The sequence below is a fragment of the Flavobacterium sp. genome (genome assembly GCF_041911335.1).
Taxonomy (GTDB): Bacteria; Bacteroidota; Bacteroidia; order Flavobacteriales; family Flavobacteriaceae; genus Flavobacterium.
On the sequence record NZ_JAYRPD010000045.1, the window covers coordinates 1 to 57671 of the forward strand.

At 33.5% G+C, this 57671-nt stretch carries 58 protein-coding genes (1 of these 58 running past the window's edge); 26 read left to right on the forward strand and 32 right to left on the reverse strand.

The genetic code is table 11. From position 1 onward, the window contains the following. The first annotated feature begins 235 nt into the window (after nucleotides 1–235). Nucleotides 236–1018: a glutamate dehydrogenase gene (locus ACE3PD_RS06960; protein WP_374400891.1), complete on the forward strand. Its 783-nt coding sequence runs from the start codon at nucleotides 236–238 to the stop codon at nucleotides 1016–1018. 67 nt (nucleotides 1019–1085) lie between these two features. On the opposite strand, the gene ACE3PD_RS06965 is transcribed toward ACE3PD_RS06960, so the two are convergent. Continuing rightward, nucleotides 1086–2228, reverse strand: a complete 1143-nt coding sequence (locus ACE3PD_RS06965; protein ID WP_374400893.1) for a cystathionine gamma-synthase — start codon at nucleotides 2226–2228, stop codon at nucleotides 1086–1088. 69 nt (nucleotides 2229–2297) lie between these two features. After that, nucleotides 2298–2753, reverse strand: coding sequence for a DinB family protein (locus ACE3PD_RS06970; RefSeq protein WP_374400895.1), 456 nt, complete (start codon nucleotides 2751–2753; stop codon nucleotides 2298–2300). Between the two features lie 79 nt (nucleotides 2754–2832). Between ACE3PD_RS06970 and ACE3PD_RS06975 the strand changes: the two genes are divergently transcribed. The 9 genes from ACE3PD_RS06975 (at nucleotide 2833) to ACE3PD_RS07015 (ending at nucleotide 10342) form a co-directional block, all read left to right on the forward strand. Next, nucleotides 2833–3183, forward strand: coding sequence for an arsenate reductase family protein (locus ACE3PD_RS06975; RefSeq protein ID WP_026725142.1), 351 nt, complete (start codon nucleotides 2833–2835; stop codon nucleotides 3181–3183). Next, nucleotides 3183–4070: a DMT family transporter gene (locus ACE3PD_RS06980; protein WP_374400898.1), complete on the forward strand. Its 888-nt coding sequence runs from the start codon at nucleotides 3183–3185 to the stop codon at nucleotides 4068–4070. The genes ACE3PD_RS06975 and ACE3PD_RS06980 overlap by 1 nt, the downstream gene beginning before the upstream one ends. A 76-nt stretch (nucleotides 4071–4146) precedes the next feature. Continuing rightward, the gene (locus ACE3PD_RS06985) at nucleotides 4147–5007 is read left to right on the forward strand and encodes a YicC/YloC family endoribonuclease (RefSeq protein WP_374400902.1); all 861 of its coding nucleotides are present in this window, start codon (nucleotides 4147–4149) and stop codon (nucleotides 5005–5007) included. Between the two features lie 78 nt (nucleotides 5008–5085). Next, on the forward strand, nucleotides 5086–5670 hold the full coding sequence (gmk, locus tag ACE3PD_RS06990) for a guanylate kinase (RefSeq protein ID WP_374400904.1): 585 nt from the start codon (nucleotides 5086–5088) through the stop codon (nucleotides 5668–5670). 63 nt (nucleotides 5671–5733) lie between these two features. After that, nucleotides 5734–6315: a nicotinate (nicotinamide) nucleotide adenylyltransferase gene (gene nadD / locus ACE3PD_RS06995; protein WP_374400906.1), complete on the forward strand. Its 582-nt coding sequence runs from the start codon at nucleotides 5734–5736 to the stop codon at nucleotides 6313–6315. Between the two features lie 13 nt (nucleotides 6316–6328). Beyond that, the gene (locus tag ACE3PD_RS07000) at nucleotides 6329–6877 is read left to right on the forward strand and encodes a hypothetical protein (protein WP_374400908.1); all 549 of its coding nucleotides are present in this window, start codon (nucleotides 6329–6331) and stop codon (nucleotides 6875–6877) included. Nucleotides 6878–6941: 64 nt separating this feature from the next. Next, nucleotides 6942–8108, forward strand: coding sequence for an iron-containing alcohol dehydrogenase (locus tag ACE3PD_RS07005; RefSeq protein ID WP_374400910.1), 1167 nt, complete (start codon nucleotides 6942–6944; stop codon nucleotides 8106–8108). Nucleotides 8109–8338: 230 nt separating this feature from the next. Next, nucleotides 8339–9334, forward strand: a complete 996-nt coding sequence (locus tag ACE3PD_RS07010; RefSeq protein ID WP_374400912.1) for an NAD(P)H-dependent glycerol-3-phosphate dehydrogenase — start codon at nucleotides 8339–8341, stop codon at nucleotides 9332–9334. A gap of 30 nt (nucleotides 9335–9364) precedes the next feature. Beyond that, nucleotides 9365–10342: a TerC family protein gene (locus tag ACE3PD_RS07015; RefSeq protein ID WP_231837089.1), complete on the forward strand. Its 978-nt coding sequence runs from the start codon at nucleotides 9365–9367 to the stop codon at nucleotides 10340–10342. 2 nt (nucleotides 10343–10344) lie between these two features. Here the strand turns inward: ACE3PD_RS07015 and ACE3PD_RS07020 are convergent, their stop codons facing one another. From ACE3PD_RS07020 to ACE3PD_RS07040, 5 genes are all read right to left on the reverse strand, one after another. Then, a complete protein-coding gene (locus ACE3PD_RS07020; RefSeq protein ID WP_374400914.1) occupies nucleotides 10345–11187 on the reverse strand; it encodes a thioredoxin family protein in 843 nt (280 codons plus the stop codon). A gap of 51 nt (nucleotides 11188–11238) precedes the next feature. Further along, nucleotides 11239–14031: a GH92 family glycosyl hydrolase gene (locus ACE3PD_RS07025; protein WP_374400916.1), complete on the reverse strand. Its 2793-nt coding sequence runs from the start codon at nucleotides 14029–14031 to the stop codon at nucleotides 11239–11241. Nucleotides 14032–14186: 155 nt separating this feature from the next. After that, entirely contained in the window at nucleotides 14187–14594 is a 408-nt protein-coding gene (locus ACE3PD_RS07030; RefSeq protein ID WP_374400918.1) for a hypothetical protein, read from the reverse strand. Nucleotides 14595–14643: 49 nt separating this feature from the next. After that, entirely contained in the window at nucleotides 14644–15663 is a 1020-nt protein-coding gene (gene pheS / locus ACE3PD_RS07035) for a phenylalanine--tRNA ligase subunit alpha (protein WP_374400920.1), read from the reverse strand. A 107-nt stretch (nucleotides 15664–15770) separates the two neighbouring features. After that, a complete protein-coding gene (locus ACE3PD_RS07040; RefSeq protein WP_194093791.1) occupies nucleotides 15771–16127 on the reverse strand; it encodes a hypothetical protein in 357 nt (118 codons plus the stop codon). Nucleotides 16128–16275: 148 nt separating this feature from the next. Here ACE3PD_RS07040 and ACE3PD_RS07045 point away from each other — a divergent pair, with 148 nt between their 5' ends. Beyond that, entirely contained in the window at nucleotides 16276–16797 is a 522-nt protein-coding gene (locus ACE3PD_RS07045) for a CvpA family protein (RefSeq protein WP_374400922.1), read from the forward strand. Nucleotides 16798–16860: 63 nt separating this feature from the next. Here the strand turns inward: ACE3PD_RS07045 and ACE3PD_RS07050 are convergent, their stop codons facing one another. From ACE3PD_RS07050 to ACE3PD_RS07090, 9 genes are all read right to left on the reverse strand, one after another. After that, nucleotides 16861–17619: a tetratricopeptide repeat protein gene (locus tag ACE3PD_RS07050; RefSeq protein ID WP_374400924.1), complete on the reverse strand. Its 759-nt coding sequence runs from the start codon at nucleotides 17617–17619 to the stop codon at nucleotides 16861–16863. 171 nt (nucleotides 17620–17790) lie between these two features. Next, the gene (locus ACE3PD_RS07055) at nucleotides 17791–18171 is read right to left on the reverse strand and encodes a GxxExxY protein (protein WP_374400926.1); all 381 of its coding nucleotides are present in this window, start codon (nucleotides 18169–18171) and stop codon (nucleotides 17791–17793) included. A 46-nt stretch (nucleotides 18172–18217) separates the two neighbouring features. Beyond that, nucleotides 18218–19993 carry a BatD family protein gene (locus ACE3PD_RS07060; RefSeq protein ID WP_374400928.1) on the reverse strand — a complete coding sequence of 592 codons (1776 nt, stop codon included), beginning with the start codon at nucleotides 19991–19993 and terminating at the stop codon, nucleotides 18218–18220. A 3-nt stretch (nucleotides 19994–19996) separates the two neighbouring features. After that, nucleotides 19997–20740: a tetratricopeptide repeat protein gene (locus ACE3PD_RS07065; RefSeq protein WP_374400930.1), complete on the reverse strand. Its 744-nt coding sequence runs from the start codon at nucleotides 20738–20740 to the stop codon at nucleotides 19997–19999. Beyond that, nucleotides 20733–21776 (reverse strand): VWA domain-containing protein, encoded by a 1044-nt coding sequence (locus ACE3PD_RS07070; protein WP_374400932.1) that lies wholly within the window; start codon nucleotides 21774–21776, stop codon nucleotides 20733–20735. The genes ACE3PD_RS07065 and ACE3PD_RS07070 overlap by 8 nt, the downstream gene beginning before the upstream one ends. Nucleotides 21777–21787: 11 nt before the next feature. Further along, nucleotides 21788–22792 (reverse strand): VWA domain-containing protein, encoded by a 1005-nt coding sequence (locus ACE3PD_RS07075; RefSeq protein WP_374400934.1) that lies wholly within the window; start codon nucleotides 22790–22792, stop codon nucleotides 21788–21790. Next, the gene (locus ACE3PD_RS07080) at nucleotides 22792–24408 is read right to left on the reverse strand and encodes a BatD family protein (RefSeq protein WP_374400936.1); all 1617 of its coding nucleotides are present in this window, start codon (nucleotides 24406–24408) and stop codon (nucleotides 22792–22794) included. The genes ACE3PD_RS07075 and ACE3PD_RS07080 overlap by 1 nt, the downstream gene beginning before the upstream one ends. A gap of 5 nt (nucleotides 24409–24413) precedes the next feature. Beyond that, nucleotides 24414–25280: a DUF58 domain-containing protein gene (locus ACE3PD_RS07085; protein ID WP_374400938.1), complete on the reverse strand. Its 867-nt coding sequence runs from the start codon at nucleotides 25278–25280 to the stop codon at nucleotides 24414–24416. Nucleotides 25281–25363: 83 nt separating this feature from the next. After that, the gene (locus ACE3PD_RS07090) at nucleotides 25364–26368 is read right to left on the reverse strand and encodes an AAA family ATPase (RefSeq protein WP_374400940.1); all 1005 of its coding nucleotides are present in this window, start codon (nucleotides 26366–26368) and stop codon (nucleotides 25364–25366) included. A gap of 176 nt (nucleotides 26369–26544) precedes the next feature. Here ACE3PD_RS07090 and ACE3PD_RS07095 point away from each other — a divergent pair, with 176 nt between their 5' ends. The 7 genes from ACE3PD_RS07095 to ACE3PD_RS07125 all read left to right on the forward strand — a co-directional run bounded on the left by ACE3PD_RS07095 (nucleotide 26545) and on the right by ACE3PD_RS07125 (nucleotide 34409). Beyond that, nucleotides 26545–27417, forward strand: coding sequence for an aldo/keto reductase family oxidoreductase (locus ACE3PD_RS07095; protein WP_374400942.1), 873 nt, complete (start codon nucleotides 26545–26547; stop codon nucleotides 27415–27417). Nucleotides 27418–27466: 49 nt separating this feature from the next. Beyond that, the gene (locus ACE3PD_RS07100; RefSeq protein WP_374400944.1) at nucleotides 27467–28615 is read left to right on the forward strand and encodes an ATP-binding protein; all 1149 of its coding nucleotides are present in this window, start codon (nucleotides 27467–27469) and stop codon (nucleotides 28613–28615) included. Then, a complete protein-coding gene (locus ACE3PD_RS07105) occupies nucleotides 28612–29349 on the forward strand; it encodes a metallophosphoesterase (protein WP_374400946.1) in 738 nt (245 codons plus the stop codon). Before ACE3PD_RS07100 ends, ACE3PD_RS07105 begins: the two co-directional genes overlap by 4 nt. 39 nt (nucleotides 29350–29388) lie before the next feature. Next, complete coding sequence (locus tag ACE3PD_RS07110; protein ID WP_374400948.1) at nucleotides 29389–29886, forward strand: DUF6646 family protein; 498 nt, start codon at nucleotides 29389–29391, stop codon at nucleotides 29884–29886. A 117-nt stretch (nucleotides 29887–30003) separates the two neighbouring features. Then, nucleotides 30004–30579, forward strand: a complete 576-nt coding sequence (locus ACE3PD_RS07115; RefSeq protein WP_374400950.1) for a PhnA domain-containing protein — start codon at nucleotides 30004–30006, stop codon at nucleotides 30577–30579. Nucleotides 30580–31020: 441 nt separating this feature from the next. Then, nucleotides 31021–33228 carry a DNA cytosine methyltransferase gene (locus ACE3PD_RS07120; protein WP_374400952.1) on the forward strand — a complete coding sequence of 736 codons (2208 nt, stop codon included), beginning with the start codon at nucleotides 31021–31023 and terminating at the stop codon, nucleotides 33226–33228. Then, nucleotides 33225–34409, forward strand: coding sequence for an MvaI/BcnI family restriction endonuclease (locus ACE3PD_RS07125; RefSeq protein WP_374400954.1), 1185 nt, complete (start codon nucleotides 33225–33227; stop codon nucleotides 34407–34409). Before ACE3PD_RS07120 ends, ACE3PD_RS07125 begins: the two co-directional genes overlap by 4 nt. 155 nt (nucleotides 34410–34564) lie before the next feature. On the opposite strand, the gene ACE3PD_RS07130 is transcribed toward ACE3PD_RS07125, so the two are convergent. The 3 genes from ACE3PD_RS07130 to ACE3PD_RS07140 form a co-directional block, all read right to left on the reverse strand. Continuing rightward, nucleotides 34565–36115 carry an aldehyde dehydrogenase family protein gene (locus ACE3PD_RS07130; RefSeq protein WP_374400956.1) on the reverse strand — a complete coding sequence of 517 codons (1551 nt, stop codon included), beginning with the start codon at nucleotides 36113–36115 and terminating at the stop codon, nucleotides 34565–34567. A 161-nt stretch (nucleotides 36116–36276) separates the two neighbouring features. Next, a complete protein-coding gene (locus ACE3PD_RS07135; protein WP_374400958.1) occupies nucleotides 36277–36813 on the reverse strand; it encodes a 3-hydroxyanthranilate 3,4-dioxygenase in 537 nt (178 codons plus the stop codon). A gap of 94 nt (nucleotides 36814–36907) precedes the next feature. Continuing rightward, entirely contained in the window at nucleotides 36908–38026 is a 1119-nt protein-coding gene (locus ACE3PD_RS07140) for an endonuclease/exonuclease/phosphatase family protein (protein WP_374400960.1), read from the reverse strand. 139 nt (nucleotides 38027–38165) lie between these two features. Between ACE3PD_RS07140 and ACE3PD_RS07145 the strand changes: the two genes are divergently transcribed. The 4 genes from ACE3PD_RS07145 (at nucleotide 38166) to hflX (ending at nucleotide 44191) form a co-directional block, all read left to right on the forward strand. Further along, nucleotides 38166–41051, forward strand: coding sequence for a carboxypeptidase-like regulatory domain-containing protein (locus tag ACE3PD_RS07145; RefSeq protein WP_374400962.1), 2886 nt, complete (start codon nucleotides 38166–38168; stop codon nucleotides 41049–41051). Between the two features lie 11 nt (nucleotides 41052–41062). After that, complete coding sequence (locus ACE3PD_RS07150; protein ID WP_374400964.1) at nucleotides 41063–42397, forward strand: DUF5689 domain-containing protein; 1335 nt, start codon at nucleotides 41063–41065, stop codon at nucleotides 42395–42397. 10 nt (nucleotides 42398–42407) lie between these two features. Further along, on the forward strand, nucleotides 42408–42878 hold the full coding sequence (locus tag ACE3PD_RS07155) for a lipocalin family protein (RefSeq protein ID WP_374400966.1): 471 nt from the start codon (nucleotides 42408–42410) through the stop codon (nucleotides 42876–42878). Between the two features lie 89 nt (nucleotides 42879–42967). Beyond that, nucleotides 42968–44191, forward strand: coding sequence for a GTPase HflX (hflX, locus tag ACE3PD_RS07160; RefSeq protein ID WP_374400967.1), 1224 nt, complete (start codon nucleotides 42968–42970; stop codon nucleotides 44189–44191). A gap of 25 nt (nucleotides 44192–44216) precedes the next feature. Here hflX and ACE3PD_RS07165 read toward each other — a convergent pair whose 3' ends face one another. From ACE3PD_RS07165 to ACE3PD_RS07200, 8 genes are all read right to left on the reverse strand, one after another. Continuing rightward, on the reverse strand, nucleotides 44217–44720 hold the full coding sequence (locus tag ACE3PD_RS07165; RefSeq protein ID WP_374400969.1) for a DUF2480 family protein: 504 nt from the start codon (nucleotides 44718–44720) through the stop codon (nucleotides 44217–44219). 64 nt (nucleotides 44721–44784) lie between these two features. Then, entirely contained in the window at nucleotides 44785–45108 is a 324-nt protein-coding gene (locus ACE3PD_RS07170; protein ID WP_374400971.1) for an SUF system Fe-S cluster assembly protein, read from the reverse strand. 34 nt (nucleotides 45109–45142) lie between these two features. Next, complete coding sequence (locus tag ACE3PD_RS07175; protein ID WP_374400973.1) at nucleotides 45143–45559, reverse strand: GxxExxY protein; 417 nt, start codon at nucleotides 45557–45559, stop codon at nucleotides 45143–45145. Nucleotides 45560–45632: 73 nt separating this feature from the next. Next, nucleotides 45633–46052, reverse strand: a complete 420-nt coding sequence (locus ACE3PD_RS07180; protein ID WP_374400975.1) for a SufE family protein — start codon at nucleotides 46050–46052, stop codon at nucleotides 45633–45635. A gap of 2 nt (nucleotides 46053–46054) precedes the next feature. After that, entirely contained in the window at nucleotides 46055–46804 is a 750-nt protein-coding gene (locus ACE3PD_RS07185) for an META domain-containing protein (protein ID WP_374400977.1), read from the reverse strand. Nucleotides 46805–46815: 11 nt separating this feature from the next. Continuing rightward, nucleotides 46816–48030, reverse strand: coding sequence for an aminotransferase class V-fold PLP-dependent enzyme (locus ACE3PD_RS07190; RefSeq protein WP_374401095.1), 1215 nt, complete (start codon nucleotides 48028–48030; stop codon nucleotides 46816–46818). 71 nt (nucleotides 48031–48101) lie between these two features. Beyond that, entirely contained in the window at nucleotides 48102–49271 is a 1170-nt protein-coding gene (locus ACE3PD_RS07195) for a hypothetical protein (RefSeq protein ID WP_374400978.1), read from the reverse strand. Then, entirely contained in the window at nucleotides 49243–50244 is a 1002-nt protein-coding gene (locus ACE3PD_RS07200; protein ID WP_374400980.1) for a DUF2157 domain-containing protein, read from the reverse strand. The genes ACE3PD_RS07195 and ACE3PD_RS07200 overlap by 29 nt, the downstream gene beginning before the upstream one ends. A gap of 241 nt (nucleotides 50245–50485) precedes the next feature. Here ACE3PD_RS07200 and ACE3PD_RS07205 point away from each other — a divergent pair, with 241 nt between their 5' ends. Together ACE3PD_RS07205 and ACE3PD_RS07210 are read left to right on the forward strand one after the other, a co-directional pair. Beyond that, a complete protein-coding gene (locus ACE3PD_RS07205; RefSeq protein ID WP_374400982.1) occupies nucleotides 50486–51499 on the forward strand; it encodes a DNA-binding protein in 1014 nt (337 codons plus the stop codon). A 2-nt stretch (nucleotides 51500–51501) separates the two neighbouring features. Next, a complete protein-coding gene (locus tag ACE3PD_RS07210; RefSeq protein WP_374400985.1) occupies nucleotides 51502–51933 on the forward strand; it encodes a type II toxin-antitoxin system death-on-curing family toxin in 432 nt (143 codons plus the stop codon). Nucleotides 51934–51986: 53 nt separating this feature from the next. Here the strand turns inward: ACE3PD_RS07210 and sufD are convergent, their stop codons facing one another. The 5 genes from sufD to ACE3PD_RS07235 form a co-directional block, all read right to left on the reverse strand. After that, the gene (gene sufD / locus ACE3PD_RS07215) at nucleotides 51987–53303 is read right to left on the reverse strand and encodes a Fe-S cluster assembly protein SufD (protein ID WP_374400987.1); all 1317 of its coding nucleotides are present in this window, start codon (nucleotides 53301–53303) and stop codon (nucleotides 51987–51989) included. 67 nt (nucleotides 53304–53370) lie between these two features. Next, nucleotides 53371–54120, reverse strand: coding sequence for a Fe-S cluster assembly ATPase SufC (sufC, locus tag ACE3PD_RS07220; protein WP_374400989.1), 750 nt, complete (start codon nucleotides 54118–54120; stop codon nucleotides 53371–53373). Between the two features lie 27 nt (nucleotides 54121–54147). Beyond that, entirely contained in the window at nucleotides 54148–54774 is a 627-nt protein-coding gene (locus ACE3PD_RS07225; RefSeq protein WP_374400991.1) for a hypothetical protein, read from the reverse strand. Nucleotides 54775–54785: 11 nt separating this feature from the next. Next, on the reverse strand, nucleotides 54786–56234 hold the full coding sequence (gene sufB, locus ACE3PD_RS07230; protein ID WP_374400993.1) for a Fe-S cluster assembly protein SufB: 1449 nt from the start codon (nucleotides 56232–56234) through the stop codon (nucleotides 54786–54788). 10 nt (nucleotides 56235–56244) lie between these two features. Then, nucleotides 56245–56574: a HesB/IscA family protein gene (locus ACE3PD_RS07235; RefSeq protein ID WP_374400995.1), complete on the reverse strand. Its 330-nt coding sequence runs from the start codon at nucleotides 56572–56574 to the stop codon at nucleotides 56245–56247. 145 nt (nucleotides 56575–56719) lie between these two features. Here ACE3PD_RS07235 and ACE3PD_RS07240 point away from each other — a divergent pair, with 145 nt between their 5' ends. Both ACE3PD_RS07240 and ACE3PD_RS07245 read left to right on the forward strand, forming a co-directional pair. Further along, nucleotides 56720–57580, forward strand: a complete 861-nt coding sequence (locus tag ACE3PD_RS07240) for an MBL fold metallo-hydrolase (protein WP_374400997.1) — start codon at nucleotides 56720–56722, stop codon at nucleotides 57578–57580. Between the two features lie 74 nt (nucleotides 57581–57654). Then, nucleotides 57655–57671 carry the beginning of a S8 family peptidase gene (locus tag ACE3PD_RS07245; RefSeq protein WP_374400999.1) on the forward strand. It continues 1579 nt past the right edge of the window, so the window shows 17 of its 1596 coding nt (coding positions 1–17); the start codon lies at nucleotides 57655–57657; its stop codon lies beyond the right edge, outside the window.

Genomic DNA, 57671 nt, shown 5'->3' on the forward strand with positions numbered 1-57671 from the left:
AATTTTTTACTATATTTGACATAGATATTGTTTTGTTTGGCGACATCAAGATACTGAATTTCAGTATCTTGAACAATATCTAAACCATTTTTTTTTACTAAATTCTCTCTTTTTTCTCTCAAATAATTACACCCAACGGGTACTTATATATATTTTTATACAAGAAAAACATTCTTTTTTTTTTGAAGTGAAGTTAGTTTTTATATATTTGTCAGATAATGGAAAAATTTTAGCGATGACTAAAAAAATTAAATACCTACTAATATTGCTTTTAGGAGCAAATTTTTCGATGAATGCTCAATTCGGTTTTTCACACGAAGTTGGGGCTTTTATAGGAGGCGTTGCTTTTCAATCTGATTTTGGTGTAAGACATGATTTTAAAACTAATGCAGGAAACACAGGGATTGGTGTTGGATTAGTACACTATATGAATTTTGCTTATCGTGCAGAATGTAACTGTTACACTCCAGAAACTTATTTCAACGACCACTTTAAAGTTCGTTCTGAGTTATCTTACAACAGTACAAAATTAGAACATTTTGGTGAATTTGCAGACAAACAAACTCTTGCTGGTGCTCAACTTCGAGCAATGAAAGGAGAAGCTAAGGTTACAGATGTGGGTATGCAATTAGAATACTTTCCATTAAGTATTCGTGAGTTCACAGCAACTGATGGATCTTGGGCACCATTTATTGGTCTTGGAGCACATTACTCATTTTTTGACAACAATACGTATTCAACATTACCAGGAGGATTAGGAAATCCAAACAATGTTTATCCTAGATATTTACCAGATGGTTTTTCATCTGAAGGAGGAAGTACTTGGTCTGTTGTTTCTTCAGTAGGTACTCGCTACAAGTTAACTGAACTTTCGGATTTATTTTTTGAATTAAGATGGCAGTACTACTTTTCTGACTGGGTTGATGGTTTAAATAAAAATCCAGACCTTTGGAAAGAAAATAAAGCTAACGATTGGAACTTATGGTTTCACTTCGGATACATTTATTATTTAGATTAATATATTTTACAACATAAAAAAATCCCGATTCGTTTGAATCGGGATTTTTTGTTTTTAGTTGTTTCTGTTATTTAAAAGCTTGTTCTAAATCGGCTAATAAATCTTCGATATCTTCAATTCCTACGCTTAAACGAACTAAATCATCTGAAATACCTACTTCTTTTCTTTTATCTTCTGGAATAGATGCGTGCGTCATTAAAGCTGGATGATTTGCTAACGATTCAACTCCACCTAATGATTCAGCCAAAGTGAATACTTTTAAATTCTCTAAAAATTTAATCGCATCTTCTTTTTTACCTGATTTGAAAGTAAAGGTTACCATTCCTCCAAAACCACTCATTTGCTTTTTAGCAATTTCATGAAATGGATGCGAAGCTAATCCTGGATAATATACTCTTTCTACTAAAGGATGATTATCTAAATATGCTGCTACTTTTTCACCATTTTCGCAATGACGTTGTACGCGTAAATGCAATGTTTTGATTCCTCTTAAAACTAAGAAAGAATCCATTGGTCCTAATGTAGCTCCTGTTGCGAATTGTTTGAAGTGTAATTCTTCGCCTAACGCTTTATCTTTAATAATCAATGCTCCAGCAATAACATCAGAGTGACCTCCTAAATATTTAGTTGCTGAATGCATTACAATATCAGCATCTAAATCTAATGGTTTTTGTAAATATGGTGTCGCAAAAGTGTTATCAACAGCGAACAGAATATTGTGCTTTTTTGTAATTTGAGCAATCGCAGCAATATCCGCTAATTTCATTAATGGATTTGTTGGTGTTTCTACCCAAACCAATTTTGTGTTTTCATTGATTAACGATTGGAATTTCTCCAAATCATTCATATCCACAAAATGAAATTTGATCCCACTATCTTTATATAATCTTGTGAATAATCTATAAGTTCCACCGTACAAATCGTCCATAGCGATGATTTCGTCACCTGCTTTAAACATACGTAACAAACAATCGGTTGCTGCTAATCCCGAAGAAAAAGCTAAACCTCTTGCTCCGTTTTCGATACTTGCTAAAGCGTCTTCTAAAGCGGTTCTTGTTGGATTTGCTGCTCTACTGTACTCGTAATCGCCAATTGGTTTCCCTGGACTTGATTGTACATAAGTCGAAGTTTGAAATACTGGAGGCATTACAGCTCCCGTTACTTTTTCATGATGTTGCCCACCATGTATCGTTTTTGTATTGAATTTCATCTTTTAAAAAATTTTTACAAAGGTAAATAAAAGTTGTTTGATGCTGCTTTTTGAATCGTTAACAATTCGCTAAATATATTTTTTAATCGACATCATAATTCCCAAATGAATGCCTTCGTGATAATTGTTAAATTCCACAGCTTCTTTCAATGTTCCCAAATGAAATCCCGTTTTGGTTTGATACGGATGAAATTCTTTGAAAATTCCAGCTTTAAAATCAGCTTTCGTTTTTTCAACCATTTCTGATAGTAATTTCTTGATTTCATCAACCTCAGTTTGTGGAGTTTTTCCATCTGGTCGCGAACCGTTTTGGTATTTTTCAAAAAGAGAATCCGAAATATTCATCGGTAAACCTGATAAAGCGTAAACCAATTTCTGTTGAGACACAATAACGTGACCAATGTTCCAAATTAAATTATTGCTCATTCCTTGTGGAATTGTATTCAGTTGCTCTAATGAATAACTATCTAAAAAATTCTTGTATAATCCGCGGCTGGTTTCCCAAATTCTAAAAGTTGCGTCCATAACTAATTTTTTTATAAAATTACTGATTTTTAGAATTCAAAAGGCTGTATTTTTGCATCAGAAATTGAAAAACAACAAAATGAACAAAATATACTATTTGGCCTCGTGTGATACGTGCCGAAAAATCATCAAATCGTTACCCAATTCTGATAAATTAACGTTTATCGATATTCGCCAAAATCCAATTTCGGAAAGCGATTTGGAAGAAATGTATCAACTTTCAGGAAGTTATGAAGCGCTTTTCAGTAAAAAAGCTCAATTGTATAAATCATTAGGTTTAAAAGATAAAAATCTAACTGAAGCCGATTTCAAAAAATATCTTTTAGAACATTACACGTTTTTGAGCCGCCCAGTTTTTATAATTGATGGGAAGATTTACATCGGAAATAGTCCAAAAAACATTCACGAAGTAATTACCGTTTTAAGCTAATGTCAAAAAGAAGTTGGGCATTAGTTGCCGCTACCTTAGTTTCCATTATTTACGGCGTAACTTTTACGATTGCTAAAGACGTAATGCCAAAATATGTCGATGCTTTCGGATTTATCGTGATGCGTGTTGGTGGTTCGGTTTTATTATTTTGGTTGATTTCATTTTTTGGTCCCAAAGAAAAAATCGCTAAAGAAGATTTTCCTCGAATTATTGCCGCTGCTTTCTTCGGCGTAGCTTTCAACATGCTAACTTTTTTCAAAGGATTGAGTTACACTTCACCCATTATGGGAGCCGTTTTAATGGTTACTACACCGATGATTGTCCTGGTTTTATCCGCATTCATCATGAAAGAACGGATGGAAAACCGAAAAGTGTTAGGAATCATCTTAGGCTTAGCTGGAACGATAACTTTAATTCTTTACGGAAAATCATTGGTAAATGCTACAAATGCGAGTTTAGGGAATTTATTGGTTTTCGTAAATGCGGTTTCTTATGGATTTTACCTCATCATCGTAAAGAAATTAATGGATAAATACAACGCCTTCACCTTCGTAAAGTGGATTTACACTTTTGGTTTTTTGATGGTGTTGCCTTTTGGTTGGGGCGAATTTCAAGCCGTAGATTTTGCGAATTTACCAACGGATATTATCTGGAAAATTGGGTTTGTAGTCGTGTTCTCGACTTTCTTAACCTATTTGCTGAATTTAGTCTCCATGCGCGAATTAAAACCTACAACCGTTGCGGTTTTCATCTATTTACAACCCCTTTTTGCGACTATTTTCGCTGTAAGTTTAGGAAAAGATGATTTAAGTTTAGTGAAATTGATTTCAGCTGTGTTGATATTTGTTGGGGTTTATTTGGTTACCCAAAAGAAATCTACTTCTTAATCAGATTTCCAATACTGAAGACTAAAAACTGAAGACTGAACACTTTTTCTTATCTTTGAAGACATTTTTATAACGTATGATACACTCTATGACGGGTTTTGGGAAAGCTTCTTTGCAATTACCAACCAAAAAAATTACCGTAGAAATCAAATCGCTAAACAGTAAAGGTTTAGACTTAAATACTCGAATGCCATCGGTTTTTCGTGAAATGGAATTGGGTTTACGCAATCAAATTTCGCAACGTTTAGAACGCGGAAAGGTTGATTTTTCGTTTTATGTAGAAGTAACTGGCGAAGAAACGACTTCAAAAATCAATGTGCCGATTGTGAAAGGGTACATTAACCAAATGAAAGCTGTTATTCCAAATGCAGATGAAACAGAATTAATGAAAATGGCAGTTCGTATGCCCGATGCTTTAAAAACCGAGCGCGACGAAATCGATGAAAACGAATGGAAACAAATCCAAACCGTGATTGATGAAGCGTTAGAAAATATCACTAACTTTAGAAAAGATGAAGGTGCTTCTTTGGAAAAAGAATTCCAATTAAGAATTGCCAACATCGAAAAATTAATGAACGAAGCGGTTTCTTACGATGCCGAACGCATTGAAACCGTAAAAACACGTTTGCGCACTGCTTTAGATGAATTAAAAATCAATGTAGATGAAAATCGTTTCGAGCAAGAATTGATTTTTTATCTAGAAAAATACGACATTACTGAAGAAAAAGTACGTCTGGGCAACCATTTGAACTATTTCTTAGAAACGCTAAATGGTAAAGAAGCCAACGGAAGAAAATTAGGATTTATCACCCAAGAAATGGGAAGAGAAATCAATACCATGGGTTCAAAATCGAATCATACCGAAATGCAAAAATTGGTGGTAATGATGAAAGATGAATTGGAAAAAATCAAAGAACAGGTATTAAACGTTTTATAGTTTAAGCCACAGATTACACAAATTTTCACGGATTAAAATCGTTATAATCCATTAATCCATGGCAAAAACAACAACACAATGCAAAAAGGAAAATTATTAGTATTCTCTGCACCATCAGGATCAGGAAAAACCACTATAGTAAGACATTTATTAGCCCAACCCGATTTGAATTTAGAATTTTCAATTTCGTGTACTACGCGTGCGCCTCGTGGTGAAGAAGTGGATGGAAAAGATTATTATTTCATTTCTTGGGACGAATTCAAAAAGCACATTAAAGCGGAAGATTTCGTGGAATGGGAAGAAGTATATACCGATAATTTCTACGGCACTTTAAAAACCGAAGTAGAACGCATCTGGGCTTTAGGAAAACACGTAATTTTTGATATTGATGTAGCGGGTGGATTGCGTATTAAAAGCAAATTTCCTAACGAAACCTTAGCAGTTTTCGTAAAACCACCAAGCGTTGACGAATTAAAACGCCGCCTAAAACAACGTTCTACAGAAAGCGATGACAAAATCAACATGCGAATTGCAAAAGCCCACGTAGAATTAGCCACCGCACCACAATTTGACACCATAATCAAAAATTATGATTTAGATGTGGCAAAAGAAGAAGCGTATCAGTTAGTAAAAAAATTCATCAATACGAATTCCACGAATTAGCACAAATTTTGTGAGATTTAATTATTTTGAATTCGTGATAATTTGTGAAATTAGTGTTTGAAAATGAAAATAGGTCTATATTTCGGAACTTTTAATCCCATTCACATTGGGCATTTAATCATTGCCAATCACATGGCGGAATATTCTGATTTGGATCAAATTTGGATGGTGGTTACGCCTCATAATCCACACAAGCAGAAAAGTTCGTTGTTAGATGATTACCATCGTTTGCACATGGTGCATTTGGCGACGGAAGATTATCCGAAAATCCAACCTTCGGATATCGAATTCAAATTACCGCAACCGAATTATACCGTAATTACCTTAGCGCATTTACAAGAAAAGTTTCCAAAAAACGAATTTTCGTTAATCATGGGCGAAGACAATTTGAACTCGCTTCACAAATGGAAAAACTACGAAGTCATTTTACAAAACCACGATATTTATGTCTACCCGAGACTAAATTCAGGAGAAATTGACGAGCAATTTATCAATCATGAAAAAATTCACAGAGTTGGCGCGCCTGTAATAGAATTATCCTCAACCTTCATTCGCGAAAGCATTAAAAAAGGTAAAAATGTGGTTCCGTTGTTACCCAATAAAGTTTGGGAATATGTGGAACATAATTTGTTTTATAAGAAGTAAACTTAAATAGAATATGAATACTGATTTTGAAAAACAAATCGAAAATTTACCCAAAAAAGGTAACTCAATAAAGGACAAACTTTTCAATAAAGATTACTTTTTGCGTTCAACTGAATTTGGTGTTTCAACAACTGAAAAAGAAGAAATTATTTTTGATACAAAAAAATCAAATAATGGAACATTAATAATAATTGGATTAGCAATTGTTTTAATATGTTTGAGATTTAAAGACAGTGATAATTTTATTCCAATTTTAATCTTTTCAGGAATTGTAATGATTGCAAATCTTGTTTATTTAAAATTCAAAAAAAGTAAGTTGATAAAAATTAACCTGTCTGGTTTTGAAATCGAAAATATCAAATTTGAATGGGATGATATATATGATTTTGGCGCGTTAGTAAAACCAAATAAATATATTACTTACTATGAACTGATAATTTTTTCAAAATCAAAAGGTAAAAAAGTTTATAGTTTGTTTAGTTTTCAAAGTGATAAAGATGAAATTCTAAAAAATTTGAATTACTTCAAGGAAAAGTTTGAAACTAATAAAACCATCTCTTAACATTCCTTTACCATTCGTTCCCAATCCCATTGCGTAACTTTGTATTCTTAAAAAATAAAATGTTATGCTAAACTTCGAATTATACAATCCGGTAAATTATGTCTTTGGAAAAGGACAAATTGCTAAACTAACTGATTTAGTTCCTTCAGATACTAAAATTCTTATCGCTTATGGTGGTGGAAGTATCTTCAAAAATGGCGTTTATGACCAAGTCAAAAACGCTTTACCAAATCACGATATCGTAGAATTTGGTGGCATTGAACCAAATCCTCGTTTTGAAACTTTAATGAAAGCCGTTGCAATTATCCGTGCTGAAAAAATTGGTTTCATCTTAGCTGTTGGTGGCGGAAGCGTGATTGATGGCGTGAAATTTATTTCGGCTGCCGTTAATTTTGAAGGTGACGAAGCCGATATCTTGAAAAAACGTATTTTATTCAAAGATGTTGCTAAAGTTATTCCTTTTGGAACGGTTTTAACTTTACCAGCAACCGGTTCGGAAATGAATTCAGGTGCTGTGGTTACGATTGAAGCTACGCAAGAAAAACTAACATTAGGCGGAAGTGCTTTATTTCCAGTATTCTCAATTGTAGATCCAACTGTAATTACTTCGTTACCAAAAAGACAGTTACAAAACGGTGTTGTGGATGCGTTCACACACGTTATGGAACAATATCTAACATATACTCACGATGCTTTATTACAAGACCGAATTTCAGAAAGTATTTTACAAACGCTAATTGAAATTGGTCCAGATGTTGTAGAAAATCCGAGTGATTATAAATTGGCTTCTAACTTTGTTTGGAGTGCTACTATGGCATTGAATGGCTTAATTCAAAAAGGAGTTCCTTCGGATTGGGCAACACACATGATTGGTCATGAATTAACCGCTTTATACGAAATTGATCATGCAAGAACCTTGGCTATTATTGGACCTAACTTGTACCGCGTCATGTTCGATACGAAAAAAGAGAAATTAGCACAATACGGGCAACGCGTTTGGAACATTCAAGGCAATTCAACGGAAGAAATTGCAGAAAAAGCGATTGAAAAAACGGTTGAGTTCTTCCACAAAATGGGCATGAAAACCAAAATTTCTGAAAACGCAGAAAACATCGAAAAAACAGCTGATTTCATCGTAAATCGTTTCGAAGAAAGAGGTTGGAAAGCCATGGGTGAAAAGCAAAACATCACACTTGAAAAAGTGAGAGCTATTGTAGAAATGAGTTATTAAAAAATAAAACATAAATTTCACGAATTAACACAAATAATTTTTAACGCAAAGCTTTGAAGTCTTTCGCAAAGATTATGAAGCTTTTCCAAAAAAACTTCAAAAAAAGTAAAGAAAATTGGTGTTAATTCGTGGAATCCGTGTTTAAATGCAACATTAAAAAGAGTTTCGCAAACGTTTTTTGTAAATCCTTTTTAAATGCCTATTTTTGATGTTCTAAATTAAATCGTAAAATGGAAAAAAAGCCAAAATTTGCCGTCATTGGAGGAGGAAGTTGGGCTACTGCAATTGCGAAAATGCTTTGTGAAAATCAAGACGAAATTGCTTGGTACATGCGAAGTACTTATGCTATTGAGCATTTAAAACATCAAAAACACAATCCAAACTACTTGAGTTCGGTTGCGTTTGACACCAATAAATTAAAACTTACCAACGATATCAACGAAGCGGTGGCTTATGCTGATTACGTTATTTTTGTGGTTCCGTCAGCTTTTTTGAGCAAAGAATTGGAAAGTTTAACTGAAAGTTTGAAAGGAAAAATCATTTTTTCAGCCATTAAAGGAATTGTTCCTGAATCGAGCTTAATTGTTGGAGAACATTTTCATACCAAATACGATATTCCATTTGAAAACATTGGCGTTATCACAGGTCCATGTCATGCGGAAGAAGTAGCAATGGAACGTTTATCGTACCTAACAATTGCTTGTAGCGATAAGAAAAAAGCCAAATTCGTAGCTAAAAATCTGAGTTCGCACTACATCAAAGCTAAAACTTCAGATGATATTATTGGAACCGAATATGCAGCCGTTTTAAAAAATATTTACGCAATTGCAGCCGGAATTGCTCATGGTTTAGGCTATGGCGATAACTTTCAAGCGGTTTTGATGAGTAACGGTATTCGCGAAATGAAGAAATTCATTCGTAAAGTGCATAAAATGAAGCGAAACATTAATAATTCGGCTTATCTAGGCGATTTATTGGTAACAGGATATTCTGTTTTTTCTCGAAATAGAATGTTCGGAAACATGATTGGAAAAGGCTACACCGTAAAATCAGCACAAATGGAAATGAGTATGGTTGCCGAAGGCTATTATGCTGTAAAAAGTGCTTACAAATTAAATCAAGAATACGGTGCTGATACTCCAATTATCGACGCTGTTTACAAAATTTTATACGAAAACAAAGACGCAAAAACCGTTTTCAAGGCATTAACAGAAAAATTAAATTAATCCATGCTATTTTCACTAAAAACAGGTGCAATTGATCATTTAATTGATCATCCAGGAATTATTACGGCTTTTACCATTACCATCATTGCTATGTTGGTATTAGATTTAGGTGTTTTAAACAAAAAAGGTCACGTGATTTCCAATCGTGAAGCGGCTATTTGGTCGGTAATTTGGATTTCTTTAGCCATGGGATTCAGTGGTATTATTTATCACTACATGGGAGCCGAAAAATTCATGCAATTTCAAGGCGCATACTGGATTGAAAAAGCACTTTCGGTAGATAATTTATTTGTTTTTATTTTAGTTTTTGGTTATTTCAACGTAGCAAAAGAAGCCCAACACAAAGTGTTATTTTGGGGTGTGATTGGAGCTTTGGTTTTTAGAGCAATTTTCATTTTTGCGGGTGTTTGGTTACTGAATTATACCTATTTACCAGAAATGGAGCTTTTTGGACACATGGTTAAAATCAATTACTTGTTAACACTTTTCGGAATTATTTTGATTGTTGCCGGAATTAAATCGGCATTAAGTCAGGAAGAAGATGAAGGAAGTAAGGATTTTACTAAAAGCCCTGGTGCGCGATTTGTGTATAAATTTTTCAATGTAACCCATCAATATGATGGCGATAAATTCTTTACTATTGAAAACGGACTTAAAGTAGCAACACCTTTGTTTGTAGTGGTTGCAATCGTTGAGTTTACCGATTTATTATTTGCGATTGATAGTATTCCAGCAATTTTTGCTATTGCTCCTGATGATCCGTTCATTTTGTACACATCGAATATTTTTGCGATTTTAGGATTGCGTTCGTTGTATTTCCTTTTAGCGAACTTTATGTATATGTTCAGTAAATTGAAATATGGATTAGGATTTATATTAGCTTTTATCGGAACTAAAATGATTATAGCTCCGTTTTACCACGTTCCAACGAGTTTATCATTGTCTGTTGTTGGTGGAGCTTTAATCTTGTCTGTAATCGCTTCTTTGTTGTTCCCTGATAAAGATTAATACTATTCAAAATACACTTCTGGATTATCCGTAATTTTTAACTTCAAAATGTAATCTTTGAATTTATCTTTTTTGGATGCGTCCCAACTTTTAATAGTGTTATCATTCAATTCTTTTAGAACGATTTTTTCCAGATAAGATTTTTCGGTTCCAGCTTTATAGCCTGTTTCAAAGTCTTTTAAGTTATCCAGATTATTTATCCAATACTGAAAAAAGCCATTTTCTGTAGAAATTACGACTTGTTTTAAAACAATGTAACTCTTTTTAGTTGGTAATTCTTCCTTTTTGAACGATTCGAAAAGTTCTTGAGATACTTTTTTGAGTAAAGTTTCATTTTTATTGACCAAAAGTAAATCGCAATACGCATAAAGTGTTTTTACCGTTCGATCACCTTTTTCGTACTTTGCTTTTAAGCCAGAAGTTCTAAAATCGGGGTTTTTGGCTTTCCTTCCTTCGTTTATTAGATGTTCGGTTTCGACATTTACACCGCTATGATGCAAGAATTTTTTATTCGCATCGAAATATAAAAGCACTGGAACGCTTTCAAAATGAAGATTTGCTTCGGAAATAAATACATTGTCATCTTCTGCTAAAGAACCATTGGTGTTCATAGCATAATTAATGAAATTTTTATTGTAGTAATTGGCAACTAAAGAATCTCTTTTAAGCAAATCGCCTAAACGTTTACAAACTGGACAATCGGAATTGTAATATTCGACAAAAACAATCTTGTTTTGCTCTTTAGCCTTTTTAAACGCTTCCTTTAACGAAGGTTCAAAAACAACTTGAGCCGAAATAGTGTTCGATAAAATTAAAAATACAGTATAAAAAAGCGCTCTTTTCATGTTTCATTTATTTACAATTGTAAAATTAAAACTAAAAAGAGCGCTGAGTTGTTAATCAATTGTTATTTCGTCTACAAAAATAAACGCATCGCCACCAAATCCTTGATGCCATTCTGGTAGTTTGCCGAAGTTTTTAGCGATTACTTTTACGTAACGAACTTTCTTTCCTTTTGTTTCGTTTGATGTGAAATTTAGAATTGTATTTTCCTCTATTTTTGGATCAAACGTATTGTTTACCGAACCGAAAAACGTAAAATTCACATTGTCTTCTGAAATGAAATATTCGACTTTCGTTGGCATTAAAATCCAAGAACGTTGGTCCTGTAAAAAGCGTGTTGAAATTTTACTAACACTTTTCACTTCTTTTAAATCCACCACCGCTTCAAAATCTTGACTCTGGTAACCTTGCCAATCGCCTTTTCTCCAGTTTTCGGTTCCTAAAATACCATCTAGCAACCCTTCTGGACCACCCGCATGATACTGCGGATTGTAAACCGATTTGATGTTGATTGTGTAATCGTTTGGTTTTTTGAAGAAGGTTGCAGAAATGGTATCGCTAGCAGTAGCTCCATTTTTTACAAAAGTATAAATAGTTGTCGTTTTAGTGATTTCAATTGGTTTTTTGTACAAGAGTGAAACCCCAACAATATTATTTTTACCATCTTGATTAAAAGTCCAATAATAAATTTTATCCTCTGAATTTTGAGATTTCAATTCAATCTTCAAATTATCTTTAAACGCTTTACTTTCCGCTTGAATTACTGGAACTGGAATGATTAATTGACACTCTACTTTATCTATAGTTTCCATACCAAATTGTGGCAAAATACCTCTAGCATTTGGTAAGTGAAGATAATTTGGTTTATTTCCATCGATACTAACTTTCGCGTCTAAGTAAGGTTCATTAATATCCCATTTCGGCTGTCCAGGGGTCACCGAATAAATCCCCATCGAACTCAACACATACCAAGCACTCATTTGTCCGCAGTCTTCGTTTCCAATTAAACCATCTGGTGTGTTTGTGTAAAAATTATCTAAAATATACTTGACTTTTGCATTCGTTTTTTCTGGTTTCCCAACATAATTGTACAAATACGCCATGTGGTGACTTGGTTCGTTTCCATGCGCATATTGTCCGATTAAACCCGTAACATCGACTTGTTCTCTACCTGTGGTTTTACTTTCACTGTTGAACATTTCGTCTAACTTGGCTTCAAATTTTTCAGGTCCGCCATACGCTTGAATCATGCCTTCAATATCTTGGGGTACAAAAAACGAGTATTGCCATGAATTTCCTTCGGTAAAATTATTATTGACTTCTCTTGGGTCGAAAGGTTTGTCCCAACCTCCGTTTTTCTTTGGACGCATAAAACCGGTTTCCCAATCGAAAATGTTTTTCCAGTTTTGAGAACGTTTCATGAAATATTGGTAATCTTCTTGCTTGTTTAAAATTTGTGCCATTTGTGCAATACACCAATCATCATAAGCATATTCTAAGGTTTTGGAAACGCTTTCGTGTTCGTCATCTATCGAAATGAAGCCGTTTTTCTTGTACGCATCCAAACCTAAAACATCGCGCATGGCAGACGCTTTGCTGGCTTCAAAAGCTTTTTCGTAATCGAAACCTCTTATTCCTTTTGCCATCGCATCTGCAATCACAGAAACCGAATGATAACCAATCATACAATCGGTTTCATTAGAAGCCAATTCCCAAACGGGTAATCTGCCGCCTTGTTCGTATTGTTTTATGAAGGTATTGATGTAATCCGAAGTACGTTTCTTGTCGATTAACGTGTACAACGGATGCGCGCCTCTAAACGTGTCCCAAAGCGAGAACACCGTGTAATAATCAAATCCTTCAGCAACATGAATTTGGTTGTCTCTACCGCGGTATTTTCCGTCTAAATCTTGAGCGATGTTCGGTTGCATCATCGTGTGATACAGAGCCGTGTAGAAAATCGCTAACTTGTCTTTATCATCAGACGTGACTTCAATTTTTGATAATTCTTTATTCCAAGCCGCAATAGCATCTTTATGAACTTTATCGAAATCCCAATGTTTAATTTCGGAACTGTTTAATTTAGCTCCTTCATAACTCGTTGGCGAAAGTGATACTTTTACGAGGATTTTTTCGCCTTTTTTTACTTTGAATTGATAAGCACCCGCATAATCTGTAAGTATTCGATTATCTGTCAGATGATTTGCGCTATTTGTTTTAATTTCTTTAAATGGTTTACTGAATTCAATTCGAGCGTAAACATATTGATTTCTCGCCCAAGCTTCACTTCTTCTTAAAACCTCAATTGTTTTTGAGTCAACATATCGAATTTCACCTTCCAGAAGTTTATCACGATGTCTTAAATCTAAAATCACATTGGCTTGACCGTCTTTATTAAACGTATATTCATGAAAACCAACACGGGTTGAAGTGGTTAAACGTACATCGATATTGTGTTTGTCTAATTTCACGGAATAAAATCCAGCGGAAGCTTTTTCATTCGCATGCGAAAAAGTAGAGGAATAGATTTTATTATCAAAAGATGGTTCACCCATAGTTGGCATCAACATAATATCTCCATAATCCGAAACCCCGGTTCCATTCAAATGCGTGTGCGAAAATCCGTAAATCAAATTATCGGAATAATGATAACCGCCACAGCCATCCCAACTGCCATCGATTCTAGTGTCAGGAGAAAGTTGCACCATCCCGTAAGGCACGGTTGCTCCAGGAAAAGTATGTCCGTGACCACCAGTTCCAATAAATGGATTGACGTGTTTAGCGAAATCTTGTGCTTGTGAAATTGTTGTAGTTAATAAGGCTAAAACGATAAGAAATGGTTTCATGTTGTGGTGTTGAAAAAATTTCTTAAAGGTAAAAATATTTTCTTTTTTACGACTGATAACTCGGATTTTATGGATTATCTAAAAGATAAAAATGAAAACCGCAGATTCGCAGATTTCATTATTAATCTGCGAATCTGCGGTAAGTTTTTTAAAATCTAGTTTGCGAAAACTCCTCTTTTGTTTATGATTGGTAAGTCGGCAGTAGCTTTTTCGTTGATGGTGTTTACACGGAACACGAAGGTTTTATCGTATAATTGTCCGTTTGCAAAATACGATAACATGAATTCGTTATTCAATTGTAAAACGTTGTTTTCTAATAATTCTACTTTAACAGCAGTTCTGGGTTCTACTTTGGCAAACGCATGACGGAATGTTCCCGTTCTACGTTCTTCGCCATTGATTAAACCGTAAGCGCGTGAAACTACCATAGCCATTTCCAATAAATCATCGGTATCGTTTATTAAATAAGCGTACCAAGAATTCTCCATAAAATCGTCGTTCCATTCTTGAAAAGCTACAATGTGAACGCCTTCTACTTTTGGGATGATAATGTCTTTTTTCATTGAAACAGTATTAAGATTAAAGAATTAAGTATTAAGACTTTATCTTAAATTATATACTCGATTTGAATTGTTCTAAGAAACGTACGTCGTTTTCATAAAACATACGGATATCGCCAATTTGGTACAACAACATCGCAATACGCTCCACTCCCATTCCGAAAGCAAAACCGGTGTGTTCGTCTGGGTTGATACCGCAGTTTTTCAATACGTTTGGATCTACCATTCCGCAACCGCCAATTTCTAACCAACCGGTTCCTTTGGTGATTCTATAATCGGTTTCTGTTTTTAATCCCCAATAAATATCGATTTCAGCACTTGGTTCTGTAAATGGAAAATACGATGGACGTAAACGGATTTTCGATTTTCCGAACATTTCTTTTGTGAAATACAACAACGTCTGTTTTAAATCGGCAAAGGAAACGTCTTTATCAATATACAATCCTTCCACTTGATGGAAAATACAGTGCGAACGCGAAGAAACAGCCTCGTTACGGAAAACCCTTCCTGGAGAAATCGTACGAATCGGCGGTTTGTTGTTTTCCATGTAACGCACTTGTACTGATGAAGTGTGTGTACGCAACAAAACATCAGGATTGGTTTGAATGAAAAACGTATCCTGCATATCTCTTGCTGGATGGTATTCTGGTAAATTTAATGCGGTAAAATTGTGCCAATCGTCTTCGATTTCTGGACCTTCGGACACGTTGAAACCAATGGTTGAAAAAATATCAATCATTTGATTTTTTACAATAGAAATTGGGTGACGCGAACCAATGTTCATCGCTTCTCCCGGACGAGTTGTATCGCCATAAATTCCTTTTGCTTCTTCTTTATTTTCTAAAGCGTCTTGAATAGTTTTTACCTTTTCTTCTGCCGAAGTTTTCAATTCGTTGATTACTTGTCCGAATTCTTTCTTTTGTTCGTTTGGAACATTTTTGAATTCGGCAAAAAATTCTTTCAACAAACCTTTACTTCCTAAATACTTGATTCGGAAGGCTTCTAATTGTTCTTTATTATCGGTTTGAAAAGCTTTTACTTCTTCAATATGGGCTTTAATCGTTTCTGTCATCGCTCGTTGTATAAAGGTGCAAATTTATGGATTTTTAATGAAAGTAAACAGTCTCAGTCACAGTTTTCAGAATTTACAAATTTGCCAACTGCGACTGCGACTGAAAACTAATCTATCAATTCTTTCTCTAAAAAGTAGCTTACAATTGCTTCTTTCATTAGTACCGCTTGCTCACCTGCTTTTAGTGGTGGTAATTCTTCTTTTACTTTGTAATGTGGCCAACCATCGTTGTCGAAATATTCAAATTCGTAATAACCGTAAGGTTCTAACAAACGGCAAATCGCGATGTGCATCAGGTTTACTTTTTCATCTTTTTTAAAAGTAGCATGAATTTTTCCTAATTCTTGTACGCCAATTAAATAGATGATTCCCTCTAAATCAAGGGTTTCTCCGTCTGCGAATTTATTTGATAATATAGTGACAACGCTTTCCCAACGCTGTTTTAATTGTTCGTCTCTTGACATGTTTTTGGGTTTAAGGTGATGGGTGATGGGTGATGGGTTCCAATGACCAATTACCGATAACCAATTACCAAATTTCTTGCAAAGATAACAACAGAAAACTACTTTCAACAATTCTTTTATCTTTGTTCTTTATTCTATTTTCTTTCAAATGAGTTTTATTGATATTGTTTTTGCGGTTTTATTGGGTTTTGCAGTTTATAAAGGATTAAAAAACGGACTTTTTGTGGAAGTCGCTTCTCTATTAGCCTTGGTTGCTGGAATTTATTTAGCGATTAAATTTTCGAGTTTAGTAGGTGCGATTTTTACCGGAATTGTCCCAAGTTGGAATCCGAAATATATTGAAATTACCGCTTTTATCATCACTTTTTTGTTGGTGGTGATTGGCATTCACTTAAGCGCAAAAATTTTAACCAAGTTAGCTGATTTTGCTTTTCTAGGTTGGATAAACAAATTCGCCGGTGTGATTTTTAGCTTGTTGAAAACGATTTTAGCTTTGAGTGTTGTACTTTTTATTTTTGAGAAAATCAACATCAATAACATGTTGCTTTCTAAAGAAACAAAAGACAATTCGATTTTTTATAACCCAATTCAGAATAGTTCAAAAGCGATTTATCCTACGATTGAAGTTTGGCACGAAGAGTTTAAGAAAGAAGTTGAGAGTGAGAAGTAAAGGCTTTAACAAGCTCAACCTAACTCATCTGATTTCTGAACACTTTCAACTGAACACTGAACACTAATCCTTCACTTCCTTAATCGCTTCTTTATCAATCCACGCCTTGGTTTTGTCGGTTAGTTCTACTTGTTTCCAATTGCCTAATTCTTCTAAAACGAAAACTTTTGTACCTTCGTGAAGCGTTACTACATCTTCCGAACTGTTTTTGGGTTCGGCTTTCAAAGTGGTTGCTTCTGCAAAAACGATGGCTGGATTGTAATTCGCATCGAATTTCTTTTGTAAAAAAGCAGCGAAAACGGTTACGCCAATTCCGACTAAAAACAACAAAAACAAAGTGAAAAACGTACGTTTTAGAAATACGGTATTTCCAAAATAATAACCTAAAAACGAAAGTAAACCTAGGAAAGCAACAAAAACCGAAATCCAAGCCCAAGTATCGTAATGAAAAACACTAGTAAATTCTTTCACCATTTCCTTAAAACCAACCTCTGGAAGGATTTTAATATCATCTATGGTCATTTTTTGTGCAAACGATAGATTGGTTTGAATGGCTTCGTCATCTGGGTTTAAAAGCAATGCTTTTTCATAATTATAAATCGATGGCGCTACTTTTCCAAGTTTGTAATAACAATTCGCAATATTAAAATACAAATCAGCTGATTCGTTGCCTTTGTTTACAATACTTTCGAAAGATTGCAACGCTTGTTCGTAATCGCCTTTGTTATATAAATCGTTTGCTTTTTTGAAGGTAACGTCAATGGATTCGTTTGCTTGGACGAATTGAAATGTTAGTATGAAAAGGAGAATGTGTTTTTTCATTTTTAATTTTTTTTAACCACAAAGGGCACAAAGAAGGCACAATGTGCACTATGTTTTTATTCATTCTTTAATATCGTTGCATTTTTAACCACAAAGGGCACAAGGAAGGCACTATGAGCACTATGCTTATATTTCAAAAATTTAGCCACTAAAGTGGTCACTAAGCTTTGGCTATAATATTCCGTTGATGACTCTTTGTACTCCGTTTTTTAAAAGTTTGACATTAAAATTAATTAACAACCCCAATTTACAATCGGTCAATTTTAAATAGGTTAATAACTGTGCTAAATGAACTTCGTTTAATGTTTCAACTGCTTTGATTTCAACAATAAATTTATCTTCAATAATTAAATCTATTCTATAACCAACATCTAACTTTACTTCTTCATAAACTAGAGGTAATGGTTTTTGTTTTTCAACTTTAAGATTCGATTTCTTTAACTCATAATACAAACATTCTTCATACGCACTTTCAAGTAAACCCGGACCTAACGCTTTATGAACTCGTAAAGCACAATCAAATACTATTTTAGAAATTTCTTGTTCCGTCATAATTCATTTTTTGGTGTTCGTTGTGCTTTCTTTGTGTCCTTTGTGGTTAGATTTGTTTTTCAAGTTCTGAAATTCGTTCCACAGCTCGTTCAAAATCATTTGTCATGGCGATATCGGTTGCTGGTGCATATCTTGCGAATTCGCAATCGTTAATTAATTCCATAAATCGATTAATACTTTCTTCGGATGCGTTTCGTTGTTGTAATAATTCGATGATATTTTCTTTGCTCATTTCAACCGTTTCGATATGTAATTTGGCTTTCAAGAAATTGTGTAATGCTTTTTCCATTGCCATATAAAACGGTACTTTGTCGCCCATTTGTTTTTTGGCTTCCGACAAATATCTCTTCACTAACTTGTTGTTTTGTCTGATTCTATTTCCAACCACATCGGCATCTTTTGCTTCTTTTTGCTTTCTGACAATCATCACAATCGGAATCAATAATAATGGTGCAAATAACAAACTATAAAACAATCCTGAACCTAAGAAATCTTTTCTAGAAGCAGAAACAAATTCCGTTTTCAACTTATTGAATTGGAATACTTCTTTTTTCTGAATGGCTTGTTTATTAGTGCTTGGTGTATTGGCTACAAATGTTCCGTCACCTTCGGCTACATCAATGGTAATTTCTTTTGAAGTGATGGTTTTATACGATTTACTTGTCAAATCGTAGTATGAAAACTCCATTGGTTTAATCGTATATTTTCCTTTAAACTGAGGAATAATGGTGTATTTGTCCGAAATTTTTCCGGTCATACCCGTAACAGGTGTTTGTACATTTTCGGTATGAGCTGGATCGTACATTTCTAATGCACTTGGAACCACAGGTTTTGGTAATGTAAATAATTTTAAATTTCCTTTCCCCGAGACACTCACTTCTAAATCTAAGGATTCGCCTGCTTTTAAACTAGTTTTGGATGGTATTACTTTGAAATCAAATTTACCTACAGCTCCAGTAAAACTTTCTGGTTTTCCGTTTTCTGGAAGAGGTTTTACATTGATGGTTTGCGTTCCTGTTGAAAGTGATTTTTCAATAACTCGCATTTCATATTCGCCAAACCAATCACGACGACCAGTTGGAACCTCGGCATCTAAATCGATTTTGAAAGGTTCTATGGTTTTAGCGCCTGCTTCTAATGGATATAAAATTACCTTACGAAGCACCACCATGCTATAATCTTTGCCGTTGTATTTTCCTCGTTCTGCACGCAATTGCTTCATGTCGATATACTGACTCCAGAAATCGTTATACTTTGGTGCTTTGAAATTTCTGAAATTCCCAACCGTTGAACGCGGTTCGAAATACAATTTGTAAACTACTGTAACGGGCTCGTTTACAAACGGATTTTTTGTAGATAATTCGGCTACCAAATGAATTCCTTCTCCATAATTCACATTCGTTGGTTGTTGACCTGGATAAGTTGGCATTTGGATAGGATCGGTAATGGTGATTTTTATCGGAGCTGATTTATAAACTGTTCCATCATATTCGATTGAAGCGGCACCTATGGTAAAAGTTCCTTTTTTAGTAGGTGTTAAATAGTAAATGACTTGGGTTGAAATTTCTCTTTTTTGGTTCACTCTACCATTTATAATCGTAATTGAAGTTTGGTTTCCTTTATTGATGAATGGTCCTTCAGCTTTAAATCCGGGAAACTTTGGAGCTACAAAATTATCACCTTCATTATTGATGGAAAACACCAATTGAATGCGCTCGTTTAGTCCATAAGAACTTCTTTCTGTTTGTGCTTCAAATTTTACTTGAGCGGAAACAGAGCTGTAAAAAAACGTTAAAAATAAAACTACAAATATCTTTTTCATGAATTACCAATCTTTTTCATTTGAAACCGGACGTGCTTTCACTTTTTTCTCATTCACTTTGTCCTGAATTTTCTTTTCAGCATTATTAACAGCATCTAAAATATTGTCGATACGTTGTTTGTCGGCACCACTTGGCTTTGGCGATTCATTTTTATCGTCTTTTTTGTCTCCATCGCCTTTGTCGTCTTTTTTGTCTTCGCCTTTGTTTTTATCTTGGTCTTTTTTATTGTTTCCTTTGTCGTTTTTGTTGTTTTCGGGTTGCGGTTTATTTTCATTTCCGCCGCCTTTATTTTTGTCGTTGTTGCCTTTTGGTGGTGGATTTTCTTTTTTCTTCTTTTTTGCTAAAGCATAATTATAACGTGTTTCTTCGTCTAATGGGTTGTTTCGTAAAGCATTTTTATAGGCTTCCGCAGCAGCGTCGTAATTTTTATCTAGCATAAATGTGTTGCCTAAATTATGATAAATATGATGTTTTTCGGTTTTCGATTTTGCCGATTCTAAAGCTTGAATATATTTAATTTGTGCTTCGCCAGGCTGATTTTGACGGTAAATGCTATTTCCTAAATTGTATCCTGCAACTGCTTTTTTTGGCGATTTTTTCGATTCAGTTACCCGATAATCTGCTTCGGCGTTGGTGTAACTTTTTTGTGCAAAAGATTGATTTCCGTTGTACAGATTTTTATCTTTTTCTTGGCTAAAAAGAACGCCACTTATCAATAAAACAACTATGTAAACTATCTTATTCATGTTTTTTTTCGTTAAATAAATTCAACTTTTGCACCCATGCCGTTTTTTTCTCTAATAAGAAAACATCTACTAACAATAATAAAAATCCTAAAGCTAAAAACCATTGATATTGCGATTCAAAATCAGCAATTTGTTGCGATTCAAATTCTGATTTTTCAATTTTATCTAATGACTTTTTAATTTCTTCTACCACATCTTTTGTAGTAGTTCCTACTATATATTTTGATTTTGTATTATCTGCAATTTTCTTTAAAACTTCTGGATATAACTTGGTAATTACCGTTTGTCCTTCTTGGTCTTTTTTATACGAAGCGATAGTTCCTTTATCATCACGTAATGGAATTGGCCCACCTTTTTCGGTTCCTACACCAATAGTTATAATGCGAACTCCTTTTTCTTTTGCCTTTTCAACAGCGTCTTCTACTCCTTCTCCGTGGTCTTCACCGTCAGAAATCAAAACAATTAACTTACTAGTATCTTTAACATCAAAATAATCAACTGCTAATTGAATAGCATCATTAAAAGCAGTTCCTTGCGAAGAAACCATATTGGTATTCATACTTTGCAAGTACATTTTTGCAATGCTGTAATCGGTTGTCATGGGTAAAACTGGATAAGCACTTCCTGCATACCCAACAATTCCCACACGGTCATTTCCTAATTGATTGATGATTTGCGAAACGATTTGCTTGGTTTTTTCCAATCGATTTGGCGCTACGTCTTCGGCTAGCATACTTTTTGAAATGTCGACCGCAAACACAATGTCAATTCCTTGACGTTTTACGGTTTCCATTTTAGTTCCCATTTTTGGGTTTACCAAAGCGATAATAATGCAAGCCAATGCTAACAACAAAACTCCTAATTTCAAAGCTGGTTTAAAGCTTGATCTTTCTGGCGCTAATTGATTAAACAATTCCAAATCGGCAAAAACAGCTTGTCTTTTTCTTTTCCAAAACAAATTGAATAGAAAAAGTGCTACTATTACTGGTAATAGCGCTAATAAGTAAAAATATATTGGACTTTCTAATTCAAACATTGTTTTTCTTTCTAAACGATTCCTCTAAAAACTGAATTTCTCAATAACACCTCAACACCTAACAATACAAATGCAATCAACACGAAAGGTTTGTATTTCTCATCGTAATTGTAGAATTTCTTCTCATCAATTTCGGTGGTTTCTAACTTATTAATTTCGTCGTAAATGGCTTGTAATTTTTTGTTTGATGTCGCTCTGAAATACTTTGCATCGGTTGCTTTCGCAATTTCTTTCATTAAGCTTTCATCAATTTCTACAGGCATTTTTCTAAATACCAATTTACCATTCGCATCTTTCGCAACAGGAAACATCGCTTGACCGTTTGTTCCAATTCCGATGGTATATACTTTTATGCCGTATTCTTTTGCGATTTCAGAAGCGGTTCTAGGATCGATGGTTCCAGAATTGTTCACACCATCTGTCAATAAAATGATGATTCTACTTTTCGCTTTGCTGTCTTTAATTCGGTTAATGGCAGTGGCTAAACCAACCCCAATTCCGGTTCCATCAGCAATAATGGAATCATCATATTCGATGGTTTTTAGCGATTGTAAAATGATGGTTTTATCTGAAGTTACTGGAGTTCTCGTATAACTTTCACCTGCATAAACTACCAATCCGATTCTATCGTTAACTCTGTCTTGCACAAATGTTGAAGCTACTTTTTTCAAAGCTTCTAGACGATTTGGTTTTAAATCATTGGCCAACATACTACTTGAAACGTCGATTGCCATTACAATATCGATACCTTTTGTGGTTTTCGATTTTGAGGTTACGTCAACACTTCTTGGTCTTGCTAATGCTATGATAATTGAACTTAAAGCTAAGATTCGCAATACGTATAAAAACGGTTTTGCTTTGGCTAAGAATGTTCGGTTTTGTTTGAAAGGTTCTAATGAACTCATTTTTACCGTTGCCGAAAGTTGGTTTCGTTTATAAAATAACCAAGCTATTGCTATTGGTAAAACCAAAAACAACCATAAAAATTCCGGATTTAAAAAGGTTACTTTTCCCATTATTTCTTGGCTTTTCTTAGTTCAATTGAATTCTGAATTTTCTCAATAATCTGTTTTGCGTATTCGTCTTCTTCTCTGTACATAAAGAAAAATTCTTGAGCGCCACCCGGTTGCGACAACACCATAATGTCGTACTGCATTTTTATATCTTCTTCGCTATCAGGGTCAAAAGCGGTAAAAGTTCCATAGGCTTTTTTACCTGAAAGTCCTTTTACGTTTTCAAATTCGCCCGTTTTTACGATGATATTTTTAGCTCCAAACTTTTCTAATTCTTTCAAATCGGCTTCCAAAGCTAAATCTAAATCTATCTTCGTGGTATCTTTGTAAGCGGTTGTAATTAAAACAATTGAGAAGTCATCTGTAATATTTCCATAGGCAAAACGACTAGTTGATTTTACGTTTTCTGGAAGATTGTTTTGAATTTTCTCATCTATAGTTCGTTTTAAAACTTTTGGCGATGAAATAATGATAGCAGGTTCTCCATATTCCGAAGTAATCCATTCTTTTTCCAACAATTCTTTGGTAGAATAGCCAAAATAACTGTCTTTCACAAAATCAAATCCTACTGTGTAAGCGAAAATTACAACAGATGCCACCAATAAAAACATCGAAATTCCGATAGACATCACCAAACGTTTGAACTTTTGTTTTTGCATTTCCTTCTTACGAACTTCTTCAGCAAATAAAATTGCCGCTTGATCTTCGGTTCTAGGTAATGCTTTGTCAATTACCAATAAGAATTTATCGATGATTTTTTTATCGGTTTCAATTTCGAATGGTAAAGGTTGCGATTTAGCAAATTTCACCAAATCGGAATTTTCTAACACTTTCTTGAATTTTTCTAAATCTTCACGATTGACAAACATTTTTTTATCAGCAATCGCTTTTTTCAACGCTTCCATCAACTCACTTGAAGTACTTTCCATTGCTGGAATATGGATGGATTCTTCAATGTAAGTTCTTGTGATATCGGTCATTTCAGAATAATATTCTTTTACATCACCACGTTGCACCAACTGTTTTTTATCTAAGTTTTGAAGATACGCAATCGCTTTTTCAATTGGCGAAGCGAAAAATTCTTCTTTTTGCTCTTTGTCTTTTTGTAATCTTTTGATGATGAAGTACGATGCAAATCCAGAAGCGATAATCAACACCAATAAAATCAGTAATTTCCACCATTCGCTCATCGGTTTTTCTTCGGTGGCGATGATGTCTTTAATGTCGTACATTTGTTGTTTGGTCGTATCGACTTTTACATCGTTTACCAAAATCGAAAGCGAATCGGTACGGAATTCCTTCTGATTGATTTTCACTAATAATTTTGGAATTACATAGCGTCCCGAATCAAATTGGGTTAACCCGTACTTTTTGATTAATTCGTATTGGTTGTCGTTTTTTATGGAATCAATTGGGTATGATTCTAATATTTCCAAAGCACCAAAAAACTTTCCATCTGGAAAAACGACTTTATCTTTAGCGTTTACTTTTGCTTTGATGGTTAAATTGAATTGCGATCCAATTTTAATTTGAGTTGAGTCAATAGAAGACGAGATTTGTTGGGCAAAACCCAAAAATCCGAACAATAAAGCAATATATAAGTAAAGTTTCTTTTTCATTTTTCTTAATTACGCGCTTTAAAATAACCCAATAATTTGGTTACATAGCTTTCATCCACTCTCGAACTAATCGTTCCTGCTCCACATTTTGAAAAAATATCTTTGAAATAATTTACATTTTCACGGTAGTATTTTTCGTAATCCATTCGCACTTTTTTTGACGTGGTATCAACTAAAAGCGTTTCGCCTGTTTCCGCATCTAGCATATTTACAATTCCAATGTTTGGAATACTTTCTTCTCTTTGGTCAAACACTCTTATTCCAGTCACATCATGTCGTTTTGAAGCGATTTTTAGCGTGTGCTCATAATCTTTCACCATGAAATCGGAAATTAAAAACACGATGGCTTTCTTTTTCAAAACGCTTGATAAATATTTCAAAGCTTGCGATAAATCGGTTTTTTTGCTTTTTGATTCGAATTCGATTAACTCGCGAATGATTCTTAAAACGTGCGATTTACCTTTTTTAGGCGGAATAAACAATTCGATTTGGTCCGAAAACAAAAGCAAACCAATTTTATCATTATTCTGAGTTGCCGAAAACGCCAATGTCGCCGCGATTTCGGTAATCATATCGCGTTTTAACTGATTTTTTGTACCAAAACTTTCCGAACCCGAAATATCCACCATTAACATCATGGTTAATTCGCGTTCTTCTTCAAATACCTTTACGAAAGGTTCGTTATAGCGAGCGGTTACATTCCAATCGATAGCTCTTACGTCGTCACCGTATTGGTATTGGCGCACTTCTGAAAACGTCATCCCGCGTCCTTTAAAAGACGTATGATATTCACCCGAAAAGATATGATCACTCAATCTTCGAGTTTTGATTTCAATTTTTCGAACTTTCTTTAGAATTTCTTTGGTATCCATTTTAATTAGATAGCAGTCGCAGTTGACTGTCGCAGTATTAAAAAAGTATTATCTGTAAACTGGGACTAACACTGATAACTAGATTAAGGCACTTCGATTTCGTTTACAATTTTGCTAATGATATCAAAAGTTGTAATGTTTTCAGCTTCTGCTTCATACGTAATTCCAATTCTGTGACGTAATACATCATATACAACTGCACGAACGTCTTCTGGAATTACATACCCTCTACGTTTGATGAAAGCGTAACATTTAGCAGCAGTGGCTAAGTTGATACTTCCACGTGGCGAAGCTCCAAAACTGATTAATGGTTTTAGACTTTCTAATTTATATTTTTCTGGATAACGTGTTGCGAAAATTAAGTCTAAGATGTATTTCTCGATTTTTTCGTCCATGTATACTTCACGAACAGCTTCTTGCGCTCTTAAAATTTGCTCTAACGAAACCACTTGGTTAACTTTTTCAAAAGCACCTTTTAAGTTTTGACGAATCACGTGACGCTCTTCCTCCATTTTTGGATAATCGATTACTACTTTCAACATGAAACGGTCAACTTGCGCTTCTGGTAATGGATAGGTTCCTTCTTGGTCAACTGGGTTCTGAGTAGCCATTACTAAGAACGGTTTGTCTAATTTAAACGTTTCATCACCAATAGTAACTTGCTTTTCTTGCATCGCTTCTAACAAAGCTGATTGCACTTTTGCAGGAGCACGGTTAATCTCATCCGCTAGGACGAAGTTGGCGAAAATTGGACCTTTACGAATCGTAAAGTCGTTTTGTTTGATGTTGTAAATCATAGTTCCTACCACATCGGCAGGCAATAAATCGGGTGTAAACTGAATACGGCTAAATGAACCGTGAACAGCTTGCGATAGCGTATTAATGGCTAAGGTTTTTGCTAATCCTGGAACTCCTTCCAATAAAATATGTCCTTGACCTAACAAACCTATTAATAATCGCTCGACCATGTGTTTTTGACCTACGATTACCTTATTCATTTCCATTGTAAGTAAGTCTATAAAAGCACTTTCTCTTTCAATCTTTTCATTAATTGCTCTAATGTCTAAGGTTGATGTATTTTCTTCCATTTTATGATTGTATTTGGCGGTGTGAAATTAACAACATTTTTTAACACTGCAAATTGAATTTTTTTTTGGTTTTAAGTTGTTAACATTGCGTTAAAAGTGAATAAAAAAGGTTGATTTTATGAGTGTTTTATGATTCTATTTTATAATTTTAAGAAAAAATTAAAAACACAACAACTATGTCTGTAGAATTATCACCTATTATTGCCGGAGTTATGAATTGGGGTGTTTGGGATAAAAACCTAAATACCAATGAATTTACTCACTTAATTAATTTATTCATAGAAAACGGAATTACTACTTTTGATCATGCCGATATTTATGGCGGTTATACAACCGAGGCTTCATTTGGAAAAGCGTTTTCTGAAAGTAAGATAGATCGCAAAAAAATTCAATTAATTACCAAATGTGGCATTCAATATGTTTCAGAAAACAGACCTAATAATTCAATTAAACATTACGAATACTCGAAAGATTATATTATTTGGTCTGCCGAAAATTCATTAAAAAATTTACAAACCGATTATTTGGATGTTTTTTTACTTCACCGCCCAAGTCCGTTAATGCAAGCGGATGAAATTGCAGAAGCGGTTTCGAAATTAAAAGCAGATGGAAAAATTCTATCTTTTGGAGTTTCAAATTTTACATCCTCTCAAACCGAATTATTACGTCAAAAAACCGAAATTTCTTTTAACCAAGTACAATTTTCGGCAACCCATCATGAAGCGATGTTAGATGGAAGTTTCGATTATATGCAAATTCACAATATCAAACCTATGGCTTGGAATCCGTTAGGAACTGTTTTTAGAGAAAATACGGATCAAACTTTTAGATTGCGTCAACTTTTGGCTAAGTTGGTAGAGAAATATCACATAGGTTCTGATATTATTTTATTGGCTTGGATTATGCAACATCCTGCTGGAATTTCTCCAGTAGCAGGAACGGTTAATTCAGGAAGAATTCAACAATTGATGAAAGCAAAATCATTAGTTTTAGACAAACAAGATTGGTTTGCTATCTGGACGGAAAGTATGGGAAATAGAGTACCTTAGAATAGTAATCAGTGTTCGGTTAACAGTGTTCAGAATATTCAGGTAAAAAATGATCAACAAGCGGCTTCTTATCAAAAATCTTTTAGCTCATCATGATGAGAACAGTTTTTATGATAAGAAGCGGCAGTTGAATTTACACACCAAAGAAGGAAAAGCTAAGTTTTTAAAGCATATTTGTGCGCTTTCCAATTCTAATCCGAGTAACAATTCTTACATTGTGGTAGGTGTAGAAGACGAAACCAATGAAATTGTGGGTGATGATTTTTTTGATGATAGCCGAATTCAGAATTTGGTGAATGCTTTTTTAGAAAATCCACCTAAAATTCAGTATGAAAATGTGCCTTTTCCGAACCTTCCAAAAGACAAAGTAGTAGGTTTAGTTACGATTAAACCGAAATCTAAAAATTCCTACTTCAAAAAAGGAATTCATACTATTGAAGCGAATACTTATTTCGTACGGAAAGGTAGTAATACATCGCCAACGACGGAGAAAATTCCGTATTCGAAACAAAATGTGGAAACGGTTATTAGTATTGAAAATAGTTCTCGAAACAGCATTGAACATACTTTGGAAAGCGTTTTAGATTTCATCAATAATCGCCATAAGGACTTGCCTTCCAAATACAAAGTTTTCAAAGAATTATTTGTGGTTTGCTGGGCTGGAAATAAGAAAAAAATTCGGGATAAAGTATATTATTCGAGAGTAGATATTGAGTTAGTAAACGAACAAGTAAAGTTGTTTTATTCGGCGTTAGATGAAGTAAGTATTGATTATGATGAAAGTAGTTTTTCGATTACCGAATACATTTCACTTGGATTAAATGATAAAACAAGTTATTATCCTTTTGAAAAAGTAACCTTGACTTTTTTTGACAATGGTTATTACAAAATGAATTCGGAAATGTTATTCGAGCCACCGCAATATAACCGAAAAATGTTGCATCACATTTATAATTTTAATTTGGTTTTATTAGGAAAACTTCAAAAAGGATTGCTATTAAACGATTATGAAAAGCGAGATTTGGAGAACTTACCTCACATTATGATGATTTGCTATTTGAATGGTTTTGATGAAGCAAAGCAAAAATTAATTGATTCAAAACCATACTTAAAATTACTTGAAAACCCTTTAATTTATGTGTCTTTTAAAGAAGTAATGCGGATTTTAAGAAAAATGAAATACGATAAAAAAGAATGAGTAGAAAACTAGTAATTGGAGACATACATGGTGGATTAAAAGCCATTCACCAAGTTTTAGAAAGAGCTAATGTTACCCAAAAAGACATATTAATTTTTTTAGGAGACTATGTTGATGGTTGGAGCGAATCGCCAGCCGTTTTAGATTTTTTGATTGCATTACAAAAAAAACAATCTTGTATTTTTATTCGTGGCAACCACGACGAACTCCTATTAGACTGGTTATTAGGTAATAACGAAAATATTGATGAAAAATTGTGGTTTCAACACGGGGGTGAAGCTACTGTAAAATCATATCAAAACATTAACTCGGTAACCAAAGAAAAGCACATAGATTTCTTAAAATCATTAGAAGATTATTATTTAGATAATGAAAACCGATTGTTTATTCATGCCGGTTTTACTAATATGAAAGGAGTGGAACACGAATATTTTAAACCTCTTTTTTATTGGGACAGAACGCTTTGGGAAACTGCTTTAGCACTTGATCCTAGTCTTTCAAAAGAAGCCATCAGCTATCCTAATCGACTCAATATCTACAAAGAAATTTACATTGGGCATACTCCGGTAACAAAAATAAACGAAACCGTTCCTGTAAATAAAGCTTGTGTGTGGAATGTAGATACCGGAGCCGCCTTCAAAGGTAAATTAACTATTATGGATGTTGATACTAAAGAATTTTGGCAAAGTGATTCATTACCAGAGTTATATCCTAACGAAAAAGGGAGAAATTAATTTATTTGTATATTTGTACTCAATTTTAATTTTAATACGATGAAAAAAATTTTAGCAGTAGTTTGTTTATTAGCCGCAGTTCAAATGTCAAATGCGCAAGTTTTTAAAGGAAAAGGAGATACTAAATTCCAAGTGGGAGCCAACATTCAGGAAAAAGGAACAGGAGTAATTGCTACGTATGATAGAGGAATCGGAACAAATATGTCGTTTGGTTTTACCTCTTTGTACTTATTAGGAATTGAAGAAGTTGCAGGCGAAAAACCAAATTTTGATGATCGTTTTGATTTAAGAGCTCGTTTTAGTGCCAATATTTCAGATGTTTTTGGTATCGAAGAAAAAGTAGATATTTATCCTGGATTAAATATTGGAATTAAAAATTTTGGAGCTCATTTAGGCGCTCGTTATTTTATTACAGATGGTTTCGGGTTGTATTCTGAAATCCAGTTTCCAATAGCACATTACGATAACAACCCAGTTGGATTTGAAAAATATAACAATCAGTTTAACTTGTCTATTGGCGCAAGTTTTAATTTGTAAACCATTATTCGAATTTATTTTAAAGCAACTCCTCAAAAAAGTTGCTTTTTTTTATGCTGTTTTGTTACAATTTATACCTTTGCTTCAAATTATTTATTTACGTAAAATCCATTCAAAATGAGTGTAATAGAAAAAAAACTGAAAGACCGCAGTGGTTCAGTTTGCGAAATTAGTGGTACCGAACATGATTTAGTTGTGTACACGTTACCACCTCACACTGCAGAAAGTTTAGAGCATTCGGTTTTAGTTGCTAAACATTTAAAAGACCAAATTGAAAACCCAGAAACCATGAATAAAAACGATTGGAGAGGGTTATCAGAAAGTATGTGGAATGAGCATTTGCCAGTACAAATTTTATCTTGGCGCATGTTAGCACGTTTGAAAAACAACGATTTGCTTGACATGATGTACTTAGATGAAGAAGCCTTAGAATGGGCAAAAGCAACAGGCGAAGGCGCAGAAGAAGACGAAAACAAAATTGTACATAAAGACAGTAACGGCGTTATTTTACAAGATGGCGACTCGGTGGTGTTAATTAAAGATTTAGATGTAAAAGGTGCTACTTTTACTGCAAAACGTGGAGCTGCCGTACACAATATTAAATTAGTTTGGGACGACGCTAACTTAATTGAAGGTAGAGTGGAAAACCAAAGTATTTATATTTTAACGCAATATGTGAAGAAAACGAAGTAGTTTTTAATGTGCCAATGTGGCAATGTGTCGATGAGACAATGTGCCGATGCGGCAATATGATAATAGAAAACCCTGCAAATTTGATTTGTGGGGTTTTTGGTTTTTGATAGCTTTCTGTTACCATTAAGACAACTTAAGTATTTAATGCTATATCAGTGTTATATCAGTGCTGTAACAGTGCTATATCTATAAAGAAAACACCAACTTGACTACTTAATTATTAAAGTTGACTTTACTTTTTATAGTTACAATTTGTTATTTTTGATTAAAATGAACCACGCGAAGAGATTCGTGCGGGAGCGGGGAAAAGATTTAGTTAATAGTGATGAGGAAATATTTTAAAAAATCATTAAATAATATAAATTTATTAAATTTTAACTGAAATTAATTAATTTGTCCGTAAATTTGTCCGTGAACGTATTCTCGTCCGAAATTATAAGTATGGCAACAATAAATTTTTATCTCGACAAACCAGACAAAAAAGGACAAGCTCCTATTCATCTTAGAATTAACTGCTCTGGAACACAAATAAAACTAGCTACTGGACAGAAAATTGCCCCTGAACTTTTTGACAAACAAAAGCAACGTGCTAAAGGACAGACTTATGACGTAATTGAAATCAACCATTATCTAAACTATCTAAATGACCGAGCAGACGAACTCTTGCATCATTCAAATAAACGGACATACACTCAAGAAGAAATAAAAGACATTCTTAATCAGCACATTGACAGTTACAAAGACAGTCATTCTGTTAACATAGTAAAAGAACAAATTTCACTTTACGGTAAACCATTCACATTTGTTGACCTTTTCGCTGGTGCAGGTGGTTTTAGTGAAGGTTTTCTACAAGCAGAGTATAACAATAAGTTTTTCGATTTTATTGCAGCAAGCGACATCAATGAAAATTGTGAGTTAACACATATTGTAAGATACAACCATCAATTGGGTTTAAATGCCGAATTTCTAAGACAAGACATTACTGAGCCTGATTTTTTAGATAATTTCCTTAAAAAAATTGGTGACAAAACAATAGACGTAGTTTGTGGTGGTCCTCCTTGCCAGAGTTTCAGTTTAGCAGGAAAAAGAAAAAAGTTCGACAAAAAAGATGACCTTTTTTCACATTATCTGGAAGTCATAAAGGTTTTACAACCTAAATACTTCATAATGGAGAATGTAAAAGGCATTCTGACCAAAGAAGATGGCAAAATCAAAGATTTGATAATTCAAGAAATCAACTCAATTGTTGACACTAAAGAAATACCTGTTTTGGTTTCGTTCATCAGAAAAATGAAATCGAACAACAATAGTTTTATTCTTGAATGCATTATCAAACGTGTTGAAATTGAAACACTAAGAGAAGCTGAAATTGAAAATGGAAGAGAGCAATTCATTCAGTTTGTAGATAATCGTTTCAAACAATTAACTCCCAAAATTGCAGACTACAAGACCAGTAAAACCGACCAAAGAATAAATACGATTCGACACGGTTTTAATATTCTGGCACGGACAAAAGAATGGGAAAAATTAAAACGTGACATCATTAAAGAAAAAGACCACTGTAATATCGACAATGATGCTTTTGTTGAACAATTTACATCATTTCTAACTCACATCAGTTCAGAAAATGTTATTGAACAAATTGAATATTCTTTCAATGATTTAAAAGTTCCAAGCACATACAAAAAAGACTGTTCAGACATAATCACAGCACTCAAAATTTACACTTCATCATTTGATGAAACAGTTGACATTTTATTAAATCTTACAGAAAGCAAAGAAAAATCTGCTCTAAAAGAAATTTTGGATAGCATTAGATTATATAAAATTGAAAAGCCATTCGTTGCTAATTCATCTAATTACGGTGTACCTCAAAATAGAGAAAGAGTATTGTTTATAGGTTGCCGTAAAGACCAAAAATTTATTTCTGAAATTCCTGCAACAGTCAAGGAAAATGAAAAGGTTACTGTATTTGAAGCTTTGTATGACCTTGACTTTATTGGCAACAATGAAGAAGCTCATCATTATGAGTTAGTCGATATTTCAAAGCAGTACAACGGAACGGCTGAAAAAATGAAAAGCCTTTTAAGAAAGCGAACAATTGATGGAAAAGAAAATCCGAAGATCGGAAAATCATTTTCAGAATGGTCAAGAGAAGGTAGATTAATCGAAAGGTATCAACCTAAAACCAAACCGTTTTATGTAAAGAACTTTGAAGGTCTTCAAAAAGGGGAAAAATATTTTGACATTCTCAACAACCACAAAACGAGCAATCAAAACAAAGATGTTATCAAACGACTTGAAATAATTTTGAAAAATGGTGATTACAAAAAAGCTCAATGTGATTTAGAAGAATGTGGCTTAACTTCAAATAAAAGGAGTTACAACGTATTAAAGCCAGATTCACAAAGCCCAACCGTAATGACCATTGCAGATGATTACATTCATTACAAAACACCCAGAGCTTTGACAGTTAGAGAAATGGCAAGACTACAATCATTTGATGATTCTTTTGTGTTTCAAGGAAAACGTTCAACCGGTGGCAACAATAGAAAAACTGAAGTTCCACAATATACTTTAGTTGGAAATGCTGTTCCGCCATTAATGGCAAGAGCCATTGCAATGGAAATTTTAAAAAACATCAAATGAGAGTACTTACATCGGAAGAACAGAGTAAAATAAAATTGTTGACCAAAAATCAAGTTTCGTTAACACTTATTGAGCCAACAGAAACAGGTTTGAAAAAATCTATAATGGATGCAACTGGTTCTGTAAGAAGTTTTTTAAAGGAAAACCAAATTCACGACTATGATTTGCAGGGACAAGGTCCTGAAAATAAGGTTCAAATAAATGCTATCATTTACGAAGATTTCAAAGTAACCAATTCAACAGCCTCACTTTACAGACCACAAACAAAAAAAGGAGACCCAAGAATTTGGTTTTCTGGACTTACTAAAATTGCAAATCTGAATGACATTGTTGCAATAATTTATTTTGCTGACTCATTTCACATTTTCAATCTCACGCAACTAAATGTTGAAGCGTTATTAAATTCAACCATTTTAAATCCTCTAAAAGAGTTGATTTCAGAGATTAGTGGGAAAGCAACCGAAATAGCTTTTGAACTTTTGGCAATGCTTCGTAAAGTTGCAAGTTCAGGCCCTATTAAGTCAATGGTTGCAGCAGATACATCCGTTGGACGAACACTTGAAACTGCGTTGGGAATTGACATTAATTCTTCAAAACAGCCAGACTATAAAGGAATCGAACTTAAATCTTTCAGAAGTAGTAGAACAAATAGAAAGAATTTATTTGCTCAGGTTCCAGACTGGACTTTGAGCAAATTCAAAAGCTCAGCAGAAATTTTGGATGCATTTGGCTACAAACGTGGTGACGACTTCAAATTGTATTGCACAGTTTCAGCCATAACAAGAAACTCTCAAGGTCTTGCTTTAAAATTGGATTCTGATATTAAACAGTTAATTGAGAACTCCGATAAAACAGAAATTGGCGACTTTGTTGTTTGGCCATTAAATACACTTCATAACAGACTACTTGAAAAACACAAGGAAACTTTCTGGGTTGAAGCTACAAGTACATACATTGACGGAATTGAGCATTTTCAATATTCAATGGTAGAACACACGAAAAAGCCAATTACATCTCAGTTTGACATACTTATTGATCAAGGAATAATAACTTTAGACCATTTAATAAAACGTAATACAAACGGAAAAGTAGTAGAGAAAGGTCCCATTTTCAAAATTAAACCAAGCGGACTTGACATACTATTTCCTCCTAGTGAAAAATATAATTTGATAAAATATTAATTACTTATAGAATCATTTAAAGCTAAATCAACCCCGTAAGTGCAGAATTGCATTCAGTGCCATCAAAATAAAACAAAACCCTGCAATATGATTGCAGGGTTTTTCTATATCCAAAAAGTAACTAATCACTAATTACTTTTCACTAATCACTTATTTTACAAATCAAACTTAATTCCTTGCGCTAATGGTAATGCTGTTCCGTAGTTGATAGTATTCGTTTGTCTTCTCATGTACGCTTTCCATGCGTCAGAACCTGATTCACGGCCACCACCGGTTTCTTTTTCACCACCAAAAGCACCACCAATTTCAGCACCCGAAGTTCCAATGTTTACATTAGCAATACCACAATCAGAACCCGCAGCCGAAAGGAATAATTCCATTTCTCTCATGTTGTTGGTAAAGATAGAAGAAGATAATCCTTGAGGAACTGCATTTTGCATTGCAATAGCTTCCTCAATTGTGCTGTATTTCATTACATATAATACTGGAGCAAAAGTTTCGTGTTGTACGATTTCGAACTCGTTTTTCGCTTCAATAATACATGGTTTTACATAACAACCACTTTCGTATCCTTTTCCTTCTAAAACACCACCTTCTACAATTACTCTTCCGCCTTCAGCTTTTGCTTTTTCGATAGCGTTTAAGTAATCTTGCACCGCACCTTTATCGATAAGTGGACCCACGTGATTGTTAGCATCTAATGGATTTCCGATTTTTAACTGCGCATACGCTTTTGCTAAAACGTCTAATGTTTTATCGTAAACACTTTCGTGAACAATTAATCTACGAGTTGAAGTACAACGTTGCCCAGCTGTTCCTACCGCTCCAAATACGGCTCCTACCAATACCATAGATAAATCGGCTTCTTTAGAAACGATAATCGCGTTGTTTCCGCCTAATTCTAAGATGGTTTTTCCGAAACGTGACGCAACCACTTGCGATACGTGACGACCAATTCTGGTAGAACCTGTAAACGATACCAATGGAATACGTTTGTCGTTATTGATTAAATCACCAGACTCGTTACCCACTACTAAACAGCTGATTCCTTCTGGTAAATTGTTTCTTTCTAATACCGTTTGAATGATGTTTTGACACGCTACACCACATAAAGGTGTTTTTGAACTTGGTTTCCAAATACAAACGTCACCACAAATCCAAGCTAACATCGTGTTCCAAGACCAAACCGCTACTGGGAAGTTGAAAGCCGAAATGATTCCAACCACTCCAAACGGATGCCATTGCTCATACATTCTGTGCATAGGACGCTCTGAATGCATCGTTAATCCGTGTAATTGACGTGATAACCCTACTGCGAAATCACAGATGTCAATCATTTCCTGAACTTCTCCAAGACCTTCTTGATATGATTTACCCATTTCAAAAGACACTAATTTTCCTAATGCTTCTTTATGTTTACGCAACTCTTCTCCCATTTGACGTACGATTTCCCCTCTTTTTGGAGCCGGAACCAAACGCCATGTTTTGAACGCTTCTTCTGCAGCACTCATAGCTGTTTCGTAATCTTCTTTTGTTGAAGATTTTACTTTTCCAATTAACTCACCAGTAGCTGGAGAATATGATTCGATGATTTTTCCGTTAGAAAACCACTTTGTTCCAGTAGAAGTTCCTTCGTTAATTTCTTTAATGCCTAATTGTTGCAAAGCTTCTTGCATACCAAATTGAATTGCTGCTTCAGATATCATTTTATAACTTTTTATTCGGTTTTTGTTAAATTTTTTTCAAAGATAGAAAATATATTTTTAAACACAAGAGTTCAATCTTGGTGTTATATTTTGCCACGGATTTCACAGATTTTCACAGATTTTTTTGCGAAACTTTGTGAAAACCTTTGTGAAACTTTGTGTTACTTTTTTGTAAACTTAGAATTCGTTTCCATTACAGTTCCACATTTTTTACATGTTCTTTTTTCTTCCGAATTGTAGAACGTACTGAAATGAGGCAAAAAGTCTTTTTCAATGTCGTGTAATTCGAAATAGACTTCGTGTAATTTGTGATTGCAATTGTCGCAAAACCACAGCAAACCATCGTTAAATCCTTTTCCCGCGCGCTTTCTTTCGATTACCAAACCTACTGAACCTTCTGTCCTTGCTGGCGAATGCGGTACTTTGGCAGGATGCAAATACATGTCACCTGGCCCTAATTTCATGGCTTTCTTTTCACCATCTTCCTGAATAAAGACGGTAATTTCGCCTTCTAATTGATAAAATAGTTCTTCGGTTTCATTGTAATGATAGTCCTTTCGGGCATTGGGTCCACCCACAATCATTACAATGTAATCTTCTGAATCTATGTATAAATTCTTATTACTTACAGGTGGTTTTAACAAGGCTTTATTATCTTCAATCCACTTTTGCAAATTAAACGGTTTTCTTATTGCCATCTTTTTTGAATTTAAAAACGTAAAGTTACTAAAAAGAAAAAAGGTTAGCCGCATTTTATTGCAAACTAACCTTATTAAATTATTAAGACTGAAATTACTTCACTTCTTTCACTAGATAAATATAAACCGGGAAGTGATCTGAAAATCCTGGAACTCCATTTTGATTTCTCAGTGGATATCCTTTGTATTGTCCTGTTTTTTGAATTAAGAAAGGCTTGTTATAAATACCTGCTTTCCAATATTTGAATGAACCATAATCGTTATTATCAGCTGGAATTAATTGCTGACTTACCATGATTTGGTCGAAAATATCACCTGAATCTCTATAAAACAATGAAGCATGTCCGTCTTTTGCCATTTGCTCAAACGGGTTATAAACATCTCTTGGTTCTTTTAATTCTGATTTTTTTAGTTTAGCACCAATACCTTGTTTTACACTTTTATTGTACGCTCCGTCATTTAAATCTCCCATAGTAATAAACTTAGCTTTTGGATTGATTTTGATGATAGAATCCATAATTTTTCTATTCAATCTTCCAGCAGCTTCTCTGTATGGGCTACTTTTTTTCTCTCCACCAGAACGTGATGGCCAGTGGTTAACAATTACGTTAATTTCTTCACCATCTAATAAACCTGTTACTAAAAGTTGGTCACGAGTATAAATACGTTTTGTTTTTTTATCGTAGTTTACATTTTCCTCAACCTCTTTTTCTTCTTCTTTGGTTCTTTTTTTATCAGATTCCGTTTCGGTTTCGTAAACATATAATGGAATATTTATATAACTTGTAGGTTGAAAATATTTTTCCTGATATAAAAATCCAACATCAATTCCACGTTTGTCTGGAGAATCAAAATGGACTACTTTATATCCTTTATTAATTAAAGTAGGATGCTTAACTAAGTCTTCTAGCACTCTTCTGTTTTCAATTTCACAAGCGCCAATAATTACTGGAGAATTTTTTTGACTTTCGCTTGTACCTAATTCGATAAGAACACGACTTAAGTTATCTAATTTCTTTTGATAATTCTTTTTTGTCCAACCATTTACAGGAGTATACTCTTCATCATAAGTATCTGGATCATTAATTGTATCAAATAAATTCTCAAAATTGTAAAATGCTACGGTATGCACTTTAAATTTTTTATCCTGTGAAACAGCGCTATTTACAGACAAAATCACAGCAAAAACAGCCAAAAGGTGTTTAATTTTCATAAATCAAATGTTATATTAATATCAAGTTTATTACAAATTGGGTGCCAAAGGTAAATAATATTATTAAAAGTTATACATTTGTAGGCTGTTAAGTTTGTAACTACTTAACATTAAATTAGTATTAATTTTAATATTCTTTATGAAAAAACTTGTATTGAGCACGTTATTAGTGCTGCAAGCTGTTTTTGTTTTTGCACAGCAAAATCCAGCCTTAAAAGGTAAGGTTATCGATGCTAAAAGTCAAAAACCATTACAAAATGTTGTTGCAACCATTCAAAGTACGAACCAATCTGCTTTGACTGATTTTGATGGAAATTTTGTATTTCAATCACTTCCTGCTGGAGAACAAGTATTAGTAGTTAAATCTACAGGATACAATCAACAGACATTCGTGTTAGAACCAAACAATGGGGAACCATTAGATTTAGGTGTAGTTGTATTAGAAGAAGATATTACTTCTGAGCAACAATTAAGTTTAGTAACCATTACAGAGAACGACTTAGGTGACGATAACAGTGGATCAGAAAGTACTTCTGGGCTTTTACAAGCAACTAGAGACACGTATCAACAAGCTGCAGCATTTAACTGGGGTTTAGCACGTTTTAGAATTAGAGGTCTAGATAATGAATATGGAGTTACCATGATTAATGGTTTGTCTATGAATAAGTTATATGATGGAAGACCACAATGGAGTAACTGGGGTGGTTTAAATGATGCAACAAGAAATCAAGAATTTACAATGGGTTCTGCTCCATCTGATTACACATTTGGTAGTGCTTTAGGAACTCAAGAAATTAATACAAGAGCTTCTTTTTACCGTCCTGGAACAAGAATTTCTATGTCGGGTACTAACACCAACTATAGCTGGAGAATGATGGGCACCCAAGCTTCAGGTTTGAACAAAGACGGATGGGCTTATGTTATTTCTGCATCAAGAAGATGGGCTGAAGAAGGTTATTTTGAAGGAACTGATTATGCAGCAAATTCATTATTTGCAAGTATTGAGAAAAAATTTAACGACAAACACAGTTTAAATTTAACATCAATATATGCACAAAACAGTAGAGGGAAAAATTCACCAAATACTCAAGAAGTAACTAATTTAATGGGCTTTAAATATAATTCTTATTGGGGTTGGCAAAATGGAAAAAAACGCAATTCTAGAGATAAAGATGTTGAAGAACCAATTGTAATGTTATCTCATTTTTGGAAAATATCTGAGAACACAACTTTAAATACAAATATTGCTTATCAAACAGGTTCTATTGGAAACACAAGAATTGATTTTCAAAATGTTCCAAACCCGGACCCTACTTATTACAGAAATTTACCAAGTTATTATACTTCGCTATTTGAAAATGACCAAGCTATTGTAAACGCAAATAATCCTAACGCTTACTTACCTGGTGGATTAGGTGGATTACACACACCTGATTACATTGGCGCTGCAAATGCTCCTTTTTTCTTAAATCAGCAAATCGATTGGGATAATATGTATAGAGCAAACACTAGTGCTATTTTAGATGAAAATGGAATTGAAATCGGCAGAAAAGCAGAAAGAAGTAAATATGTTCTTTATGAAGACAGAACAGATGACAAACAATTTAGTGCAAATTCAATCTTAAACTCAGTTCTTTCGGAAAATATTGTTTTGAACGCTGCAGTAAATTTCAGACAATTAAAATCGCATAATTTCCAAAATGTTTTAGATTTATTAGGCGGTGCCTATTTTTCAGATTATGATAATTTTTATACAGGAGATGCATCTCAATCTGATTTAAATAATCCAAATAGAAATGTAGTTGTTGGAGATAAATATGGATATAATTATATTCTAAATGCTAATGTTATTGATGCATTTACACAATTTAAATTTAGTTATTCAACAATTGATTTTTATCTGGCGCAGTCTTTTTCAAGTTCAACATATCAAAGAGAAGGAGTTTATAGAAATGGATTATATTTAAATAATTCTTATGGGAAAAGTAGTAGAGAAAATTTTGAAAATTTTGGTTTTAAAGGTGGTTTAACTTTAAAATTAAATGGAAGAAATTATGTTGATTTCAACGGATTATATATGTCAAAAGCACCATCATTAAGAAATACTTTTCCGAATGCAAGGTTAAATAACAATGTAACTATTGATTTAAAAAACGAAACAATTGCTAGTCTCGACGCAAGTTATATTTTAAAAACACCAAAGTTAAAAGGAAAAATCACAGGTTTTTATTCACAAATTAAAGATGCCACAGAAGTGAGTTTCTTTTTTGCAGAAGGGACATTTGATGACCTTGGGGGTGGTTTAGACACTGATGCTTTTGTAAATGAAATGGTTACTGGAATTGACAAACAAAACATAGGTGTTGAATTAGGTTTAGAATACAATATAACTTCAACTATAAAAGCATCATTTGCTGGATCATTATCTCAATATATTTATAGCAATAATCCTAATGTTTCACTAGCAAATGATGGTGCTGCAACTCCAACAAATCAATATCCAGTTGTAGATTTTGGAAAAGCATATTTAAAAAACTACAAATTACCTGGTTCACCACAGCAAGCTGCTTCTATTGGACTTGAATATCGTGATCCTCATTTTTGGTGGATTGGTGCAAACTATAACTTTATTGGAGGTTCGTATTTAGATGTAGCTCCATTATTAAGGACAGATAATTTTGTTAAAAACCCACAAGATGTTAGCGGGTTTAACTTTCCTGAAGCTACAGAATCTAGAACAAGAGAATTATTAAAACAAGAAAAATTTGAAGATTTTTATTTGTTAAATTTAACAGGCGGAAAATCTTGGAAAATAAGCAAGAAAAATCGCAATATATTTGGCTTTTTTGCAAGTATAAATAACGTGTTAGATGTTACCTATAAAACAGGTGGTTTTGAACAAGCACGAAATGCAAATTACCGAGAGTTAAATCAAGATGTTTCAAGTGGAACACCTGCTTTTGCTCCAAAATATTTTTATGGTTATGGTAGAACCTATTTTGTTAACTTTTATATTAATTTCTAAAAAATAAAACTATGAAAAATCTAATATTAAAATCTTTATTTTATACTTTTTTAGCAACTTCATTTGTTAGTTGTGTTAATGATGATGATTATAATGTTCCTGCACTTGGCTGTACAGAAACAACTTTAGTAAAAACAAAAGAAGTATCACAAATTCCTGCTTCGGCAACAATTGCTCAATACACTGATGATGAAGTGATTGAAGCATATGTTACGACAAGTGATGAAGAAGGTAACTTTTTTAAATCGATTTCTTTTCAAACATTAGATGGCTCTAGAGCATTTAGTGTTCCTGTAGATGTTACTTCTACTTTTATTAATTTTGAGCCAGGAAGAAAAGTAATGATAAAAATGCAAAATCTTTATACTGATATTAAAGATGGCGGAATGAGAATTGGTGATATTTATTTAGACCCTTCAGATGGAAGTGTTGAAGTAGGAAGAATGTCAAACGCACTTTACCTTTCTGCTTTAGAAAGATCATGTACTGTGGTTAACGAAGACGATTTAGTTATCGAAACTACTTTATCTGAACTTCAAAATGATGCATTTTTAAATAAATTGGTAGAAATTGATAATGTTCAATTTAGTGATGCAGCAATTACAACCACCTACTATGATGAGACAAATGATTTAGGTGGAGCTACAAATCATTTATTAGAAGATGCTAGTGGGAATACAATGATATTTAGAACTAGCAGCTATGCTAAATTTGCTGGAAAACCTGTTGCAACCGGAAATGGAAAAGTTAGAGGTGTATTAACAAAATACGGTGACGATTATCAATTTTCTGCAAGATATGAAAGAGATATAATATTAGAAGGTTCTAGAACTCAATCCATTTATACTGAAGATTTTCAAACTTCAACAAATAATACAAATCTAAACACAGCAGGTTGGACAAATTTTGCAGAAGCAGGAACTTGGTTGTGGAGAGAAAAAATATTTAGTGGGAATGGATATGCAGAATTTAGCGCTTTTGGTGGTCAGGCACTTAATAAAGCTTGGTTAATTTCCCCTGCTTTAGACTTCACAGGATATACTAATAAAAGTGTTCAATTTAAAATTGCACAACATCATTTAGATGTAGACTCTCCAAACAATGGTTTAGAAGTTTTAGTTTCAACCAATTTTGATGGTACAAATGTCTTGGCTGCTACTTGGGTTGCTGTTCCTGCAAATATTCCTACAACTTCAACAGCTTGGTATGCATTTTTAGGTTCTAATGTTGATTTATCTTCTTATTCAGGAACTATTCACGTAGCATTCAAATTTACAGGTTCTGGAACTAACACAACTTTAGACGGGGCTTTTCAAGTAGATGATTTTAAAGCATTTGGACAATAAATAAAGCATTATGAAAAAAATATTTTTTGCCTTTTTAATACTTTCGGTTTCTCTATTTACCATTTCTTGTGATGATGAAGATTCAGGAACATTGAAAAACAGTCTTTATCCAGTTAAAGGAAAATGGAATCTTGAGAAAATAGGTACGATAGAAAACATAAACTCTGTAAACGTTATAGTTTATGAAGATTATGCAAGTGATGAGGAGTGTGATCTAGATTTTCTTGCATTTGATGAATCATTATTTGAAGCACATGACTATAGTTTTATAAACAACGCTTGTGAAGATGATTATATTTCTGGAGATTATATTTTAGAAAACGACAAAATTTTTATGTCTTATATGCAAACTATTTTAGGTGAAGAAATTGAATTTGAACAAACATTTACAGTTATTAATTTAACTAATAATAAACTTGAGATTTCCTATGTTGATGAAACTTCAGGTGAATTGGTTTTTAATATCTTTTCAAAAGAATAAAATTCAAATATCTTTTCTAAAAGCTGTCTTTTTAAGGCAGCTTTTTTTATGCTTGCTATTTCGTACCTTTGTATTCTTAAAGAACGATTATGTTAGAGAAAGAAGTTATTGACTTTGAAAAATCAATTATTGTTGGAATTGTAACACAAAACCAAAGTGAAGATAAACTAAACGAATATCTTGACGAATTGGAATTCTTGACCTATACCGCTGGTGGAACCGTAATCAAACGTTTCTCTCAAAAAATGGACAAGCCTAATCCGAAAACATTTGTAGGAACGGGAAAACTAGAAGAAATCAAATATTTTATCAAAGATAACGATATCAAAACTGTAATCTTTGACGATGAATTAACGCCTTCACAATCCAAAAACATAACAAAAGAATTAGATTGTAAAGTATTAGACAGAACCAATCTTATCTTAGACATCTTTGCACAACGTGCCGAAACTTCGTATGCCAGAACGCAAGTAGAATTAGCTCAATGCCAATATTTACTACCTCGTTTAACCGGAATGTGGACTCACCTTGAACGTCAAAAAGGAGGTATTGGTATGCGTGGTCCTGGAGAGACCGAAATTGAAACCGACCGTCGTATTGTGCGTGATAGAATCTCTTTTCTAAAAGAAAAAATTAAAGTAATCGACAAACAAATGGCAACTCAACGCAGTAATCGTGGTGCCATGGTTCGTGTAGCCTTAGTGGGTTATACTAATGTTGGAAAATCAACTTTGATGAATGCGGTTGGAAAAAGTGATGTTTTCGTAGAGAATAAATTATTCGCAACCTTAGATACCACGGTTCGTAAAACAGTAATAAAGAATTTACCCTTTCTTTTAAGCGATACCGTTGGATTTATAAGAAAACTACCAACGCAATTGGTTGAGTCGTTTAAAAGCACCTTAGATGAAGTAAGAGAAGCTGATTTGTTGCTTCATGTGGTAGATATTTCGCATCCTGACTTTGAAGACCATATTGCATCGGTAAACCAAATTTTACAAGATATTAAAAGTGCGGACAAACCTACGATTATGGTTTTTAATAAAATCGACGCATACAAATCAGAACATTTTGATGAGAATGATTTAAGTGTTGAAAAGACTACCAAACATTATACTTTGGAAGATTGGAAAAGAACTTGGATGAGCAAATTAGGTGATAAAAACACGTTGTTTATTTCAGCTACTGAAAAGGCAAATTTTGAGGAATTCAGAGAAAAAGTATACGAGGCAGTAAGAGAGATTCACATCACAAGATTTCCTTACAACAAATTTTTATATCCAGATTATAAAGATGCCGTTGAAAACGAATAAAAAAAGACCTCAATTGAGGTCTTTTCTATTTTGATTTATATAGTGGAACGGCCGAACAAGCTTCGCCAAACATAACGCTCTTAGAAACTTTTATTAATTTTTGAATGGCTAAAGTATACACTTGGTTAGGAACCGATTTTTTAGAACAACCTTTTAAAATTACTGGTTTTTGAAAATAATCAGTATAATCGAGTTTGTTCAAAATATCTTGATACCATTCGATAACTGCTAATTCTTTATTTCCTTGAATCACTTTTAGAGCATGAGGCACCAAATGAACCGAGACTAAAGCAAAAGCCCAAGCTGGAAGTATCGCATCGGTAGAACAATACAAAGCAACGTATTTGTCTTCAAATTTAGACCAATCGTTAATTTTTAATTGGTTACGGAAATCAGATTCTTTTAAGATAAATCCTTCTAATAACCATTGCGAAATATCTAAATCTACCACATGATTATCTGGATAGTAATCTTCTAAATCGAATACCATCAAGGAACTTTGCGCTACTTTGTTTACAATTTCGTCCATTTGAAAAGTTTCAAGTTTCAAGTTTCAAGTTGAGCAACCTGAAACTTGAAACATTAAACATATTTTACAACATTCCTAATTCTAATTTTGCTTCTTCGCTCATTAAGTCTTTGCTCCAAGGCGGATCAAATGTAATCTCTACTTCGCATGATTTCACTTCGTCGATAGATTTTACTTTTTCTTCCACTTCTTGAGGTAACGTTTCCGCTACTGGACAATTAGGTGATGTTAAAGTCATTAAGATTTTTACATCGTTATCTTCGTTAATCATCACGTCGTAGATTAAACCTAATTCGTAAATATCTACTGGAATTTCTGGATCAAAAATTCCTTTTAAAACTTTGACTACGTTTTCGCCTAAGTTAATTGTATCGTAAAATTCTTCCATTTTTTTAATTTTTAAAACATATAAGTCATATAAGTTAATCCCATAATGTCTTATATATTTCGTTTACATATGTTTGTTGTCCTTCGTAATAAATGTTCTTGACATTAAAATTAATTAATAATCCTATTGGCTTTTGCAATAAGTTCATATAAGTTAAAAGTTGAGCTTCATAAATAGGATTCATCTCGGCAACTGCTTTCAATTCAACTACTAAAATGTCTTCAACCAAAATATCACATCTCAGTTTTGATTCCAATTCAAATCCTTTGTAATTAATTGGAATATTATATTCTGAAATTGAATTTATATTTCGTAATTCTAATTCCTTAATCAGACACTGATGATAAACGGTTTCAAGTAATCCTGGTCCTAATCTTTTATGAACTTCAATTGCTGCTCCGTTAACTTGATAAACTAAATCCTTTAACTGAGTTTTTGTCACATTTTTCATGGCTTATATTAATTTTTGAGGTGTATATCATATTATAAAAACTTATATGGCTTATATGTTTAATTTTTTCAGTCTATTGTCTCGATTGAAATGCCAAAGCATACATTTTGATTTGTTTTATCATTGAAACTAAACCGTTTGCACGTGTTGGCGATAAATGTTCTTTTAATCCAATTTCGTCAATAAAATCGGTATTAGCATCTAAAATATCCTTTGGTGATTGATTAGAAAACGCTCGGATTAAAATAGCAATAATTCCTTTGGTTAGAATCGCATCGCTATCGGCTGTAAAAACGATTTTTCCGTCTTGTTCTTCGCCGTGAACCCAAACTTTTGATTGGCAACCTTTGATGATGTTTTCGTCTACTTTGTATTGTTCCTCAATTAACGGAAGCGACTTCCCTAATTCGATGATGTATTCGTAGCGTTGCATCCAGTCGTCAAACATAGAAAACTCGTCTACAATTTCGTTTTGTATTTCTTTAATTGTCATTCTTATTTTTTTGTTGCTTTTAAAACTACTTTATTTTCGTTGTCTAAAAGAAAAATTGTTTTGTTTTCAATTTCAAAACGAGAAATATTGGAAGCGGTTTTGAACCAAAGATCTTCATTTTTCATTTCATTTTCACAATATTTCTTTGTTGCCATCAAGGGTGAAATAGTTATGTTTTCATCATCCAGTTTATACGTTCCTGAATACATATTACAACCCATAAAGCCAGAAATTTTATCAGTATCAAAACTAATAAAATAGTTTTTTTCAACTACGTTAACTCCAACTAATTCTTCTACAACATAACTTCCTAAAATTGGATTTTTAAAAACAGAATCATCAGCAATTTTATTAATGTAATCGACAAATTCTTTAATTTTAGCAGGCGGAATTGTATGATCAAATCCTTTAGTTGTATAGGTTTTATCTTTCACCACAATTGTCATGTCAGCATGAGGTTTCCCATCATACGCACGCTCCATAGTTGGACCTTCTAAATCGTTGAACGTTTTTAAATCTATTTTACTATATAATTCCGCTAACTTTTTCCATTGTGCATCTGTTAAATTGACAACACTAGGTTTTCCGTCTCTTTGACTAACTAACGAGAATGTCCCATTTTCAATTGTTATCATTCTGTGATAACCTCTTGTATTAGCGCCATAAACAACTTTAACATCAGATAATTCTTGGTCTTGCGCACACCCTTTTGAAAGGAAAATAGACAAGAAAATAGTAAGCATAATTTTCATAATTTTACTTTTTAAGATAACATCATTTGCGCTTTTTTAACCGCTTCTACAAAGATATCAATTTCTTCCTTGGTATTGTAAAAAGCAAAACTCGCTCTAATCGTACCTGGAATATTGAAAAAACTCATAATAGGTTGGGCACAATGATGGCCGGTTCTAACCGCTATACCTAACTTATCGATAATTGTGCCAATGTCATATGGATGAATACCATCGATGTTAAATGAAATTACCGAAGCTTTATTTTCACTGGTTCCGTAAATCGTTAAACCATCAATTTCTTGTAATCTTTTGGTCCCGTAATCTAATAATTCTTGTTCGTAGGCCGCAATATTTTCAAAACCAATTGCATTCATATAATCAATAGCGGTTCCCAAGACAATTCCGCCTTCGATATTTGGTGTTCCTGCTTCAAATTTATGAGGTAAATCGGCGTAAGTTGTTTTCTCAAAAGTAACTTCGGCAATCATTTCGCCTCCGCCTTGATACGGTGGCAATTTTCGCAACCATTCTTCTTTTCCGTATAAAATTCCAACACCTGTTGGTCCACAAACTTTATGTCCTGAAAACACGTAAAAATCACAATCTAATGCTTGTACGTCTGGACGTAAATGTGGAGTTGCTTGTGCTCCATCGATTAAAACGGCTGCTCCAACTCCATGTGCTTTTTTGATGATATATTCAATTGGGTTAACCGTTCCTAACGCATTTGAAATATGATTTACGGTTACGATTTTCGTTTTTTCGGAAAGTAATTTGTCGAATTCTGAAATAATCAATTCTCCTTTTTCATTCATTGGAATTACGACCAACTTCGCTCCTGTTTTTTCACATAAAAATTGCCACGGCACAATGTTACTATGATGTTCTAAAGCCGAAACCATTACCTCATCGCCTGCATTTAACAAACTTGCAAAACCATTCGCCACCAAGTTAATTCCGAAAGTCGTTCCCGAAGTAAAAATGATTTCGTGATTATGCTTTGCGTTTAAGTGATTTTGAATCGTGTTTCGCGACACTTCATACGCATCGGTAGCCAATTGACTCAACGTATGCACACCACGATGTATATTCGCATTGATTTCGCTGTAATATTTTGAAATAGCATCAATAACCACTTGTGGCTTTTGCGAAGTAGCTCCGTTATCAAAATACACCAAGGGTTTGCCATTTACTTTTTGCGATAAAATGGGAAAATCAGCTCTTACTTTTTGAACATCAAACATTTTCATACAATTTGAGCACAAATTTACGATTTGATTGTTTATAATTGGAATAAATAAAGGTTAAAATCGAATTAAAATTGCTCTCCTGCTCCGCCGCCACTAAATCCGCCGCCACCAAATTCCATTGGATTGGTTTGAGATGGTGCTGGTGTTGTAGCATTTGCTAAAGATAAAATAGCTTGAGCGTTGAATAACAAAGAATCATCGGAATCTCTATCGGGTTGAAACGTGACGCCTTCGGTTTTATTTTTTAGCTGTTGGATAATCAAATAAGCTAATCCGAAAAGTAAAATTCCGCTAATTACCATAACGTATTCTATTGGGAAGAAATAGTAATAATGACGAATGGAGTAAAATCCGAATGCTAAAGTGGCAAATCCGGTGTATAAAACCAACTTGTCTTTCCATTTGATTCCCAAAAAGAAATAAAGCAACGGAATTAAAAACGTGAATCCATAAAAAACAAATGCAAGCGGAACATCGGATTTATTTGTGATTTCTAAGTTCATTAAAGATTGAGATAATTCGCGAACTACTAAATAATTCATGGACAAATAACCTAAAAGCAAACTCGCAACTCTTACGGTATCTAAAGTTTTAAAAAACGGATAGAAATTTTGGTTTTTACTCAAGTGAACGACGAAAAAATAAACCAAAATAGCTAAAATCAATCCGACAAATGACAAATAAAACTTGGGCATTACATCATGTTCGACTATTAAATTGAAAAATATCCCAACCAATCCAATAAATGCCAATAAAGCCGAAATTGTATTGATAAATCGAATGGCAAAAAACACTCCTAAAACTAACATTGCGATTAACACGGGTAGAACAGCTTCAGTGAGAATTCCAATTCCAATTAAAAAAGAAAATTGAGCAGAGAGCAAGAAAGCATCATCTAATCCGTGACGAAAAAATTTCATTCTAACTAAAACTTCGAGTCCAATGTAAGCCACAATCGTATAAAAGAAGAAAATGAATTCGAAATCCTCCGAAATTAGTGGAAATAAAATTAATCCAAAAGCGCTGATAATGGTTGAAATCAAGAAACTTCCCAATAAAAAGAATCCAATTCTAAAGAAAATATTCGGATTCGATTTTAATTGGACTAATTGCGCAATTATCATTTGCAATTGCTCTTTGGAAAGGAATTTCTTTTGGTATAATTTTTTCGCTTCTTCGGCCAAAAAATAGTTTTCTAGTTCGGATTTATTGTACGCTTGCATTTTTTTTGGCATTAAATTGTTTAACTAATCGAATAAATAGAAAAATACTCGCTATCACATAAAATGGTGCTATCATAGTTAGTAATTGGTAAATGAATTCAAAATGGATAAACGAAATGATTCTCCCACCCAAAATATTCACTCCGAAATAACCATACAACAACATAAAAGCGAAAAGTGATGTTGCCAACACACCATAACTAAATTGGTAGAAATAATACACATATCCAATTAAAACAGGAATGAAAACCCACCAATGATCCGAAACCAAACCTGCTAAAATACAAACGCCCAACAAATGCAAAGCAAACGTGGCATACACAAAATGAAAATGAGCTTTGATTTTATGTTTCAACGAATATTCCATCCAAATCAACAAAAGTATTCCTAAAATCAATCCCGAATAGGTTAATTCTAGATTGGAATAGACTTCGTTTTGAAACAAACTTTTTGGTGTTATGCTGATTCCAATAAAAGCCGCCAAACTCGTAATCGCCATAGAAAGTACAATTCGATTATCGAAATAATACGCAACAGCGAAACATAAAATAGCTGAAATTAAAGAAACATAAGCATACGAATCATCAAAAATTTGATATTGAAAATTGATGTAACCCAAAAAGATACACGCCAACAAACTTCCGGTTAAAACCAAATAATCATACAACGGATTTTCGAACAAAACCTCATCATTGAAATATCCTTTTGCTTTTTTAAAACTGAAATAAAAGCAAACCAACATCAAAATAAAATTAGCCGAGAGAATCGCTAAATGTCCGATAGAATCGATGTTGTTGTAGACAATTACTCCAATTCCAGAAGTAAAAAGGATTATTGAAACGTAAATCATTAAAAGCAGTTCGCTTCGCAAGGAAAAAATACCTTTCTTTTGATAATCTGCGATTTCCTTCAAATGGTTATCATTCAGAAATTTCTTTTGATAGAGTTTTTGAAGTTGTAGTTCTGAAAAATGTGGTTTTTCCATGAAGTAAAGTTTTTATTAAAGATAAAAGAAGTTGAATTAATATTATAAATTTTAATAAAAAATAGTTTTTAAATTTATTTTTGTAACTTTAAACATTAACTAATCAAGTAGTCTAAAAACACTAAAATTTTATCGATTGTTAATATTTTTAATATAGTTAAACACCTTTAAAATCAAGCTTTTCCAATATGTTTCCCTTATTTATGAGGTAAACATTAAAAGTTATTAACAAAATTTGCAAATGAAAAAAGATTTAACTATGTCAGCCATTGATCGACAAAACATACTAAATAATAAAGTAGCATTAGATAATATTCAAGAATACATTGGCGTAAGTGGAATGTATTTTAATGGGGAATATCGTTTTACAAAAGCTCAAGTTTGTGATTTCTATGGAATTGACATATCAACTCTTGATAGATATCTATCAAGTAATGAAGAAGAATTAAAACATAACGGTTACATTAATTTAAAAGGAAAAACACTAAAAGAGTTTAAAGAAGAATTTGGATGGATGCTTAATGAAGGTTCAAAAGCTCCTCAATTAGGTGTTTTTAATTTTAGAGCATTTCTTAATTTAGGAATGCTTTTAACCGAGAGTGAAAAAGCTAAAGCCTTAAGAAGTGTAATGTTAGACATAGTAATTGACACTTTAAATCAAAAAGTAGGCGGGTCAACGAAATATATAAATCAACGTGATGAAGATTTCTTGGTGGCTATAATGAGAGAACCTGTTTATCGTAAAGAGTTTACAAGTGCACTAAATTTATATTTAGAAATGGGCAACTACAAATATGCTGCTTATACAGATGCTATATATGAAGCTATATTTCATGAAAATTCTAAAGAGTACATACAAATTCTACAACTTGAAGAAAAAGAAAATCCAAGAGATACAATGTACTCGGAAGTGTTAAAACTAATTGCATCTTTTGAAATTGGAATTGCTGATGAAATGAAAAAAGAATTCGAAAAAAAAGGCAGAAAACTCACACCCAAAGAATTAGATGTATTAATTAAAAATTTTTCTAATAATCGCTTTTGGATACCTCAATTAGAAGACGTTAGAACTAAAATGGCCTGCAGAGATTACGGCTTAAGAAATATCATACACGAAAGACTAAAACCATATATTAATTCTTTAAACCGTGAAGAATACAATCGTTTTTTAGGAGAGAAAAGTAAAAATCTAATTGATAGGGTTGTGGAAGACGAACAACTATTGGATATATTTAAAAGACTAAAAGACAGATAATCATGACTGTTTTTAATTATTTTAGTACAGAGTATGCGATATTTGTCCATGATCAAATTATTATTAATTCGGGTGGGATTTTAGGAATAATAAATAATGGTTTACTTGAAAGTTCAATCGAACATATTAAAAACGATTTATATTATCCTAATATAGAAGATAAATTAACACATTTGTTTTTTTCGATAAATAAAAATCATTGCTTCAACGATGGAAACAAAAGAGCATCGATTGCTTTATCTGCCTATTTTCTTGAGATAAACAATTGTTCATTTATCATACCAAGATTTATAGAACAAATGGAAAATATAACAGTTGATGTTGCGGATAACCGCATAGATAAAGAACTTTTACACGAGATAATTACATCGTTGTTATATCAGGAAGACTTCAGCGAATCTCTTAAATTAAAAATCATTTACTCAAAAATGTAGAAAACCGCCCAAAAGGCGGTTTTTAAATGTCATTGTTCCTCGTAATGACTAAACTACAAATCAAATCCCATATTTACGCCTAATTTATCAGCGATAATTCTACCAATTTTAGCTTTTAATTCTGGTATTTTGATACTACTTGTTACTTCGCTGGTAAAGGCATACATCAACAAAGCTTTCGCTTCTTTTTTCGGAATTCCACGTTGTTGCATGTAGAACATCGCACTTTCGTCTAATTGTCCAATCGTACAACCGTGTGAACATTTTACATCATCGGCAAAGATTTCCAATTGTGGTTTTGCGTTGATAGTCGCTTTATCGCCAATTAAAATATTGTTATTTTGTTGGAATGCATCGGTTTTTTGCGCTTCTTTTTCTACGAAAATTTTTCCATTGAAAACTCCAGTTGAGCTGTCATGTAAAATCGTTTTATAGTTTTGGTGACTTTCGCAATTTGGCGTTGCGTGTTGTACCAAAGTATAATGATCTACGTGTTGTTTATCACCAATTATGGTAATGCCTTTCAAAGTAGAATCAATTCGCTCGCCTTGATGATAAAAATTCAAATTGTTTCTCGTGATGTTTCCACCAAACGAAAATGTGTGTACGGCTACTCTACTCTCTTGTTTTTGGGCAATATAGGTATTGTCAATCAAATTCGCAGTTTGTACATCGTTTTGAACTTTGTAATAGTCAACAATCGCGCGTTTTTGAGCGAAAATTTCGGTAACCGAATTCGTTAAAACCGGATTACTATTCAAACTTTGATGACGTTCTACGATTTGCACGTGAGCGTTTTCTCCAACGATGATTAAGTTTCGAGGTTGTACCATCAAAGCCGCTTCATTTCCGGTTGAGAAATAGATGATTTCGATTGGTTTATCTACTACTTTACTTTTTGGAATATTGATGTAAGCGCCTTCCAATGAAAAAGCCGTATTTAGAGAAGTTAAACTCTCTTCTTTGCTCGCAATTTGATTAAAATAGGTATCGATTACCATTTTATATTTAGGTTTTGACAATGCCGAAGCCATCAAACAAACATCTAAACCATCATGTGTAGTAGAAGACAAAAACGAACTAAAAATTCCGTCAATGAAAACTACTTTATAGGTGTCAATTTCGTGTAAGAAATACTTTTTTACATCTTTAAATTCGATGGCGTTATCCTTCTTTGGGAAAACCGAAAAGTCATTTTTTAAAATGGCATTTAACGACGTGTATTTCCAAGCTTCCTCTTTTTTAGTAGGAAAACCTTTGTTTTCGAAATTTTTTATGGCGTGATTTCGAACTTCGTGCAAATCTTCATTGTCTTTGATTTTTTCTTCAAAGGCCATGAAGGAAGCTATCATTTTATCTTTTAATTCCATTGTATTTAGTGTTCAGTCGCAGTGTTCAGTCGCAGTGTTCTGATAACTGTGACTGAGACTGTAAACTCTAGTTCAATTCATTCTTTATCCAATCGTATCCTTTTTCTTCAAGCTCTAAAGCTAAATCTGCTCCACCCGTTTTTACGATTTTTCCGTCCATTAAAACGTGTACGAAATCTGGAACGATATAGTCTAACAAACGTTGGTAGTGCGTAATTACTAATACCGCGTTGTTTTCGTTTTTCAATTTGTTTACTCCGTTAGCTACAATTCGTAACGCATCGATATCTAAACCTGAATCCGTTTCATCTAAAATAGCGATTTTTGGCTCTAGCATAGCCATTTGGAAAATTTCGTTACGTTTCTTTTCACCACCTGAAAAACCTTCGTTTAGAGAACGCGATAAGAATTTTCTATCCATTTCTAACAATTCTGATTTCTCACGGATTTTCTTCAACATTTCATTCGCTGGCATTTCTTCTTCACCATTCGCTTTACGCTTTTCGTTGATAGCTGTTTTGATGAAATTTGTTACCGAAACTCCTGGAATTTCCACTGGATATTGGAACGATAAGAAAACACCTTTATGCGCTCTTTCTTCTGGTGCTAATTCTGAAATTTCTTCTCCGTCTAAAAAGATTTCACCTTCAGTTACTTCGTAATTTTCGTTTCCAGCAATGATAGAAGATAAGGTTGATTTTCCGGCACCGTTTGGTCCCATAATCGCATGTACTTCTCCTGCTTTAATTTCAAGGTTGATTCCTTTTAATATTTCTTTGTCTTCTACCGAAGCGTGTAAGTTTTTTATCTTAAGCATTTGTTTAAGGTTTAAGAATTTATCTTATTAAATTTTAATTATGTAAATTTTTGATTTTTCTAATTCTTTTATGTTTCCAAAGTCTTTTAAATATATTAAATCTTCAAGGATTATTTTTCTATTTTGTCTCTCTGAATTTAATTTTGTTGGTTTATAGTTTAAAAAAGAAATGATTGCCTCATCCGTTTCAACTCCATTATCTTGAATTACCAAAAATTTTAAATACTCACTACTATCAAATCCTAAATTTTTATATCGAAGTTTAACAGCATCTAAAAAAAGATTTTTTCTTTGAGCAGCATTGAATCTGTTTTTCTTATCTGGAATTATACATTTAATTTCAGCTAAAATTTTTATTGGTTCATCAATTTTAACATCAAATCCTTTTGAATTTGGACTTATACTATCAATCTTCTTCTTTTCTATTTCTATTTCACTTTCATCTAAACCAAATTCTTTAAGGAGTTCTATAAACTTAAAAGTCAGCTTTAAAGTTAAAACATTATGAACATCAGATAAGGCGTTTTTTAATTTTTTATAATGATTATCTGTGAATTGCTCTGTAAAATTTGTATTAAAATCGCCAGTAATTATATGTAATACTTTGTCAATCTTTGAATTTAGTTCGTTTAACCTACTGTAAAACTTCTCCATATTTCAATAATTTATCCAACACTTCCTTCTAACGAAATTTCCAATAATTTTTGCGCTTCCACAGCAAATTCCATTGGTAATTTGTTCAATACTTCTTTGCTGAATCCGTTTACGATTAAAGCGATGGCTTTTTCGGTTGGGATTCCGCGTTGGTTGCAATAGAACACTTGGTCTTCTCCAATTTTTGAAGTCGTAGCTTCATGTTCAATTTTTGCCGAAGAATTTTTACTTTCGATATATGGAAAAGTGTGTGCGCCACAATTATTTCCCATTAAAAGCGAATCACATTGTGAGAAGTTACGAGCATTTTCTGCTCTTGCTCCTATTTGCACTAATCCTCTATAACTGTTTTGTGATTTTCCTGCTGAAATTCCTTTAGAAATAATGGTCGATTTGGTGTTTTTTCCCAAATGAATCATTTTCGTTCCTGTATCCGCTTGTTGGAAATTATTAGTAACCGCAATCGAATAAAACTCTCCGATTGAATTATCGCCTTTTAATACACATGATGGATATTTCCAAGTTACGGCTGAACCTGTTTCTACTTGGGTCCAAGAAATTTTTGCGTTTTTCTCGCACAAACCTCTTTTAGTTACAAAGTTATAAACCCCGCCTTTTCCTTCTTTATTTCCTGGATACCAGTTTTGAACGGTTGAATATTTGATTTCGGCTCCGTCCATTGCAATTAATTCTACAACGGCAGCGTGTAATTGATTTTCATCACGACTTGGAGCGGTACATCCTTCTAAATAAGACACGTAACTCTCTTCATCAGCAACCAACAATGTTCTTTCAAACTGACCAGTTCCTCCTTGATTGATGCGGAAATACGTTGATAATTCCATTGGACAACGAACGCCTTTTGGAATGTAACAGAAACTTCCATCTGAAAAAACTGCCGAATTTAAAGCTGCATAAAAATTATCTTTCATTGGAACAACTGTGCCAATGTATTTTCTAACTAATTCTGGATGTTCTTTGATAGCTTCGGAAATACTCATGAAAATAATTCCTTTTTCAGCCAATGTTTTCTTGAAAGTCGTTGCCACAGAAACCGAATCTACCACGATATCAATCGCTACGTTATTCATTTTCTTCTGTTCGTCAACCGAAATTCCTAACTTTTTGTACATCGCCAAAAGTTCAGGATCAACATCTTCTAATTTTTTATTCGGATCCGCTTTTTTGGGTGCCGAATAATACGAAATTGCTTGAAAATCGGGTTTTTCGTAATGTACGTTGGCCCATTCTGGTTCTTCCATTTCTTGCCAAGCACGAAAAGCTTCCAAACGCCATTCGGTCATCCATTCTGGCTCTTCTTTTTTCTTGGAAATAGCACGAACAATATCTTCATTTAACCCAATAGGAAACGTTTCAGAGTCTAATTCGGTATAAAATCCGTATTCGTATTCTTTATTTTCTAATTCGACTTTTAAGTCGTCTTCTGTGTATTTACTCATATGTTTTGATTTATAGAGAGAAACTCTCTCCACATCCACAAGTTCTTTGTGCATTTGGATTGTTAAAAACAAATCCTTTTCCGTTCAAACCACCTGAAAACTCTAATACAGTTCCCGCCAAGTAAAGAAAACTCTTCTTTTCAACAGCGATTCTTACATTATTATCTTCAAATATTTTATCGTTTTCTCCTATTTCTTTGTCAAATTTTAAATCATAAGACAAACCCGAGCAACCACCACTTTTTACGCCTACTCGCACGTAATCTTTGGCTGCATCAAAACCATCTTCTTGCATCATAGCGATGATTTTTTTACTTGCTGTATCTGATACTTTAATCATTTTCTTATTTTGATTTTGTCTAAATTAACTGCAAAGATAAGCCATAAATTGCTTTTTACAAGAATTGCTAACATTTTTATAACTTATAGATTCATAGTTTCTGTTTATAGTATTTTTTGTAATTTGGCTGAAAATTGTTTGAACTATGAAATTACATCCTATTGAAGCTGGAAATTTTAAATTAGACGGTGGTGCTATGTTTGGTGTGGTACCCAAAACCATTTGGAATAAAACCAATCCAGCCGATGAAAATAATCTTATTGATATCGCAGCTAGATGCTTGTTAATTGAAGACGGAAACCGATTAACTTTAATTGATACCGGAATGGGAAACAAACAATCGGAAAAATTCTTTGGTTATTATTCGCTTTGGGGCGACCATTCTCTAGATAAATCGTTGAAAAATGCTGGTTTTCATCGCGATGATATTACCGATGTTTTCATGACGCATTTGCATTTTGACCATTGTGGTGGAAGTGTCAATTGGAACAAAGATAAAACCGGTTACGAAGTCGCATTTAAAAATGCCAAATTTTGGACAAATGAAAATCACTGGAAATGGGCAACAGAGCCGAATGCTCGTGAAAAAGCCTCTTTCTTACACGAGAATTTATTTCCAATGCAAGAAAGTGGACAATTGCATTTTATTAATAGACCTGATAGTGATTTTGGGTTTTCAAGTGAATTAGGTTTTGACATCTTTTACGCTGATGGTCATACCGAAAAACAAATGTTACCGCACATCAACTACAACGGAAAAACCATTGTTTTTTGTGCAGATTTATTAGCAACCGCAGGGCATATTCCAATTCCGTATGTGATGGGTTATGACACTAGACCTTTGTTGACATTAGACGAAAAGACAAAGTTCATGAACGCAGCAGCAGATAATAACTATTATTTATTTTTAGAACACGATGCACACAATGAAATTATTACGGTAGAGCGAACCGAAAAAGGGGTGCGTTTGAAAGAAGTTTTCAAATGTGAAGACATTCTAAAATAATGTTAAAAAGAAATATTATTGTAACAAATACAAATCACTTCAGTCCAATAACTGAAAATTAATTAATTGAAAACATGAAGAGAATTTTTAG

Coding starts and splice junctions, on each gene's coding strand:
- ACE3PD_RS07185 (WP_374400977.1), bottom strand. CDS start 46,804: ATGAAAATTATGCTTACTATTTTCTTGTCTATTTTCCTTTCAAAAGGG.
- ACE3PD_RS07075 (WP_374400934.1), bottom strand. CDS start 22,792: ATGGGAAAAGTAACCTTTTTAAATCCGGAATTTTTATGGTTGTTTTTG.
- ACE3PD_RS07240 (WP_374400997.1), top strand. CDS start 56,720: ATGAAATTACATCCTATTGAAGCTGGAAATTTTAAATTAGACGGTGGT.
- ACE3PD_RS07060 (WP_374400928.1), bottom strand. CDS start 19,993: ATGAAAAAGATATTTGTAGTTTTATTTTTAACGTTTTTTTACAGCTCT.
- ACE3PD_RS07140 (WP_374400960.1), bottom strand. CDS start 38,026: ATGAAAATTAAACACCTTTTGGCTGTTTTTGCTGTGATTTTGTCTGTA.
- ACE3PD_RS07025 (WP_374400916.1), bottom strand. CDS start 14,031: ATGAAACCATTTCTTATCGTTTTAGCCTTATTAACTACAACAATTTCA.
- ACE3PD_RS07130 (WP_374400956.1), bottom strand. CDS start 36,115: ATGATATCTGAAGCAGCAATTCAATTTGGTATGCAAGAAGCTTTGCAA.
- ACE3PD_RS06980 (WP_374400898.1), top strand. CDS start 3,183: ATGTCAAAAAGAAGTTGGGCATTAGTTGCCGCTACCTTAGTTTCCATT.
- ACE3PD_RS07005 (WP_374400910.1), top strand. CDS start 6,942: ATGCTAAACTTCGAATTATACAATCCGGTAAATTATGTCTTTGGAAAA.
- ACE3PD_RS07105 (WP_374400946.1), top strand. CDS start 28,612: ATGAGTAGAAAACTAGTAATTGGAGACATACATGGTGGATTAAAAGCC.
- ACE3PD_RS06960 (WP_374400891.1), top strand. CDS start 236: ATGACTAAAAAAATTAAATACCTACTAATATTGCTTTTAGGAGCAAAT.
- ACE3PD_RS07165 (WP_374400969.1), bottom strand. CDS start 44,720: ATGGACGAAATTGTAAACAAAGTAGCGCAAAGTTCCTTGATGGTATTC.
- ACE3PD_RS07225 (WP_374400991.1), bottom strand. CDS start 54,774: ATGGAGAAGTTTTACAGTAGGTTAAACGAACTAAATTCAAAGATTGAC.
- ACE3PD_RS06985 (WP_374400902.1), top strand. CDS start 4,147: ATGATACACTCTATGACGGGTTTTGGGAAAGCTTCTTTGCAATTACCA.
- ACE3PD_RS07125 (WP_374400954.1), top strand. CDS start 33,225: ATGAGAGTACTTACATCGGAAGAACAGAGTAAAATAAAATTGTTGACC.
- ACE3PD_RS06970 (WP_374400895.1), bottom strand. CDS start 2,753: ATGGACGCAACTTTTAGAATTTGGGAAACCAGCCGCGGATTATACAAG.
- ACE3PD_RS07155 (WP_374400966.1), top strand. CDS start 42,408: ATGAAAAAAATATTTTTTGCCTTTTTAATACTTTCGGTTTCTCTATTT.
- ACE3PD_RS07010 (WP_374400912.1), top strand. CDS start 8,339: ATGGAAAAAAAGCCAAAATTTGCCGTCATTGGAGGAGGAAGTTGGGCT.
- ACE3PD_RS07050 (WP_374400924.1), bottom strand. CDS start 17,619: ATGAAAAAACACATTCTCCTTTTCATACTAACATTTCAATTCGTCCAA.
- ACE3PD_RS07235 (WP_374400995.1), bottom strand. CDS start 56,574: ATGATTAAAGTATCAGATACAGCAAGTAAAAAAATCATCGCTATGATG.
- ACE3PD_RS07190 (WP_374401095.1), bottom strand. CDS start 48,030: ATGTTTGATGTTCAAAAAGTAAGAGCTGATTTTCCCATTTTATCGCAA.
- ACE3PD_RS07100 (WP_374400944.1), top strand. CDS start 27,467: ATGATCAACAAGCGGCTTCTTATCAAAAATCTTTTAGCTCATCATGAT.
- ACE3PD_RS07170 (WP_374400971.1), bottom strand. CDS start 45,108: ATGGAAGAATTTTACGATACAATTAACTTAGGCGAAAACGTAGTCAAA.
- ACE3PD_RS07210 (WP_374400985.1), top strand. CDS start 51,502: ATGACTGTTTTTAATTATTTTAGTACAGAGTATGCGATATTTGTCCAT.
- sufD (WP_374400987.1), bottom strand. CDS start 53,303: ATGGAATTAAAAGATAAAATGATAGCTTCCTTCATGGCCTTTGAAGAA.
- ACE3PD_RS07200 (WP_374400980.1), bottom strand. CDS start 50,244: ATGGAAAAACCACATTTTTCAGAACTACAACTTCAAAAACTCTATCAA.
- ACE3PD_RS07085 (WP_374400938.1), bottom strand. CDS start 25,280: ATGGATACCAAAGAAATTCTAAAGAAAGTTCGAAAAATTGAAATCAAA.
- ACE3PD_RS07115 (WP_374400950.1), top strand. CDS start 30,004: ATGAGTGTAATAGAAAAAAAACTGAAAGACCGCAGTGGTTCAGTTTGC.
- ACE3PD_RS07000 (WP_374400908.1), top strand. CDS start 6,329: ATGAATACTGATTTTGAAAAACAAATCGAAAATTTACCCAAAAAAGGT.
- ACE3PD_RS07080 (WP_374400936.1), bottom strand. CDS start 24,408: ATGAAAAAGAAACTTTACTTATATATTGCTTTATTGTTCGGATTTTTG.
- ACE3PD_RS07135 (WP_374400958.1), bottom strand. CDS start 36,813: ATGGCAATAAGAAAACCGTTTAATTTGCAAAAGTGGATTGAAGATAAT.
- ACE3PD_RS07195 (WP_374400978.1), bottom strand. CDS start 49,271: ATGCCAAAAAAAATGCAAGCGTACAATAAATCCGAACTAGAAAACTAT.
- sufB (WP_374400993.1), bottom strand. CDS start 56,234: ATGAGTAAATACACAGAAGACGACTTAAAAGTCGAATTAGAAAATAAA.
- ACE3PD_RS06965 (WP_374400893.1), bottom strand. CDS start 2,228: ATGAAATTCAATACAAAAACGATACATGGTGGGCAACATCATGAAAAA.
- ACE3PD_RS07055 (WP_374400926.1), bottom strand. CDS start 18,171: ATGACGGAACAAGAAATTTCTAAAATAGTATTTGATTGTGCTTTACGA.
- nadD (WP_374400906.1), top strand. CDS start 5,734: ATGAAAATAGGTCTATATTTCGGAACTTTTAATCCCATTCACATTGGG.
- ACE3PD_RS07020 (WP_374400914.1), bottom strand. CDS start 11,187: ATGAAAAGAGCGCTTTTTTATACTGTATTTTTAATTTTATCGAACACT.
- ACE3PD_RS07065 (WP_374400930.1), bottom strand. CDS start 20,740: ATGAATAAGATAGTTTACATAGTTGTTTTATTGATAAGTGGCGTTCTT.
- ACE3PD_RS07180 (WP_374400975.1), bottom strand. CDS start 46,052: ATGACAATTAAAGAAATACAAAACGAAATTGTAGACGAGTTTTCTATG.
- gmk (WP_374400904.1), top strand. CDS start 5,086: ATGCAAAAAGGAAAATTATTAGTATTCTCTGCACCATCAGGATCAGGA.
- hflX (WP_374400967.1), top strand. CDS start 42,968: ATGTTAGAGAAAGAAGTTATTGACTTTGAAAAATCAATTATTGTTGGA.
- ACE3PD_RS07090 (WP_374400940.1), bottom strand. CDS start 26,368: ATGGAAGAAAATACATCAACCTTAGACATTAGAGCAATTAATGAAAAG.
- ACE3PD_RS07040 (WP_194093791.1), bottom strand. CDS start 16,127: ATGTCAAGAGACGAACAATTAAAACAGCGTTGGGAAAGCGTTGTCACT.
- ACE3PD_RS07070 (WP_374400932.1), bottom strand. CDS start 21,776: ATGTTTGAATTAGAAAGTCCAATATATTTTTACTTATTAGCGCTATTA.
- ACE3PD_RS07120 (WP_374400952.1), top strand. CDS start 31,021: ATGGCAACAATAAATTTTTATCTCGACAAACCAGACAAAAAAGGACAA.
- ACE3PD_RS07175 (WP_374400973.1), bottom strand. CDS start 45,559: ATGAAAAATGTGACAAAAACTCAGTTAAAGGATTTAGTTTATCAAGTT.
- sufC (WP_374400989.1), bottom strand. CDS start 54,120: ATGCTTAAGATAAAAAACTTACACGCTTCGGTAGAAGACAAAGAAATA.
- ACE3PD_RS07095 (WP_374400942.1), top strand. CDS start 26,545: ATGTCTGTAGAATTATCACCTATTATTGCCGGAGTTATGAATTGGGGT.
- ACE3PD_RS07030 (WP_374400918.1), bottom strand. CDS start 14,594: ATGAAAAAAGACATTATCATCCCAAAAGTAGAAGGCGTTCACATTGTA.
- ACE3PD_RS07110 (WP_374400948.1), top strand. CDS start 29,389: ATGAAAAAAATTTTAGCAGTAGTTTGTTTATTAGCCGCAGTTCAAATG.
- ACE3PD_RS07150 (WP_374400964.1), top strand. CDS start 41,063: ATGAAAAATCTAATATTAAAATCTTTATTTTATACTTTTTTAGCAACT.
- ACE3PD_RS07205 (WP_374400982.1), top strand. CDS start 50,486: ATGAAAAAAGATTTAACTATGTCAGCCATTGATCGACAAAACATACTA.
- ACE3PD_RS07145 (WP_374400962.1), top strand. CDS start 38,166: ATGAAAAAACTTGTATTGAGCACGTTATTAGTGCTGCAAGCTGTTTTT.
- ACE3PD_RS06975 (WP_026725142.1), top strand. CDS start 2,833: ATGAACAAAATATACTATTTGGCCTCGTGTGATACGTGCCGAAAAATC.
- pheS (WP_374400920.1), bottom strand. CDS start 15,663: ATGACAGAAACGATTAAAGCCCATATTGAAGAAGTAAAAGCTTTTCAA.
- ACE3PD_RS07045 (WP_374400922.1), top strand. CDS start 16,276: ATGAGTTTTATTGATATTGTTTTTGCGGTTTTATTGGGTTTTGCAGTT.